Origin of the sequence: Alkalispirochaeta americana (genome assembly GCF_900156105.1) — a bacterium.
GTDB lineage: Bacteria > Spirochaetota > Spirochaetia > DSM-27196 > Alkalispirochaetaceae > Alkalispirochaeta > Alkalispirochaeta americana.
Genome location: NZ_FTMS01000018.1, coordinates 1 through 57671, shown reverse-complemented (window position 1 = coordinate 57671; position 57671 = coordinate 1). Strand labels below are relative to the sequence as shown.

Annotated in this window: 46 protein-coding genes (1 of these 46 running past the window's edge); 18 read left to right on the top strand and 28 right to left on the bottom strand. The window is 58.9% G+C overall.

What is annotated here, in order from left to right:
* The 3 genes in view from BW950_RS12810 to BW950_RS12800 are tightly spaced (at most 57 nt apart) and all read right to left on the bottom strand, a layout consistent with a single transcriptional unit that may run on beyond the window.
* Positions 1 to 626: the 5' end (the start) of a ComEC/Rec2 family competence protein gene (locus BW950_RS12810; protein WP_076489708.1), read on the bottom strand. It extends 1060 nt beyond the left edge of the window; 626 of the gene's 1686 nt are visible here — the first part of the coding sequence; it begins with the start codon at positions 624 to 626; the stop codon falls past the left edge of the window.
* Positions 627 to 683: 57 nt separating this feature from the next.
* Positions 684 to 1922, bottom strand: coding sequence for a hypothetical protein (locus BW950_RS12805; protein ID WP_143559243.1), 1239 nt, complete (start codon positions 1920 to 1922; stop codon positions 684 to 686).
* Positions 1919 to 3025, bottom strand: a complete 1107-nt coding sequence (locus BW950_RS12800) for a PilZ domain-containing protein (RefSeq protein WP_076489706.1) — start codon at positions 3023 to 3025, stop codon at positions 1919 to 1921. Before BW950_RS12800 ends, BW950_RS12805 begins: the two co-directional genes overlap by 4 nt.
* Positions 3026 to 3210: 185 nt before the next feature.
* On the opposite strand from BW950_RS12800, the gene BW950_RS12795 reads away from it, so the two are divergent.
* The 6 genes from BW950_RS12795 (at position 3211) to BW950_RS12770 (ending at position 9772) form a co-directional block, all read left to right on the top strand.
* Positions 3211 to 3891, top strand: coding sequence for a CPBP family intramembrane glutamic endopeptidase (locus BW950_RS12795; protein ID WP_083944012.1), 681 nt, complete (start codon positions 3211 to 3213; stop codon positions 3889 to 3891).
* A gap of 4 nt (positions 3892 to 3895) precedes the next feature.
* Positions 3896 to 4507 carry a TlpA disulfide reductase family protein gene (locus BW950_RS12790; RefSeq protein ID WP_076489704.1) on the top strand — a complete coding sequence of 204 codons (612 nt, stop codon included), beginning with the start codon at positions 3896 to 3898 and terminating at the stop codon, positions 4505 to 4507.
* The gene (locus tag BW950_RS12785) at positions 4497 to 5519 is read left to right on the top strand and encodes a cytochrome c biogenesis CcdA family protein (RefSeq protein ID WP_076489703.1); all 1023 of its coding nucleotides are present in this window, start codon (positions 4497 to 4499) and stop codon (positions 5517 to 5519) included. Before BW950_RS12790 ends, BW950_RS12785 begins: the two co-directional genes overlap by 11 nt.
* An 85-nt stretch (positions 5520 to 5604) precedes the next feature.
* Positions 5605 to 7401 (top strand): glycoside hydrolase family 3 protein, encoded by a 1797-nt coding sequence (locus tag BW950_RS12780; RefSeq protein WP_083944011.1) that lies wholly within the window; start codon positions 5605 to 5607, stop codon positions 7399 to 7401.
* A 26-nt stretch (positions 7402 to 7427) separates the two neighbouring features.
* Positions 7428 to 8288 (top strand): GNAT family N-acetyltransferase, encoded by an 861-nt coding sequence (locus tag BW950_RS12775; protein ID WP_076489702.1) that lies wholly within the window; start codon positions 7428 to 7430, stop codon positions 8286 to 8288.
* 2 nt (positions 8289 to 8290) lie between these two features.
* Positions 8291 to 9772 (top strand): glycogen synthase, encoded by a 1482-nt coding sequence (locus BW950_RS12770; protein ID WP_076489701.1) that lies wholly within the window; start codon positions 8291 to 8293, stop codon positions 9770 to 9772.
* Here BW950_RS12770 and BW950_RS12765 read toward each other — a convergent pair.
* On the bottom strand, positions 9739 to 11049 hold the full coding sequence (locus BW950_RS12765; protein ID WP_076489700.1) for a ribonuclease H-like domain-containing protein: 1311 nt from the start codon (positions 11047 to 11049) through the stop codon (positions 9739 to 9741). The two genes, BW950_RS12770 and BW950_RS12765, sit on opposite strands and share 34 nt — an antisense overlap.
* Complete coding sequence (locus BW950_RS12760) at positions 11042 to 13330, bottom strand: DEAD/DEAH box helicase (protein ID WP_234969112.1); 2289 nt, start codon at positions 13328 to 13330, stop codon at positions 11042 to 11044. Before BW950_RS12760 ends, BW950_RS12765 begins: the two co-directional genes overlap by 8 nt.
* 64 nt (positions 13331 to 13394) lie before the next feature.
* Between BW950_RS12760 and BW950_RS12755 the strand changes: the two genes are divergently transcribed.
* The gene (locus tag BW950_RS12755; RefSeq protein WP_076489698.1) at positions 13395 to 14672 is read left to right on the top strand and encodes a glucose-1-phosphate adenylyltransferase; all 1278 of its coding nucleotides are present in this window, start codon (positions 13395 to 13397) and stop codon (positions 14670 to 14672) included.
* Between the two features lie 37 nt (positions 14673 to 14709).
* Here BW950_RS12755 and BW950_RS12750 read toward each other — a convergent pair whose 3' ends face one another.
* The 8 genes from BW950_RS12750 to BW950_RS12715 form a co-directional block, all read right to left on the bottom strand.
* Positions 14710 to 15117, bottom strand: a complete 408-nt coding sequence (locus tag BW950_RS12750) for a Fur family transcriptional regulator (protein WP_159438803.1) — start codon at positions 15115 to 15117, stop codon at positions 14710 to 14712.
* An 87-nt stretch (positions 15118 to 15204) separates the two neighbouring features.
* The gene (locus tag BW950_RS12745) at positions 15205 to 15798 is read right to left on the bottom strand and encodes an ATP-binding protein (RefSeq protein ID WP_083944007.1); all 594 of its coding nucleotides are present in this window, start codon (positions 15796 to 15798) and stop codon (positions 15205 to 15207) included.
* Between the two features lie 49 nt (positions 15799 to 15847).
* Entirely contained in the window at positions 15848 to 17287 is a 1440-nt protein-coding gene (locus BW950_RS12740) for a monomeric [FeFe] hydrogenase (protein ID WP_076489695.1), read from the bottom strand.
* Positions 17284 to 17559 carry an NAD(P)H-dependent oxidoreductase subunit E gene (locus tag BW950_RS12735; RefSeq protein WP_076489694.1) on the bottom strand — a complete coding sequence of 92 codons (276 nt, stop codon included), beginning with the start codon at positions 17557 to 17559 and terminating at the stop codon, positions 17284 to 17286. The genes BW950_RS12740 and BW950_RS12735 overlap by 4 nt, the downstream gene beginning before the upstream one ends.
* 106 nt (positions 17560 to 17665) lie before the next feature.
* Positions 17666 to 18841: a SpoIIE family protein phosphatase gene (locus BW950_RS12730; protein ID WP_076489693.1), complete on the bottom strand. Its 1176-nt coding sequence runs from the start codon at positions 18839 to 18841 to the stop codon at positions 17666 to 17668.
* Positions 18834 to 20564: a [Fe-Fe] hydrogenase large subunit C-terminal domain-containing protein gene (locus BW950_RS12725; RefSeq protein WP_076489692.1), complete on the bottom strand. Its 1731-nt coding sequence runs from the start codon at positions 20562 to 20564 to the stop codon at positions 18834 to 18836. The genes BW950_RS12730 and BW950_RS12725 overlap by 8 nt, the downstream gene beginning before the upstream one ends.
* The gene (locus BW950_RS12720) at positions 20557 to 20823 is read right to left on the bottom strand and encodes a (2Fe-2S) ferredoxin domain-containing protein (protein ID WP_076489691.1); all 267 of its coding nucleotides are present in this window, start codon (positions 20821 to 20823) and stop codon (positions 20557 to 20559) included. Before BW950_RS12720 ends, BW950_RS12725 begins: the two co-directional genes overlap by 8 nt.
* Positions 20824 to 21329: 506 nt before the next feature.
* On the bottom strand, positions 21330 to 23246 hold the full coding sequence (locus tag BW950_RS12715; RefSeq protein WP_143559242.1) for a hypothetical protein: 1917 nt from the start codon (positions 23244 to 23246) through the stop codon (positions 21330 to 21332).
* 204 nt (positions 23247 to 23450) lie between these two features.
* Between BW950_RS12715 and BW950_RS12710 the strand changes: the two genes are divergently transcribed.
* Complete coding sequence (locus BW950_RS12710; protein WP_076489689.1) at positions 23451 to 23819, top strand: SH3 domain-containing protein; 369 nt, start codon at positions 23451 to 23453, stop codon at positions 23817 to 23819.
* 25 nt (positions 23820 to 23844) lie between these two features.
* On the opposite strand, the gene BW950_RS12705 is transcribed toward BW950_RS12710, so the two are convergent.
* Positions 23845 to 28782 (bottom strand): PAS domain-containing protein, encoded by a 4938-nt coding sequence (locus BW950_RS12705; protein ID WP_076489688.1) that lies wholly within the window; start codon positions 28780 to 28782, stop codon positions 23845 to 23847.
* A 274-nt stretch (positions 28783 to 29056) separates the two neighbouring features.
* Here BW950_RS12705 and BW950_RS12700 point away from each other — a divergent pair, with 274 nt between their 5' ends.
* The 8 genes from BW950_RS12700 to BW950_RS12665 all read left to right on the top strand — a co-directional run bounded on the left by BW950_RS12700 (position 29057) and on the right by BW950_RS12665 (position 38442).
* Entirely contained in the window at positions 29057 to 29953 is an 897-nt protein-coding gene (locus BW950_RS12700; protein WP_076489687.1) for an Rpn family recombination-promoting nuclease/putative transposase, read from the top strand.
* 295 nt (positions 29954 to 30248) lie between these two features.
* Entirely contained in the window at positions 30249 to 30623 is a 375-nt protein-coding gene (locus BW950_RS12695) for an RNHCP domain-containing protein (protein WP_076489686.1), read from the top strand.
* Positions 30620 to 31756, top strand: coding sequence for a ribosome small subunit-dependent GTPase A (gene rsgA / locus BW950_RS12690; RefSeq protein ID WP_076489685.1), 1137 nt, complete (start codon positions 30620 to 30622; stop codon positions 31754 to 31756). Before BW950_RS12695 ends, rsgA begins: the two co-directional genes overlap by 4 nt.
* 79 nt (positions 31757 to 31835) lie before the next feature.
* A complete protein-coding gene (locus BW950_RS12685) occupies positions 31836 to 33275 on the top strand; it encodes a sigma-54-dependent transcriptional regulator (RefSeq protein ID WP_159438802.1) in 1440 nt (479 codons plus the stop codon).
* Positions 33276 to 33631: 356 nt separating this feature from the next.
* Complete coding sequence (locus BW950_RS12680; protein WP_076489684.1) at positions 33632 to 34114, top strand: hypothetical protein; 483 nt, start codon at positions 33632 to 33634, stop codon at positions 34112 to 34114.
* A 92-nt stretch (positions 34115 to 34206) separates the two neighbouring features.
* The gene (locus tag BW950_RS12675; protein WP_076489683.1) at positions 34207 to 34971 is read left to right on the top strand and encodes a fimbrial biogenesis chaperone; all 765 of its coding nucleotides are present in this window, start codon (positions 34207 to 34209) and stop codon (positions 34969 to 34971) included.
* Between the two features lie 142 nt (positions 34972 to 35113).
* Positions 35114 to 37501 carry a fimbria/pilus outer membrane usher protein gene (locus BW950_RS12670; RefSeq protein WP_143559241.1) on the top strand — a complete coding sequence of 796 codons (2388 nt, stop codon included), beginning with the start codon at positions 35114 to 35116 and terminating at the stop codon, positions 37499 to 37501.
* Entirely contained in the window at positions 37498 to 38442 is a 945-nt protein-coding gene (locus BW950_RS12665) for a spore coat protein U domain-containing protein (RefSeq protein ID WP_076489681.1), read from the top strand. The genes BW950_RS12670 and BW950_RS12665 overlap by 4 nt, the downstream gene beginning before the upstream one ends.
* Before the next feature lie 90 nt (positions 38443 to 38532).
* On the opposite strand, the gene BW950_RS12660 is transcribed toward BW950_RS12665, so the two are convergent.
* The 14 genes from BW950_RS12660 to BW950_RS12595 all read right to left on the bottom strand — a co-directional run bounded on the left by BW950_RS12660 (position 38533) and on the right by BW950_RS12595 (position 54157).
* A complete protein-coding gene (locus BW950_RS12660) occupies positions 38533 to 39126 on the bottom strand; it encodes a hypothetical protein (protein WP_076489680.1) in 594 nt (197 codons plus the stop codon).
* Positions 39127 to 39181: 55 nt separating this feature from the next.
* Positions 39182 to 40408, bottom strand: a complete 1227-nt coding sequence (locus BW950_RS12655; protein ID WP_076489679.1) for an ABC transporter permease — start codon at positions 40406 to 40408, stop codon at positions 39182 to 39184.
* Entirely contained in the window at positions 40405 to 41124 is a 720-nt protein-coding gene (locus BW950_RS12650; protein WP_076489678.1) for an ABC transporter ATP-binding protein, read from the bottom strand. Before BW950_RS12650 ends, BW950_RS12655 begins: the two co-directional genes overlap by 4 nt.
* The gene (locus BW950_RS12645; protein WP_076489677.1) at positions 41124 to 42386 is read right to left on the bottom strand and encodes an efflux RND transporter periplasmic adaptor subunit; all 1263 of its coding nucleotides are present in this window, start codon (positions 42384 to 42386) and stop codon (positions 41124 to 41126) included. Before BW950_RS12645 ends, BW950_RS12650 begins: the two co-directional genes overlap by 1 nt.
* On the bottom strand, positions 42383 to 43816 hold the full coding sequence (locus BW950_RS12640) for a TolC family protein (protein WP_076489676.1): 1434 nt from the start codon (positions 43814 to 43816) through the stop codon (positions 42383 to 42385). Before BW950_RS12640 ends, BW950_RS12645 begins: the two co-directional genes overlap by 4 nt.
* 225 nt (positions 43817 to 44041) lie before the next feature.
* On the bottom strand, positions 44042 to 45319 hold the full coding sequence (locus BW950_RS12635) for a TRAP transporter large permease (protein ID WP_076489675.1): 1278 nt from the start codon (positions 45317 to 45319) through the stop codon (positions 44042 to 44044).
* On the bottom strand, positions 45313 to 45795 hold the full coding sequence (locus BW950_RS12630) for a TRAP transporter small permease (protein WP_076489674.1): 483 nt from the start codon (positions 45793 to 45795) through the stop codon (positions 45313 to 45315). The genes BW950_RS12635 and BW950_RS12630 overlap by 7 nt, the downstream gene beginning before the upstream one ends.
* Before the next feature lie 109 nt (positions 45796 to 45904).
* Positions 45905 to 46897: a sialic acid TRAP transporter substrate-binding protein SiaP gene (locus tag BW950_RS12625; RefSeq protein WP_076489673.1), complete on the bottom strand. Its 993-nt coding sequence runs from the start codon at positions 46895 to 46897 to the stop codon at positions 45905 to 45907.
* 98 nt (positions 46898 to 46995) lie between these two features.
* Positions 46996 to 47892: an N-acetylneuraminate lyase gene (locus tag BW950_RS12620; protein WP_076489672.1), complete on the bottom strand. Its 897-nt coding sequence runs from the start codon at positions 47890 to 47892 to the stop codon at positions 46996 to 46998.
* Between the two features lie 269 nt (positions 47893 to 48161).
* Complete coding sequence (locus BW950_RS12615; protein WP_076489671.1) at positions 48162 to 48818, bottom strand: GntR family transcriptional regulator; 657 nt, start codon at positions 48816 to 48818, stop codon at positions 48162 to 48164.
* Positions 48805 to 50022, bottom strand: a complete 1218-nt coding sequence (locus BW950_RS12610) for an AGE family epimerase/isomerase (protein ID WP_076489670.1) — start codon at positions 50020 to 50022, stop codon at positions 48805 to 48807. The genes BW950_RS12615 and BW950_RS12610 overlap by 14 nt, the downstream gene beginning before the upstream one ends.
* Before the next feature lie 86 nt (positions 50023 to 50108).
* A complete protein-coding gene (locus tag BW950_RS12605; protein WP_076489669.1) occupies positions 50109 to 51377 on the bottom strand; it encodes a carbohydrate ABC transporter permease in 1269 nt (422 codons plus the stop codon).
* A complete protein-coding gene (locus BW950_RS12600) occupies positions 51370 to 52677 on the bottom strand; it encodes a carbohydrate ABC transporter permease (RefSeq protein ID WP_200796833.1) in 1308 nt (435 codons plus the stop codon). The genes BW950_RS12605 and BW950_RS12600 overlap by 8 nt, the downstream gene beginning before the upstream one ends.
* A gap of 103 nt (positions 52678 to 52780) precedes the next feature.
* Positions 52781 to 54157, bottom strand: a complete 1377-nt coding sequence (locus tag BW950_RS12595; RefSeq protein ID WP_076489667.1) for an ABC transporter substrate-binding protein — start codon at positions 54155 to 54157, stop codon at positions 52781 to 52783.
* Between the two features lie 209 nt (positions 54158 to 54366).
* Between BW950_RS12595 and BW950_RS12590 the strand changes: the two genes are divergently transcribed.
* Together BW950_RS12590 and BW950_RS12585 are read left to right on the top strand one after the other, a co-directional pair.
* The gene (locus tag BW950_RS12590) at positions 54367 to 56205 is read left to right on the top strand and encodes a sugar phosphorylase (RefSeq protein ID WP_076489666.1); all 1839 of its coding nucleotides are present in this window, start codon (positions 54367 to 54369) and stop codon (positions 56203 to 56205) included.
* The gene (locus BW950_RS12585) at positions 56202 to 57476 is read left to right on the top strand and encodes a glycosyltransferase family 4 protein (RefSeq protein ID WP_076489665.1); all 1275 of its coding nucleotides are present in this window, start codon (positions 56202 to 56204) and stop codon (positions 57474 to 57476) included. Before BW950_RS12590 ends, BW950_RS12585 begins: the two co-directional genes overlap by 4 nt.
* The last annotated feature ends 195 nt before the right edge of the window (positions 57477 to 57671 follow it).

The following is a 57671-nucleotide window of genomic DNA, read 5'->3' as shown; positions in this document are numbered from 1 at the left end:
ACCCAAAGAGAACTCGCCTGGCCTGGATGATCCAGGCCAGGCAGATCGTCCAGGCCAGAGACTATCAGACGATCTCCCCTGAGGGGGATGATTCTTCTCTCTTCGGCGTGAAGATATTCGCTTCCCCGCCAAAGTACCACCACCCGCCCCCGGGCGTCTCCCTGCCAGCCCCGGCGATCACCCGCCCGGTCAACGGCCAGCTCGATCCGCCGCAGGGACGAGGTTCCCGGGCGAAGATCATCGACCAGGGTGCCGGAAACCCACAGCCCTCCCCGGGGATCGATCGTCGCCGCCAGGGGAGCATCGGCCGCAGCAATCCGGACCTCGCCGGCGATAACAGCGATCAACCCCAAAATACATCCCGCTCCGAGACGGAGGAAAACCAGGGAAAGCCGTTTTTCGGAGGGCCCGGTATCTTCGGGGAGACCAGGATCTCCGGGGAGACCGGGATTTTCGGGGGGAGCACGATTCGGCCAACGAGGGGTTGTTGATATCAGGACCAGAACAGCAACGGCAGAGGAAAACAGGAACATCCCGCCGGCAAGACCCATCCTGAGGGAGAGCCCTCCAAAAATAATGAGGGAGGCCCACACCTCGGGCGCCGTCAGAACCGACACGGCCGCCACGGGGCACCCCCGAGAAGGGGGGCCCCAGAAAAAAACAGTTCTTCTCACATAGAGATATTACGGAGCAACGGAACGCAGCGCTTCTCTGGCCCGTTGCCGAACACGACTGGGATAGTTCTCCAGAAGGGTGGTGTAAAACATTGCGTCAAAAGCCAGAGAATTTCCCAGAGATTCCAGGTTCCCGATCACCGCCAGAACAATCTGGGTGTCATAGGGACGATCGGTCTCGGTGTAGGTGTTGACCAGCTCCAGATACGAGGTGAGTCGGCGGGCTGCTTCCTCGTTGCCCATTGCTCCCAGGGTTGCGATAGCTTCCAGGAGAGGGCCGCTACTGATCCTGCCCCGCTCGAACTCAAGAACCGTCTGGTTGAAATGGCGGATGACCTCGGGTGTAGCGGGACTGTACTCACCGACCCGCAATACGGCGGCGGCGGCAAAACGGATCTGCCGATATTCCTCCTGAGCCCGAATATCGCCGGTGCCTGCGGCCTCGGCATCGCTCAGAACGGTCCGGGCAAGCTCAAGACGCTCTTCCTGCGACAGCAACCCGCTCTCCAGAAGGAAGGTGAAGGCAGGACGACGCTCTACCAGGGGACGGTTCCTCACCGCCGCCAGGGCGAGATCGGCCACAGCCCCCTCTATTTTTCCCAGAGCCTCCCGGGCGGGGGTGGTAACGAAATCGGGATATTGCAAAAGTACCGTATCGACTAAAACGCCAAACCCCTGAGGAACCTGAAGATCCCCCAGAGCTTTCACCGCGCCGGAAAGGACTTGAAGATCGGGCCTGCCACCTCCCTGGGAGACGATATGCTGACGCCGGACCCAGTCGACAAGACCTTCCACGACGCGCTCATCCCCGGAACCCATGGCGGCGATCACTTCAAGAACCCGGATTCGCGTGGAGGTTTCATCGAAGACCTGGAAAAGCCGCCAGAGATCTCCCACAGCGGGAAGATATTCCCCCTCATCCAGACGATCAATGGATATCCGGGCGATCTCGCGCAGAAGCGGGCTTGTGTAGAGCTCACGGGAGTTGCTGAGAACATAGCGCAAGGACTGTTCGTAGAGGGGGCCAAAGGCCCGGGGGTCCTCGCTCTCGGCACCGCGGAGAATTTCTATTTTTGTCTGCACGTTGGCAGCGGCAAAATTTCGCTGGAATACCCCGAGTCTCCCCGTCTGGGCCTGGAGGATTCCTGCAGAAAAGACCAGCACGGCCACAAGGCCGGCAGATTTTACGGAGGTTATCATACTGTTATAGTAGTTGAAAGAACCGGTGGTTGCAACGAAGAATTTCACTCCTCCCCGGGTGGCCCGTGCTCCCACGCTTCTTTCCGGGGGGAATCCTCCTTGGGAGGAGGCTCCTGGGGGTATGGTTCTTCAAGCTGGTCCTCCCCGGACCTATCCTCCGTGAGCCGGTACACATAGGAGAGGATTTTGATTCTCATATCGCCAGAGGGGGGCTGTGCCTGGAGATGCAGTATGGATATATGCTTCTCGCTGTGGTAGTTGGCAGAACGGATAACACCGCAGAGAATAAGCACCGCACCGTTGACTTCAATCTGGAGTTTCAGGGAAAACCCCGCTGCGACCCGCCCCCGCAGAGCCAGGGCGGCGCCATCCTCGGAAATATCCAGAACCCTGCAACGATACCCCCCTGAGGCCTCTTCCAGTTCGTTTCCCTGGGCAGGGTCTCGCAGGGGATATACCCGACCGGCCAGATTGGTCTCACGCCGGACCGAGGCTCGTTTCTGGCTCCGTTCCAGATGATCCTCGTGGGCCAGGTGGAGCATCAACACTTTTTGATTCCGGGGAACATTGAGGACAGTAGTCTCGAAATAGTAGCCGGCATCGTCTTTGCGCCAGAAATAGACCCCCAGCTTCTGGGTTTTCCAGGAGAATCCCGGTGGAAGACGAACTCCTTCCCCGGGAAGGCTCACCGCAACATAACGCCGGGCCGTCTCGGCGACTCTTGCAAGAAAGACCCCCTTGCCCGGCACCGTTATTTTGAGAGGCTGGCCCGGTTCGAGCCTTCGCGTGGAAGATATTCCCAGGCGGTATTTGGGCTTCCGGAACTCCAGCTGAGCGCGAAAATCGAAGAGCTTGTTCAGAAACCGGCGCCGCTCCTCTTCCCGGGCAGGCACCGCCAGATGGTACTGCTCAAGAACCCGCTGAAGACACGCTTCAAGAGCCCGCACACTCCAGAAGAGCATCTCGGGGTTCGAAAGCCCCCGCTCACGAGCAGCTCTGCGAAGCAGATGAACCTCGGCAAGGGAAAAGCCCGTTTCCTTTCCCCGCACGTAGAAACGCAGCCACGATCCCCCCAGGCCGTCGCGGCGAAACACAAGATAGGCCAAGGCTACTACAAGGACCAGCACCATGGCTGGTATCAGAAGCTCCACGTCAAGCTCTCTCCCGGGAAGGATAATCGGTTGGAACGCATCGATACTGCGATAGCGACGGTACCGATACTATAGTAGCGGCAGAGGAAGTGGAACTGCAAGAAGGATCAAAAGAGGCCATCGTCAAAAGAGGACTGTAGACACCTGTAGACAACGCCCTCCAGGGCAGGGAAAATAGCACCTCCATGAGCGCTCCCATGCAACGGTTTCGTGAAATTTTCCTTCTCTGGGCCATTGTGTTTCTTCCCGGGTATTTCTCTGCAGGATCCCCCGGAGGAGCCTCCTTTCTGGACAGTCCCCAGGGACTTCTGGCAGTGGCAATAAAACAGACGGTCTTTGCCCTTCTGGTGATACACCTTCTGGATGTTCAGGGAGAGGCGGAGTTCTTGCGATCTCCCTGGAAGGTCTGGAGCGGAAAGACGCTTTTGGGAGCCGGGGCAATCGCCCTGAGCCTTCTGGCGCTGGCAGCACTTTTGCGGGCACTCACAGTTTCCTCGGGCCAGCCCTTTTCACCGAAGAGCGCCTCTTCACCTCTGATCACCGCTCCCCTGACCACTATCCCCCTGCTGACAGGAACGCTTCTGGCGGTAGCCTACGGAGAAGAAATCTTTTTCCGGGCCTATCTGCTGATCCGCCTCAACCAGGCGGGTCTATCGTCGATGCCGGCTCTTTTGATCTCGGCCACACTTTTTGCGTTGACTCATCAGTGGCAAGGCCCCGAGGCTGTTTTCTTTGCCTGGATCAGCGGCATCTTCCTGGGCTCAGTCTGGATACTCCGCCCGGGTATTCACCACCTGGCCCTGGGGCACGCCGCCTACAACGCCCTGGCCCTCTTGATTCCTGCCATCGGGACTGCTACAGTATAACATCATGACAGTTGCATATAGAAAAACACAAACCTTTTACAAAAGGCTCCCGAGACGCCTTCTTTGTGTTCTGGCCTTTGCGGCCCTTTCCGTCGCGGCGGCAGCGGACGTTCCCCCGGAAATCCGGGCAGAACAGAGGGAACTGCTCTCGTCGCTGGGCTTCAACAGCCCGTCACGGCGAATAGAAGCGATCGATTTCACCGCCCCCCTGCTTTCGGGAGGCAGTACTTCCCTGGAGGAGCACCGTCCGAATCTGGTGATCCTCAACTTCTGGGCCACCTGGTGTCCCCCGTGCCGGATCGAAAAACCCGCCCTGGAGCAACTGCACCGGGAGTTTCAGGGAGCGGGTCTGAAGATTCTCTCGGTGAACATGCAGGAAAACCCTCTCCAGGTGCGGCAATATGTGCACGAGACGGGAACCACCTTTCCCGTATTGATGGATTCCTCGGGCAGGATTTCCGCTACCTACGGAATCAGGAGCATTCCCACGTCGTACCTGATCTCTTCGGAAGGAACGGTCCTTGCCGTGGTCCAAGGAGCCCTGGATTGGTCGGCGCCCCGGGTTATCCAGACTTTTCGCAGGATTGTTGCTCTGGAAGAAAAATATGGTCGGTGATCTCTCCCTGGTGGCCGCAGTGGCAACAGCCCTGGCGGCGGGATTTGTATCGTTTCTCTCACCCTGTGTCTTTCCTCTGGTGCCCAGTTACATGAGCTTCATCAGCGGCGTGGGCTTCTCCGAACTCTCCCGGGGGGATCACAGGAACTCCCTGATTCTGGGCAGGACGATCGCCTTTGTTCTGGGTTTCTCTGCGGTTTTTGTCGCCCTGGGGTTTCTCTTCTCGGGCCCGGCCCTGCTCTTTGCTCCGGCCCTGCCCTGGATCAATCTGGCTGCGGGGTCGGTTCTGGTTTTCTTTGGAATTGCCCTGGTCTTTAACCTTCCCCTGTTTCTGGAAAAGATACTTCCCGGGAGCTGGCGAGCAGCTCCTGCAAAACCTTCCTCGCTGGGCGGGGCGGCTCTTGCCGGAGCGGCCTTTGGTGTTGGCTGGACTCCCTGCATAGGCCCCCTTCTGGGCTCCATTCTCTTTCTTGCCGGATCCGGCGGCGATCCTGCCAGAGCAGGTTTGCTTTTGGCAGCTTACTCTCTGGGGCTGGGGATACCTTTTATTGCCGGGGGGATGATGTTCTCCCGCCTGGTCAGGACAACACCCAAGCTGGGCCCGCACCTGGGGAGAATCCGCCGGGGTAGCGGCGTTCTTCTGGTGCTTTTGGGCGCACTCATCGCCCTGGGACAGTTCCAGCAGATCAACGCCTCCGTTCTTTCGGCGGGGTTTCGTCTGCACCAGTGGGGCATCTCGGCCCCGGGGGAGGCGCGGCGGGTCTTTTCCCTTGTCTTTCTTGCAGCGGGAGTGATCTTTCTTGTTCCCGGCGGCACCTCGCTGGTCCGAAGAATTCGTGAGAGGACTATCCGTGAGGGAAGGGGCCAGATAGGACGGGGCCATCGGAGACGGGGGATGATCCTTGCAACCGCAGCGGCCCTGATCTTTTTTCTCGCAGGAATGCTTCAGGCTGCGGGATTGGTTCAGGCAGAACTGCTCCTGAGCCGATGGCTGCTCTTTCAGGGCCTCTGATTCAGCCATCGCCCTTTTTTCCCGGCATATCTTCCGGGAAAAAGGGGATAGCCCGGGACGACTGAATCTGGTATCTTTTCTGATCATGCACCGGATTCCCCTGACATTTCCCGCGCTTGTTGCAGCTTTGGTACTTCTTGTCCCTTTGCCAGCCCAGAGCCGGCACTACACCGCCCGGAATATCGAACCTCAGGACCAGGAATCGGCCACCGTACCGGGCGGGCGTTTCTGGAATTTGCCTCCCGAAGAGCTCCAGGGGCTACGCTGGCCCGCCTCCTCCGAGGCGATTGATCACCATGTGGAGCATCTCCTGGCTTCCATGTCCGACGAGGAGCGGGTGGCCCAAATACTCATGCTTGCCTGGAGCGGAGAGGAACCCAGCGACGAGATTCTTCGGTGGATCACCGAGCGCAACCTGGGGGGAGTCAAGATTTTCGGCTGGAACGCCGAGAACCTGGTGACCCTGACCCGCTCTCTCACGACGATGCAGCGCAAAAGCATCGCCACCGAAAACGGCATACCACTCTTTACCGCCACCGATCAGGAGGGCGGCTGGGTCCGGCACATCAAGGGAGGAACCCTGATCACCCCCGGCAACATGGCCATCGGGGCCTCGGGGCTCCCCTACGACGCCATGATGAGCTCCCGCTACATTGGCCAGGAGCTGCGCGCCCTGGGAGTGAACATGAACTTTGCCCCCACGGTAGATGTCTACATCAACCCCGAGGCTCACGTGATCGGTCCCCGGGCGTTCTCTCACGACCCTGCCCAAACGGGGCTGCTGGGGACGGCCTTCTTCAGGGGCCAGGAACAGAGCGGCGTGATCGCCACGGCGAAACATTTTCCAGGCCACGGGAACGCCACGGGCGACAGCCACGGCGTCCTTCCGGTACTCAACGACTCCTTCCAGACCCTCTGGGACCGGGATCTCCTGCCCTTCAGAATGCTGATCCGCGAGGGGATACCTGCGATCCTGGGAGGGCACCTGAGCTTTCCTGAAATTTCGGGGGTCGAGACCCCGGCGAGCCTCTCGCCCTACTTCAACATCACCCTCTTGCGGGAAAACCTGGGCTTTGAGGGAATCGTAATCACCGACGATATGTACATGGGAGGCGCCCTGGTCTACGCCGAGCGTCAGGGCTGGACCTTTGCAGAGCTCATAAAACAGGCCGTTCTGGCAGGAAACGACAGTGTCATGCTTTCAAGAACTCCCGCTTTTAACGGCCTGATCTGGCGAACCCTCCTGGAAGCCTACCGTACCGAACCAGATTTTCGCCGCCGCGTGGACGAATCGGTTCGGCGGACCCTGCGCGTCAAGATCGCTTATCTGATTCCGGAATGGCGCGTACCTCTTTTCCCTGATGCCTCCACGGTGCGGGAGTTTGTTCGCATCCCCGAGGCCCAGACCTTCTTCCTGGACCAGGCGGGGCGAAGCATCACCATGATCCGTGACACAGCCCTCCCCCATCCCCGCCGGGAGGGAGAGCGGGTGCTTCTGGCAGGCCGGGGAGCAACCTTTTTTGCCGTGGGTCGGCAGTTCTTTCCTGGAGCCGGAGAACTGCGGTTCCGGGGCAGTAATTTTTACTCCTCCCTGGCGGAAGACCGGAACCGCTGGGCCGCCGAGATGGACCGCTACGATACAGTAATCTTTCTTCTGAGCGATCCCAACACGCTGGAGATCCTTCAGTCTGCCCGACCCAAAAACGCCAAGGTCATCGTCTACAGCGTCCTGACACCGATCTACCTGGGAGCACTCCCCTGGGTGGAAAACGCGATCGCCGTTTACGGCTGGGGCAGAGAGAGCTTTGAAGCAGGCTTCAGCGTTATCCAGGGTCATTATCAGCCCCGGGGATCGCTACCGCTCCTTTTAAATTATCCCTGAAGGAGCACCTGAAGGAGCAAGGGATCATGAGAAACAGCGGCTCCCGCGCCCTCTGGAAAATCGTCTCCTCTCCCGAGCAATCTGACCTGGTGAAATACCTGGAACGCCACGAACCGCTTGCTACCGTTGTGAGCGACCGTCTGCGTCGATTCCCCCTGGATCGACGCCTCCACGGCGGAGGGCGCGTCCATTTCCGGGAGAACTGCGGGGCGGTCTATCAGGGACCGGGCGGTTTTTTTGCTCCCTTCTTTTCGGGATACAGCCCGGAAGATCTTCACGCCCAGGCAGCCCTCCGCCGGAACTTTGGCGCCTTTCTGCGCCCCCGCACGATCATGGGTGCCGAGGCTCATGTGGAGGCCCTGACAGCCTTGCTGGGGGCAAATCCCCGCACATGGGTTAACTACGATCTCCTGAGCCTCTCCCCCCCGGACTATCCCCGGAGAATGCCAGCCCCCCGGGATATCAGCATCGTTCGCCCCCGTCCGGACCAGTGGCGCAGTCTTCTCCAGCTTCAGATCGCCTACGAGATAGAGGAGGTGCTGCTTCCGGGAACCAGACCGGCCCCGGAACACAGCAAGACCTCCCTCATCGACAGCCTGACCTGCCAGCGCGTTCTCGTTGCAGTCTGTCAGGGCGATGTTATCGGCCGGGTCGCCACGAACGCCCGCGGCATGGGAACCGATCAGATCGGAGGCGTCTACACCGTTCCCTCCTGGAGGGGACGGGGAATAGCCCGCCTCCTGATGACTCACCTTCTTGCCGATCTGGCCCGGGAAGGCCGGAGGGCATCGCTCTTTGTGAAAAAAGACAACACCGCAGCCCGGCGACTCTATGACGGCCTTCATTTTTCGTTTGTATCTCCCTATCGAATCAGTTATTATCGCTGACCGTGCATATTCTTTTTGTAACAAGCGAGTTTCATCCTTTGGCAAAATCCGGGGGCCTTGCTGATGCCGTGGCCTCCCTGGCAAAAACCCTTTTTTCCCGGGGAAACCGGGTCTCCCTGGTTCTACCCCGCTACCAATCCATAGACCTTGAGGGCTGGACCGATCTGAAAATCCCCCTGGGTGTTCCTCTGGGAGATCAGGAAATCTGGACAGGGTGTCACCACCGTGAACTGGGAGGGGTTGATCTGTTCGCCCTGGATCACGGGGAGCTCTTCCGACGCCCTGGCATCTATGGCCCGAGTCCCGCCGAGGCCTACGGGGATAACCTTCGCCGCTTCTCTCTTCTCTCCCGGGGCGCGTTGCAACTGGCCCTGGCCCTTGATCTCAGGCCGCAGATCATCCACGCCCACGACTGGCCGACCGCCCTGGTTCCTGTTTTTCACCGGCTCTTTTACCGGGAAACTCCCCTGGGCGGGGCCAGAACGGTCTTCTCCATCCACAACTTTGGCTACCAGGGGTGGAGCCCCCTCGCCAGATCCCGCGAGACGGGACTATCACCGGAGGAGCGCGGTCGGGCCGGGCTCGAGCATAACCAGGAGATCAACCTCGTGAAGGGAGCCCTCACCACGGCCGATGCCCTGGTAGCCGTGAGCCCCCGCTATGCCCGGGAGATTCAGACGCCCGCCTTTGGCTTTGGCTTGCACCGGGAAATAACACAGCAGAAGGAAAAACTGACGGGAATTCTGAACGGCATCGACCGGGAGGAATGGAATCCCCAGCACGATACCGCCCTGCCGGCCTGCTATAGCCGGGAGAACCGCCGGGGAAAAGCTCTTTGCAAGGCAACGCTCCAGATAGAGTTCGGGCTGCCTCCGGAACCAGAGGTTCCCCTGATAGGAATGGTAACCCGCCTCACCGAGCAGAAGGGAATCGGCGCGCTTTTCGGGAACGGCACCAGGCAGGCCGGAACAGAGCGAGGGGCTCTCCGACGAATATGCGAAGAACTTCCCCTTCAGGTAATCCTTATCGGAACAGGAGAAGCCTGGTGCCAGGAGGAGATTCAGCGCCTGTCGGCGGAGCTTCCCAATTTCTCGGCCCTTATCGGGTACAGCGAGACCCTGGCCCACCGGATCACCGCCGGAAGTGATTTTTTCCTGATGCCCAGCACCTACGAACCCTGCGGCCTGAATCAGCTCTACGCCCTGCGCTATGGCACCATCCCCGTGGTAACCCCCACAGGGGGGCTGGCCGATACGGTGGATTCCGAAACGGGAGTTCTCATCCGCCACTACTCACCCGAGGGTATCTTCGCTGCGCTTCAGGAGGCCTGCCGGATCTACCAGGAGCCCTCCCGTCGCCTGGAAGATCTGCGCGATGCCGCCATGGCCAGAGACTTCGGGTGGGATCGTTCCGCCAAAGACTACCAGGATCTGTACAGCTCGCTTCTTGATCAGCCCGGTGAAATCCGGGAAGGCCCGTCGTAGCGGGCCTTCTTGCGAAGCAATCGCGCCATCCGGTGTTCCAGGGAAGCATCCCGGCCCCATCGGTCTGCCGCAGCGCTTACCACCTGCAAAGCCTCGTCGAAACGGCCCTGACGATGTTCCAGAAACTTGGCAAGAGCCACGGCGTCTTCCCGGCTGCCCCGATAGCGGTGAAGAAGGCGCAGCGCCGCCTCCTGACCGGGCCAGTCCTTTCGGCTTCGGGCGATCCGAATCTGGAGCTCCGCCAGCTTTTCCCGGGCCCTGCCGGAAGAGCTTCCGGGACAGGCGAGAAGATGCCGAACCCGGAATGCTGCCCGATCCCGGTCTGAAGGACTTCCTCTTTCCCAGAGCAAGCGAAGTCGCGCCGCCTCGTCGGCAACAACCGGGAGCGTCTCCTGACATCCTGAAGAGAGATCGGTCGTCTCGCCTGTGGCAGAAGAAGGGGTCCGGCAACAAAAAAGCCCGTTCAGGTGCACTGCCAGAAGCGCCAGGTGCAGAATATCGTAGAAATGATGGGCCAGAACGGGAGCAATTCCCCGGGGATCGCCCCGGCGAAGATACTCCTGATAGCGCTCGGGAACCTGACTGCCGGGGATGTCCTCATCCCGTTGCACCCCCAGAACCCGCTCTTCCACCGCAGAAAGACGGCAGGAACCAATCACGGGCGAAAAGAGACGGCGCGTGATCGGGAGAAGGTCCAGATGACGCGCTTCGGGGAGATTTCTTCTGGTCATGATCGCCCGGGTGCGCAAAACGGGAATATCAAAAGAAGCGCCATTATACGTGACATAACAGGGATTATCGCCGATGAGGCGGTGAAGTTCACCGGTGTAGGCCGTCTCGGCTCCAAGATCGGCCAAAAAGAGCTGCTCCACCCGTAGCCGGGGGCGATCGTCTTCCCCATCCTTTGTTCCCACGAATCGCCCCAGCCCCGTGAGAAAGGCAACGCTCCCGGAACCTCCCGAAAGACCACTGGTTTCCACGTCCAGGAAGAGGGGAGAACAGATCTCCCCCACTCCAAAAACTGCCGAGATGCTGCGCCACCTTCCGTCGGGGGACACCTGGCAGGCATGGCTCCGGGGCAACTCGCCCGGAAGAGAACGGTAGAAAACCCCGGGAGCACGCTCCTCCCAGCCTGGCCCAGGAGCACCTCCGGTGACAGATTTCCGGCGAAGTGTTACCGGGCCTTCGGGAGGGGATGAACCGCTTCCTCCCGGCAGGGTGGCACCGCGACGCTGTTGCTCCCGGATTCGCCGGAGCCGCTCGTACAAATCACCCACGGACCCACCGCGCCAGCAGAGCTTGCACAGCCTGCCGGGGGTTCCCCTCCCAGCCCTCTTGCCGGGCATCCCGGGGGCCTACACAGGAAGGGCACCCCGAGGTGCAGGAACAGTTCGAGACACGCTCCAGAGCCGCCGAGAGAAGCAAAGGAAAGGCTTCTGCGATGCCCTGAGCCAGACCACTTCCTCCAGGGTAGCGATCATAGAAAAAGATCGCCGGCACACCAAAGTGGGTATCCTTCAAGGCAGTGTGAACCCCCACATCCTGGAGAGAAGCCATAAGGAAGACCGGAGCCACCGCCCGGAGCATTCGGCCCAGACGCCCCAGAAGAGCCGCCCGCGCCTCGGGAGGCATCTCCTCCAGGGGTTCCTCCAGAGGGTGGCCCGAAGAAAAGGGGATCAAGACGGCCCGGGTGTGCATCTGTTCCTCGGGCAGGAAGATATCTCCGTAGCCCACATTCTCGTGGCTTCCAAAGCGTATTTTTTTGAACTTCGAAGCCACGCTTCTCACCAGGACATCTCCCAGGAGAACCGTTCCTGCACCGGTGTCGATCGCATCCTCCTCGGTGAGAACCTTCAGATCGACCTTCACCAGGGCATCGGTGAAATACTCCACCTGGCGCTGCTCCACCCGGCACTGCCGGTTTTCAACGTCCAGCTTTCGCACCATGTACTGGGTTCCCCGGTGAATATACACAGCCTGATCAAAAAGGAGCTCCTTTGCCGAGGGACGATCCATCTCGCCGATCACCTGCTCCGTTCCGCCTGTAGTATCGATAATCACCACGTTCTCGCTGGAGGCACTGCGTAAACTGACTCCTTCAGCAGGATAGCTCTGATCGGACCAGTGCCAGGTAGCCCCGCCCCAGCGAATGACCCCGGACTCTTCCAGGAGGGTCACAAACTCCCCCGCTGATTGCACCAGGGGTTCCCCGGGGTCCAGAGGCAGCTCGAAGGCGGCACACTTGAGCTGATCCATCAGCACATAGGGGTTATCGGGGTTTACCCAGGCCGATTCGGGAGAGCGTCCGAAAAAATAGTCGGGATGTTCCACCACATATTGATCTACGGGAGCGGAGGTTGCTACCAGCACTGCCAGAGAACAGTCCTGACGCCGCCCGGCACGCCCGGCCTGCTGCAGGGCGGCCGCCACGGTGCCGGGGAATCCCCCGAGGATGGAAACATCCAGCCCGCCGATGTCTATACCCAGCTCCAGGGCGTTGGTGGAAACAACACCCTGGATGGATCCATCCCGAAGCCCTCGTTCTATCTCCCGGCGTTCCGATGGAAGATACCCGCCCCGGTAGGACTCGATCCTGATGCCTCCGTTATCGGTAAAGACGTTTGCAAGGCCGCGACGAATGTAATCTGCCACAAGCTCGGTGTTTTGCCGGGACCGGGTGAAGACGATCGTCTTTACACCCTGCTTGAGAAAGCGCAGGGCCAGCCCCTTTGAAGCCTGGACCACCCCCTGGCGAATTCCCTGAACAGAATCGACCAGAGGAGGATTATAGAGAACAAGATGCTTTTCTCCCCGGGGAGCCCCGTTTTTATCAACCAGCGCAACAGGCTCTCCGATCAGCTGCCGGGCCAGCTCCCGGGGGTTTCCAATGGTCGCCGAACAAAGAATGAACTGAGGATCGGCCCCATAAAAGCGGGCCACCCGTTTCAGTCGCCGGATAACGTTGGCCACGTGAGAACCAAAGATTCCCCGATAGATGTGAAGCTCGTCTATGACGATGTAGCGCAGGTTCTGAAAGAACTGAACCCACCGGGTATGGTTTGGAAGCACCCCGGCGTGGAGCATATCGGGATTTGTTATGACGATTCTGCTGCGGGTTCGCAGGGTGGTTCGGACAGACCGGGGAGTATCACCATCGTAGGTCATCGCCGCCAGAGGAAGATCCCCGCCCTGGATCGTCTCACCGAGCTCCGCCTGCTGGTCCTGACTCAGGGCCTTGGTGGGAAAAAGATAGAGAGCCCTCGCCGACGGATCCCCCAGAAGGGTATCAAGGACGGGGAGGTTATAGGTCAGGGTCTTGCCCGACGCTGTGGGAGTCACCACGACCACATTCCTCCCGGCCTCCACATGCGACCACGCCTCCCCCTGGTGCGAGTAGAGGTCCCTGATCCCCCGGTGGGACAGAGCCTCCTTCAGTCGGGGATCCAGCGACGCCGGAAGGGGGACGGTGCAGCCCTCAGTTGCGGGAATACGCGCCCAATGCGAGACGTAACGCAAAAAGGAAGTGTCCTGTTCAAGATCTTTAATCAATCCATTCATCATCACAGTTAGAATTGTATCATCTTTCCTTGACCCCGTTCAGGAGTACCCCTACAATCAGATTATGCATGACGTACTAACAATTGTAATGGGTGGTGGAAAGGGAACTCGGCTTTACCCGCTTACGGCGGACAGAGCAAAACCTGCAGTTCCCTTCGGGGCGAAGTATCGTCTGGTGGATATTCCTCTCTCCAACAGCATCGCCGCAAACTTCAAGAAAATATACGTGCTCACGCAGTTTAATACAGCGTCACTGCACCTGCACATCGGGAACACCTATATTTTTGACTCCTTCACCAACGGTTTTGTGGAGGTTCTTGCGGCGGAACAAACCTTCACCCATACCGGGTGGTACGAGGGAACAGCCGATGCGGTACGAAAAAATCTGGTCCATTTTCGCACGCAAAAACCAACCCACTATATGATCCTCTCGGGCGATCAGCTCTACCGCATGGATCTGCGAGGATTTTTTGATGAGCACGTAAAGAGCGGGGCCGAGGCGAGCGTAGCCGTTCTTCCCGTAAACCGCCAGGACGCAACAGGTTTCGGAATTCTTACGGTGGATACAAAAAAGAGGATCAAGAAGTTCACCGAAAAGCCCCCCCTGGAAAAAGACATCAGCTCCCTTAAAATTCCCAAGACCCTGGCAGCCCGATTACCCAACTACGAAGAGGGGAAAGATTACCTGGCCTCCATGGGCATCTATATCTTCAACGCCGAAGCCATGGAAGCAGTCCTGGACAGCGACGAAGCAGACTTCGGAAAAGAAGTCATCCCTAACATGATCGGCAGCCGCCACGTAAACGCCTACTTCTTCAACGGTTTCTGGGAAGATATCGGCACCATAGAGAGCTTCTACAAAACAAGCCTTGATCTGGCAGATATCTACCCTGCCTTCAACTTGTACGACGAAGAGATGCCCATTTACACGCGCCGAAGGGACCTCCCTCCGAGCAAGCTCAACTCCTGCACCATCTCGCAAACCCTGGCCGCCGATGGCTGCATTATCACCCAGAGCAGTCTCTCTCGTACGGTTATCGGTATCCGGACAATTATCGGCGAGGGCTGTACTCTGGAGGGCGTTATCTGCATGGGAGCAGACTATTACGAAGAGCCCGGGCCGGAGCCGCTTGAAGATGGCCACTCGGTACCGCCTATCGGAATCGGTCGCAACACACGGATCAAGCAAGCTATCATAGATAAAAACGCCCGGATTGGCGAAGGATGTTCCATTGGATGGGACGGCATTCCGCCCGAAGGTGACTACGATCGGTTCTTTGTCCGCGACGGGATTATCATTGTTCCCAAAAACGGGGTAATCCCCGCAGGAACCGTGATCTAGAAGCGCCACAGCAGGGCTGCAAAAAGAGCGTTGGCTGTTACTGGTCTTCGGAAGAAGGAGTTGCCTTCTTCCGGCAGGCCTGGCAGATACCGTGAAACTCCACGGTTGTGCGGAGCAGGCGATGTCCACTGGAATCGTCCAGGAGTGAATCCAGCTGGGCCTGAAGCGATCCCGGGACAGCTACATCCTCGATCGCTCCGCACCGCTCGCAGACAAAGTGATAGTGAGGTTTGCGGACCGCCTCGTAGACATCGAAGGTGCTCCCGAAGGGGAGCCGGTTTGCCTCGCCCTGGCGGACCAGAATGTTGAGGTTCCGGTAGACGTTCCCCAAGCTGAGGGTGGGGAACTCCTCCCGAAGCTGGTCGTAGACCCAGCTCGCGGTAACGTGGATGCGCTCGCGCTCCAGGAGTTCCCGTATTCGATCCCGCTGTTTGCTCTTTCTCACCTTCGCCACGATACAGTGAAATATATTTCACCCTGCCAGCAAGGTCAATCAGGAAGAACGACCGGCCCCTTCTGCCGTGACCAGGGGCTATACCCCCCGGAGCGACTCCTCCCAGTCCAGGAGCAGTTCCCTTGCCAGGAGCCGGTTTTCCACCAGGGCGATCTCCCCCAGCGTTTCTTCCAGCTCGGACCGGGAAAGCTCATAAGACCTGACAGCCTCCTCTTCCTGCCGCTGCCCCTCCCCGTCGGCAGATGCTGCGGGTGCGCAGGAACGCTGGATGACCAGCTCGTAGTCGCCCTGATAACACATAAGATCCACAAAGAGCTCGGCCAGATCCCCCAGAGGAGGTGAGTCGACGTGGGCAGAATCCAGAAAAAAGGACAACCGGGTTCCCCGCCCTTTCTCGGAGTGCAGGGAATACCCGCCGTCGGCCTGCTCGACCGTCTGCAACAGAAAAGGCAGGCCCAGCCCCACCCGCCGGCCCGGGTGCTTTCCCGGCTCGGTGTAGAAGGGATCCAGGGCAGCCGCCTTCTGGGCATCATCCATGCCACAGCCGTTATCCCGAATGTCCACGTGCCAGATACTCCCCCGGGCAGCAACGGAAAGCTCCACCAGCGACGATCCGGCCTCGATACTATTCTGGGCCAGGTCCAGAATCATGTGTGCAAGTGACCAGTGCATTCCTTCTTCTACCCCGTCCCTGCGGGTTTGTCCACCGCAATACTTCCGATCAACCGGCAGCGGTCATCTGCTTTTTCAGCTCCCGCTCCGAGATCCGCGGCGCCACAACAGCTCCGGGGCCGGCCACGCACCCGCCCTCGCATACCATGACCTCCACAAAATTTCCGGGGCAGGTCCCCTTGCACGCAAAGGAGCGAAGCCGTTTCACGGCCGCGCGATCCAGGCCATCTATCGAGACCGGATTCAGACCCTCGCCGGCGCAGGCTTCCACAGCCGCCGTTACGCCACCGCTCACCGCAAAACCCCGCCCCCGGGCGCTGGGCAGCGCCTCATCGGCGCAATCCCCCTCGGGGCACTCCAGAACATCGATGCCCGCAGCAATCAGCAAAGCTCCCAACTCCTCGAAGGTGATCACATAATCCACCGATTCTTCCCGCATCCCCTCCACCCGTTTGGCGATACAGGGTCCTGCAAAAACCGTGATACTCCCGGGGCTCCCGGCTTTTGCCGCACGTGCTGCATACTGCAGCGGCGTCGGGGTGTGTGACACAAAGGGTTGCATTTCGGGCAGAACCTTTTTCACAGCCTCCACGTAGGCGGGGCAGCAGGAGGTCGTCATAAAGGGTTGTCCCTCATCAAGACGCTCCATAAGCTCCTCTGCCTCGTGCCGAGCCGTCTCGTCGGCACCGTGGGCAACCTCCCGAAGTCCGGAGAAGCCGAGCCGCTCCACAGCTGCCTGAAACTGCACCGGTGTTCCGGGAAACTGACCTGCCACGGAAGGGGCCGTCAGGAGAATCATCGGGCTCCCCTCTTTCAGGCGACGGATCACATCCACCATCTGCGAACGTTCGGCGATAGCACCGAAGGGACACGCCCGAAGACATTTTCCGCAGCTGATGCACTTGGCGTGATCGATCTTCTCGCGCCCCGTATCGGGGTCCTTGGTAATCGCGTCGGTGGGGCAGGCCTCCTCGCAGGGAATCGGCACCTTGATGATCGCCGAATAGGCACAGGCCTTCATGCACAACCCGCAGTTGATGCAAGTCTCCGGGTTGATCCAGGCCCGGCCACCCCGCATCTCTATGGCCCCCTTGGGGCAGGCGTGGATGCAACTCTGGGCAACACAGCCACGGCAGACGTCGGTGGCGGTATACCTCGTCTGAATACAGGCGCTACAGGCCTCGTCGATCAGCGTCAGAACCTCGCCCTCGGGCCTCTCGCGGGTAAAGGCCTCATCGCCGTAGTCTCCCAGGGACCTGAGCTCATCTGTCTCTTTCTCCACGGAAAAGCCCAGCGCTGCCATACAGCGATACCGGATCACAGCCCGATCCCGATAGAGACAGCACCGGGTGGGACTTTTGGTCCCGCGCGGACGCATGTCCAGGGGAATTCGGTCCAGCGCGGCACGGTCATCGCTCTCCAGGAGCGCCCTGGCCGTACGGATCAGCACCTCCTTGCGCAGACGATCAGCATTATTACTGCTTTTCATGAGGCCCCTCCCGCGTCTTCTGCCGCCCTCCGGCGACGCAGGGCCTCCAGCACCGTCTCCACCGTTGCATCGGCTATACATTCATCGTCGACCGTTACAAAGGGGGGGCGCCCCCGGGAAGCATCCTCACAGTACCCGAGACACCGTACCCCTTCGACTTCCACGAGGTCGCAGAGATCGGGGCCGATCTCCTCTTCCAGGCGGAGCAACTGGGTGGACCCCATGACGTAGCAGGCTGTTCCCATACAGATTTTGACTCGGTTCTTTTTCATTTTTTGATCCTCAGGTTTTGTTCACCGGGTTTTTCCCCGGAAATTGATCTACAGAAGACATTCTTCCCCGGAGCCATTCCGATACACCCGATACACCCGGATGTGCTCAGATATATTCGACATCGACCTTCTTGAAGTATCTGGTGTCCAGCACCGTGGCGATCCTTTTCATAAGGCTACGCCGGATCTCCAGCTCCACCGGAAGATTCGGATCCTGATGCGCCTCGTTGATCTTTGTCCCCACCAGCAGATGGACCTCGTCGGAATCCAGAAGGAGTTCCGCCATGCGCACAGCGGCGTTCTCGTGATCGGGCCGATCGCCCGTCTCGAGAAGTCGCAGCGTCTCGGTGAGCGTCAGAATACCCTCGGTCACCAGATCGATTCCCTCCATCACCGAGACGGGGGGAAGACCTCCCTTGCGAAAGGTTCTCAGATCCATCCTCACATCGCGCCCCAGCTCGCGAGCTACCAGATCCGAGGTGGTCCCTCCGCTTACAATGCGCCGTCCGTCAAATCCGCCGATGAGCTTGGCATATTCGCGATCACGGTCAGGGCTGAAGGGAGGACCCGACGCGAGCAGGAGCTTCCGGGGCTTGCGAAAATAGAGAACAGCACAGGTGATGTCGTCCCCCGCCTTGCGGCCCGGTTCTTTCTGGCGGGCCTGGGCAACCACATCATGAGCAAGCTGACGGGCCGAACGAAAGGGATCGCCCGCGAGATGACGCTCCAGCCAATCAACACACCCCGTCCGCCGCCAGCCGAGCTTGTAGTGACGACTGCCGAGACCGCTATCGGTAACACCATCGCTGAAGAACACGATCCGGTCCTCGGGCTGGGCCTGAAAGATGTACTCCCGCATGAGGCGATAGTCCCCCTGCTTTCCCGGGACCTCGCGGTAGGGCACAGAGACCTCCCGGCCCCGGCGCACAAGAACGAAGGGAGGATTCCCCTGCTCCACCATCCTGATACGGGCATCGGGGCTGCAATCCACCACGGTGTACGTGGCGTAGGCTATCTTCCGCACCTGGCACACCGGGAGGGAGTTCATGATCACCTTGGCGTAGTGGATAAAATCGGTATCACTTGCGGCAAAGCGCATCGCCATATGGGCCGTCATGTTCGCCAGAACCCCCGCCTTTATTCCGCTGCCCAGTCCGTCCGAAAGAACAGCCAGAAGACGTCCGTTGCAGCGGTCGCGCTGCATCAGAAAGGCATCACCCGCCACATACTGTCCCGCCTTGTGACACTGGGCAAACTCGAGTTCCATGAAGAGATCATTCATTTTCCGATCTCCCCCGCTCGCCATAGTCCTCGGCGATATTGCGCAGCAGAATCTCCGTGTCGGCCATGTGCTCGCCCAGTTTGCAGGCGATCTCCTGGACCGTTGCCATGTTTCGATCGATCACCTCGCGGGCACGCTGTGCGATGTACTCCCGCCGCAACTCGCTGCGCGTCACATCCAGCACAATTCCCCCTACGGTCTGGTGGGGCTCGATGGGGAAAAGCGTTACGTTCAGCAGGCGTTCGCCAACGCGCATCATGTCGCAGCGGTAATCCTCGTCCGTGGCCAGCACGCGCCGAAACAGATCCGCGAAAGGAACCAGCCGCTCCAGATTGGCCCCCTCCAGCCCGGGGCGCGCGTCGTAGACCGTCATCGTGTCCGAACCGATCATGGCAGCAAAGTTCCGGTTGCACTCCACCACCTGAAGATTCGCGTCGGCGATCACAACTCCCGAAGGCATGCAGCGGAGGAGCGCGTTGGCCTTGCGCTGGGCCTTCTTTCGCAGAAAGGACAGGCACATGTCCGGTTCCGCACGCCCCTCGAGCATCGAGGCGGCAAACTCCCGGCAGGTATCGTACCCACAGCCTCCGCAGTTCAGCTCGTCTTCCCAGACATACTTGCCCACCCGCTCCAGAGCGATCCGCAGGGACTGCTCGTCGGCCACAACGGAGAGAGGAACAGCCGGGCTGAGAGACTGTCCAAGCGGAACGGGGTCAGTAGCGACAGATCCTGAGACCCCCTGGAGCAGGAGGGACCTGTGTCGGCGCCGGATCGCCTGCTCCTGCATGAGCCGGGCCCTCTTTTTGTCCGACGAGGGGCCGTTGATACACCCCCCCTCGCAGGCAAGCATCTCCAGAAAAACGGGGCGATCCATTCGGGAGGGATCAAGCCCCTTCAGGGTATGCCAGATCGAATCGATTCCGCAGACAGCCACGCAGTCCACATCCTTGCAAGCGCCGAGCTCGCGCAACGCCTCGATCATTCCCCCCGCCACGGGGTAGACCGCCCCGCTTCGGCCGCTCTGCAACGCCGAATCGTCCATCTCGGGAGTATCCCTGAAGGATACGCCCTCTTCCTTCATAAACTGCCGCAGCTCCCCGAAGGTCAGAGCCGCCTCGGGGTTGAGCGGGTCCGCATCGGCCTCTACCTTCTTGGCGATACAGGGACCAATGAAGACAATACCGATGGTATCGTTGTGTTCCTTCCTCATGATGTCGCTGTGGGCCACCATGGGACTCCCCAGGGGTGTCAGGCAGGGGGTAAACTCGGGCATGTATTTTCGGATAAAATCGACCGCCGCAGGGCAGGCCGTCGAGATTGAGAGTGGCTGTGGGGGCTCCTGCAGAAGATCGGCCAGAGCACGGGTAACGCGGTCGGCCCCTATTGCCGTTTCTGCCGTGCCGGCAAAGCCGAGTTCCTTCATGGCTTGGGCGAACGCCCCGGGCCGCACCTCGGGAAACTCCGCCGCGTAGGAGGGTGCCACCGAGACCAGGACCCGCTCCCGCCGCGCCAGCAGAGCCCGGACGCGGCCGATATCAGAACGTATCTTCTTGGCCCCACCCGGGCAGGCGTCTACACAGGTGCCGCAGGCCACGCAGAGCTCGGGGACGATCGCAGCTCGTCCTTTTTCTACGCGAATTGCCTTCACGGGGCAGTTGCGGAGACAGCGACAGCAATCCTGGCAGTTTGTCTCTGCCGTGTAGACAGCATATTGCTTATTCATGGTGACCACCGGCCGGGTCTGCTACCTGAACATCGTATTCGAGAAGATCCCAGAGCATGCCCTCGTCCACTCCGTGGTGTAGCTGTCCATTGATTTCCAGAACGGGACCGGTGGAACACTGCCCACGACATCGGCAACCGGCCAGATCGATTCCCCCTGCCAGGCCCTGTTCGTTCTGCCATTGTTCGATCCTGTCCAGATGTGCACCGTTCCCGCGTGCAAAACAGGAACTTCCCAGGCAAATTGTTATTTTATTCATCCCTTGCTCCCTTGCTCACCTCGGTAACATAATCGCCTCGGTAACATAATCGCTTCGGCGTCATACTCGCCTTGATGACAGGCCAGCCCGAGGGGTTGGGCCTGATGCAATCCCATGCGAATCTGACAGGTATAAGGTGATCTATTTCACGTGTTTTTGTCAATCGTTGATTTTAAAATAGTATTTTGTAGTTTTTATGTGAAATTTATCACTTTATTTTTATTGTGGTCTTCCCGGTCTGGTTTTGCCGATCTGATTTTGCGAGTCTTACGAGCCCCGCGAAGTAACGCCCCAGGAAATTCCAAAGCTTTTCAGGATCAACAGGCTTGGTGAGAGAGGTCGGGTAACCCGCCCTTTTCCAGAAAAACGGCGGGATTCATAGTTGCGGGATTTCCCGGGAGCTGAAGGGAACGGTGACAGTGTTCTGTCGCGGCAGGCGGTGCAATCTTTACTGCGGGGCCTCTTGGCGGGTTACCCCCGGGAGAGCCTCCCGGGGAACAAGAGTTCTAGCGCAGGGGTACCTCTTGCAGGTAGGGGTAGCCATTATTACGGGTTGGGTCGATATTCCAGATTCCCTCGGTTCCGTTTTCGTCCTCGCCAACGAAATCCCAGCCTGCATCCAGAAAGGTTTGTTTGGTCTTCATATGCTCTGTAGGCCGGGGCAGAACGATTTCAGAATCCCTGCGTCCGCTGGTTTCCTCGTCGTAAAAAGAGTTTAACACGACCCCGAAGCGGGCAGAACCTGCGAAACCACCAGAAGAATCCCCCCCCTCCACACGTCCCACAGAGTAGGATCCCGTGATTCTACCCTGAGCTGAACCAACAAACCCGCCGACCCCTCCGCTTCCGCTGACATTTCCCAGGGCATAACTGGCGTCTACAGTCGATATGCGATCAGCATCACGACGATACAATTCACCGGCAAACCCGCCAACGGAAACACCAGTCGCGCTCACATCACCGGTGGCATAGCAGTATCTATACGCAGATCTCCGCGGGTTTTGACCGTCACCTGTCAATCCCGTTGAGCCGACGAATCCTCCAACGACTTCTCGCCCCTGTACCGAACCATGGGAGCTGCTCGTTTCAAAAAGAAGGGCCCCCTCTCCTATCGAGGCAGCTCCCCCAACGAAGCCACCAACATTAGGGCTGTTGCGGGCCTCCACATCCCCAGTGGCGCTGCAACCCCGTACTACCACACCTTCCCTATAACTCCCCGTATAGGCATATGAGGACAGAAACCCGATGAATCCACCTATATTACCACCCTCTGTGGCACGAACCAAGCCTGAAGCATGTGAGTCTGTAATGGATATGCTCGGATTATATCCATAACCCACATTACCAATGAGACCTCCCGTACTACCCTTTCCCTCAACATCTCCATGAGCTGAAGAACCAGACACTACCAGGGTCACCTGGTCCCCGGCAACATTAACACCCCCCAACAGCCCCCCAACATTCCCCCCCCCGACAACATTACAATCTGTCGAGCTATCAATGATGGTGATTGATGAAATATTGTTAGTCCGCTGGGCAAACCATGTCGATGCATTACCGATCAAACCACCAACGGAACCCCCGCTCGAACTGATGGAACCCGTGACGTGGCAATTTCGAACAAGCGTGCTATCGTATCGGTCATTACGAATCACTCCGATAAGTGCTCCAGTACCAAATATGGAGTCTCCGGAGATCGAAACATCCGCAAGCGTTACGTTCTCTATGGTTGCACCCCTCACGACGCCAAAAAGGCCTTGTCCCCATCTTGAATCCAGTGAATCACTATTGATAATCAGGCCGGTGATGGTAAATCCCCGCCCATCGAAAGTTCCTGTGAAGGGAATATCCATATGTCTTCCAATAGGAATCCAACTTCCAAGGGAGGAAAGATCGATATCATTCACCAAAACATAATCCCCGTCCCGAAAGTCTCCCAACAAGGCAAGTTGCTCAGGAGAAGCAATCTCCTCGACGATCCGCACCGTGTACGTTTTTCTGCCACCGTTCTCTGCGGTTACCCTGTACTCCACAGAATTGGTAAAATCGTTTGGCGTTACACCGCTTTCCTGGCGTGTCCCGCTTTCCGGGGCCTCATGGCCCTCCTCCCCACCTATGAAGACGCTCACCCCGTTTGTATCAAACTCTGCTATCAAGAGGCCGTCGCGATTCGCACCGAAGGGCAGGGTCACCCTGATCTCCAACCCGTCAATAACGGCCTCTACGTCGAAATTGAGGCCGTCATTGAGCTCCGCCGGAAAGCGAAAGAAGAGAATATCATGACTCGAGCGATCGTTTGTTGAGTTTGTCGGCGACGGGCAGGCTGCCACGGTGAACACCGCAAGAATCACGGCGATGATGAGGTGATGTCCGCATGGAACGGATCTCCTGCATTCAGGTTTCGTTACCACTTTGCTTTTCAAAGACCATCTCATAGAGCCCCCAGAAAAATAATGTCTCAGGATGGATTGTATCCCGGAATTTTCCACCCCTCCATTGGCCGAATGGCCAGTCTTGTGTCAACGAGAGTGGTATAGTAGTTCTGACCGACCGATCACGCCCGGGAGGATCTCTTCCGGGCAATACACAGACAAAAAACAAATAAACAGACAGAACAAGGAGAGACCATGAAAACCAGAACATACCGGGTGATTACCCCCCACGAGACGGAGTTCGCCGACCCCATTACCTTCAGAAAAGGCGCCATCCTGGAGATAGGCGAAGAATCAGAGGGCTACCAGGGCTGGGAAAACTGGTTTTTCTGCACCACTGCGGGAGAGGAACCGGGATGGGTGCCGGGCCAAATCATAGAGCGCGGAGAAGGTTCAACCGGCCGTGCTCTTGAGGATTACACAGCGCGGGAACTGAACGTACAAAAGGGAGAAACCCTTGCCGGTGCGCGAGTCCTGAACGGCTGGCTCTGGTGCGAGCGATGGGGTGTGCCGGAAGATGCTGGATGGGTACCGCTGCAGAATCTTGAAGAAATACCGGACTAGCCCGGTCACGAAGAGATCCTGCAGATTACCCGAAGGTATCACTGCCCCCCGGGAGATAACGGCCCAGGCACTTCCGAAGCTTTTCAGGATCAACAGGCTTGGTGAGGAAGTCGTCCATACCCGAAGCAAGGCAGCGGTCCCGCTCTTCCGTGAGAGCACCCGCCGTGAGGGCCACGATCGGAACAGACCGCCCCGGATACCGATCGGTTTCGAGGGCCCGAATCGCTTCTGTTGCCTGAACTCCATCTTTTTCGGGCATCTGGACGTCCATAAAGACCAGGTCCGGCAATTCCCGGGCGTAGATATCCACCGCCTCGGCGCCATTCGCCGCCTCCAGCAAACCCGAAGAGGGGGAAAGTCTGGTGAGGAGCGCCTTGATCATGGTCATGTTCAGCGCCACATCCTCGGCGATCAGAATTTTCACATTCCTTGATGGATCCCGAGGCTCCCTGAAGGAGTCTTCCCGGCCGGGATCGGTGGCATGGCCAGTTTCGTCAGAGCCTCCCTTGACGGCCTCTGCCCCGGGCGCGGCCGGGGCTGGAGGATCATGAATATTGCACAGATACTCCCGCAGATCGTGGGTCCGCACCGGTTTTGTCAGGCGGAACCGGATTCCCAGGTTCTCGCAATCCCGTTGCAGTTCCTGGTTGTCCGATGAAGAGTGAAGCAAAATGATTGGTTGCCTCTCTGCCGAAAGGTCGGGGTTTGAGCGGATCATCCTGACCGTCTCCAGCCCGTCCAGATAGGGCATGTGGTAGTCGCACATGATCACGTCGAAGGGTCCTGACCGCTCCAGGAGTTTCAACGCCTCAAGACCGTTCTCGCAGGATTCACTGACAATGCCCCAGCGTTCCAGAAGACGCTCCAGGATCAGACGGTTGCTGGCGTTATCATCGATCACCAGAACGCGCCAGCCCTTGAGGCTCACGGGATGCTCACTGTGCCGGCCCCGTTCTACCCGGGCGGAAAACTCGAAGGAAAAGACCGTGCCCTGACCGGGATCGCTCTCCACGCGGATTTCACTCCCCATCTTCCGGGCGATCATGTCCGAGATGATCAGCCCCAGGCCGGTGCCGCCAAATTTACGCGTGGTGGAGCTGTCGGCCTGGGAGAAGGCTTGAAAGAGTTTCTTCCGCTCCACTGCCGATATACCGATTCCCGTGTCACGAACAGAAACGTGGAAGACTCCCTGATCCTGATCGCTTCCCTGATCTTCAAATCGAAGAGCCAGCTCCACCTCCCCTGAGTCGGTGAACTTCACGGCGTTGCCCAGGAGGTTTGCCAGAACCTGCTTGAGCCGCACGGGATCAACCAGGGCAAAGCGAGGCATGGCAGGGTCGATATTGAGAAGTACCTCGAGATTCTTTTTTCCGGCACTGTACCGTATTATATCCACGCTGTTTTCCAGGAGCGTCTCCATATCGACCTTGATCATCTCAAGCTCCATCATCCCCGCCTCAATTTTGGAGAAATCCAGGATATCGTTGATTATTTCCAGGAGAGTATGGCCCGAGACGTTGGCGCTATCCACGTACTGCTTCTGGGCAGGCGAGAGCGGGGTATCTTTCAGCAGATCCGTGAACCCGATGACTCCGTTCAGGGGGGTGCGGATCTCGTGACTCATGTTGGCCAGGAACCGGGACTTGGCCGTGCTTGCGGCCTCGGCCTGTTCTTTTGCCAGAAGAAGCTCTTCTTCGGATCTTTTGCGCTCGGTGATGTCCTGGTGGGTGCCCATTACGAGCTCGGGCTTTCCCTCGCTTGTCCAGGAGACCACCTTTCCTCTGTCAAGAACCCAGACCCACCCGCCCCTTTTGTGCCGCATCCGTGATTCACACTCGTAATAATCGCGCTCTCCCCGAAAGTGCTCTTCCAGCAATTCTCCGCTTCGTTTCAGATCATCGGGATGGGCAAAGCTCATCCAGGTGTTGATCGAGATCGGAGCAAGTTCCTCCAGGGTATAGCCGATAATCTCGGCCCAGCGTTCGTTAAAAACTGTCTCACCGGTCGGGACATTCCACTCCCAGGTACCGACATGGGTGCCCTCGATAATCCCTGCCAGGCGCGTGCGTTCCCGCACCAGCGCCAGCTCCGTCGATTTCTGCTGCGTCTGGTCGTACATATAGCCACGAATTGCCGTGAGTTCTTCCCTGTCATCGCGGACCAGCATGGTAAAATCATAAAACCATCGATATTGGCCGTCGCCGCATTTCAGCCGATAGGACTGCTCGTAGGCGTCCACGCGGTTTGAGATATTGTTCGTCACCTCATCAGCGACCCTCCCGGCATCATCGGGGTGGATCAGGTCGGCGTAGCAAAACCCCTGATGAGTCATCTCCCCGGGGCTGTAGCCAAGAATCTGGGCAACGTTGGCAGAGACAGAACGGACGGGCCAGCCCCGGGAGGGGTCCCACTCTATGGTAAAAACCGGACCCGCCGTGAAGAGATTCCGCTCGTACTGCAGCTGCTCTTCAACCTTCCTGCGGTCGGTTATATCTGACCAGGCACCCGTTACCTTCGTACACTCCAGGTCCCGGCGGATCACGTTGTGCCGGTCGAGTATCCAGTGCCATTGCCCCCGGATATCCCGAAACCGGTACTCTGTCTCCAGGGAATCTCTCTGCCGCAGCTCCCGGAGGGTAGTCATGACCCGTTCCAGATCATCGGGATGGACACAGCGTTTCCAGAGATCGATACGGCCGATGAAATCCTCGGGCTGGTACCCCAGGATTTCTGTTACCTTGCCGTTGATGAAGACCAGATCGGGTTCACCCCGGGAATCGATGATGTAGCTGTAGAGAACAACCGGGGTGGTGGCGACGATCTGTTTTATCTGCTCCTGGGCATCGCGGAGCGTTTCTTCGGCCTCCTTGCGGGCCGTTATGTCTACCTGCACACCGAAATGCCCCAGAACCCGTCCCTGGTCGTCGTAGAGGCACCGGTAGTCACCGTCGATGATGATGGGCGTTCCGTCCATACGCTGTTCCCGGGTTTCCACGTGCCACGACCCGCGGTCAAAGAGACCGCGCCAGATCTCCCGGCCCTGATCCGGGTCGTGACGAAAGAGCTCCCGCACGGTAATGCCGATGAACTCCTCCCGGCTTGCACCGTATTGATCGAGCATGGCCTGGTTGACCCTGGTCATTCGCTGATGGTCCAGGGCGTACTCTACCATGCTATCTCTGGAGGCCCCGTCGTTCCAGTCCAGGGGTTTATCGAGAAGAGAAATGAAGAATCCGTGGAGGGACTGGTTAAAGAACTGTTCCGTGAGGTTCTTCTCCCTGGCTATTTCCTGCTCCTTGAGGATTCGTTCCGTGATGTCCGTGGCGATGCCGGTATGGCGAATGATCTCACCCGCCGGGCCGCGAACAGGGAAGGACCGGGCACGAATCCAGCGAAGGGTTCCGTCGGGACGGACAATCCGGTATTCCTCTTCAAAGGCATGAGACTCCAGGTATGCAGCGTAGGCAGCTCCTATCCGGTCGGCGTCGTCGGGGTGAACTGCCTTGGTAAAAGAAGCCGGGTCATCGTAGAGGCTCTGGCAACTGCGGCCCCAGACCGTCTCATAGGCGGGGCTTATGTAGAGCATTTTGCTGTTGTCAGCGTTGCGGAGCCAGAAGACCTCTCCCATGTTCTCCGTGATATGCCGCAGCTTCAGCTCGCTCTCCTGGAGCTGTTTCCGGGCCAGGAATCGCTCAATCCCGCTGCCCACGATCGATCCCAGAATCCTCAGGAGCGACACTTCTTCCCGGGACCAGCGATAGCGACGGTGGACCGCATCGAGACCGATAAAGCCGGTGATCTTTTCCGGGGAGTCGGCTTCACCAGAGGATGATGTTTTCTCTGACGACTCCGCCAGGGGGATCGAGATGAGCGACTGAATACCCTGGTCCAGAAACTCCCGCTGCTCTGCCCCAGCCCCGGGAGGAAGATCCTCCACAGAGGGGATCAGAACAAAGCCCTCGGTAGCCATGCGCTCCTGCCACCAGGGCATGGAATCCAAAGGGACCTTTTGGGAGCGATGCATCTGGGAGGGGGTATTATCGGAGCACCACTCGTGGGTGTTGGTCATGAAACGGCCATCTTGGGTGAACTGGAAGAGATAGCTTCTATCGGCGCCAAAAAAGCTTCCCAGCCGTTGAAGGATAGTGTCGATCACCCTGTTCAGTTCCGGGGTGTCGTGAATGTCGGAAAAAGCGGCCGCGCTGGCAGCGACGATTTTCTGAAACTCCAGTTGCCGGTGATTGCGCTCCTCATTCCTGACCCGTTCGGTGATGTCCCGGGCTGCGGCGTAGATGCGCTCTCCCCGGGGGTGCGCGCGCCACTCGATGTACCTCCAGGAGCCGTCCTTGCTTTGGTAGCGGTTGGTAAAGCACAGCAGATCTTCCCCCTCGGCGAGGGTAGAGATCGCTTTCAGCGTGGGCTGGAGGTCATCGGGATGGACAAAATCGAGAAAGCGCTTGCCCTCCAGCTCTCCCCGGGAATAGCCCAGGATGTCGCTCCAGGCCTCGTTGGTCTTCAGGAAGCGCCCCTCCAGATCGGCGATGCAGAGCAGGTCCAGGTTGACCGAGAAAAACCGCTCCAGTTCTTCTTCCTGGACCTTCCGGCGGGTAATATCGGTGAAGGTCGTGGTGAAGTACCCCGGGCTGTGCGAGAAGGCGTGGACCTGATACCACCGGCCCAGGACCCTGGAATAATGCTCGAAGGTTTCGTTGCCACCCTCGAGGGCCACCCGGCCGAAGAGTTCGATCAGGGCGTGATCGATCTGGTCCTGGCTCCAGAGAGTTTCCCTGGCTGTTTTGCCGATGATCGTTGGTGCATCAAGACCGGTGAGCGTCTCGAAGGCCGGGTTTACCTCAAGGAACCGGAAATCCCGGGGCTGTTGGGCCTCATCAAGAAGGATCTCGTGGTGGGCAAAGCCAAAGGGAGAAGCCCGAAAAAGTTCGTTCAGATCAGCGTGCTCCACGTTTTTACCGCTCCCTCCAGTCCCCGGGTGACCTTTTGCGGATCCTGTAGCGGGTCCTGAAACTGGTCTTTTTCCAGTATCGTCCAGGCTCTGAACAGATTGCAACGCCGTTTTTCAGGCAGCCCTTCGGTTCTGGCTGGATGTTCTGACGGGATGTTCTATTTTGATTTCTTCTGTTCACCTCGCCAGCGTTGCTGCACCCCACTTAAGAAATACCGGCCCCCAGAGAGGTGTGCAATTGAGGCAACCCTGAAAAGGGCTTATACTTGTCACTATGGCAGAGCGGAAGTCCTGGGATAGTGCCTACAAGTACCTTTTTTCGAGCCGGCAGGTGTTCCACCAGTTTCTCACCCGCTTTGTGGAAGAGGACTTTGTCCAGGGCCTGGCCGTAGAGGATGTGGAGCTGGTCGACAAGAGCTTTGTCAGTGACGAGCTTCTGGACCGGGAGAGCGATATCATCTACCGGGTGGATCTTCCCGGACGCGAGGTCTACGTCTACGTGCTTCTGGAGTTCCAGTCAAGTCCGGACAAGACGATCCCCGTGCGGATGCTCCTCTATATCCTGCAGCTCTACGATCAGCTTTTCCGTAGCAGCACCAAAGGGCTCTTGCCTGCGGTTTTTCCCGTTCTGTTGTATAACGGCAGCCGTCCCTGGAACGTGCCCTTCAATATCAGCGAGCTTATTGCCCGGGAGATTCCGGCCAGGTACATTCCCTCCTTCGAGTACTACCCCATCATCGAGCGGGATATCCCGCCGGAGCGGCTGGAGCAGATCAAGGGACTGGTGGCTGCGATCATGTATCTGGAGCAACAGGAAGACGAGACTGCTCTGGCCCGGACCATCGACAGGGCAATCGCCATGATCGCCGAGGAGCAGCCTGAACAGTTGCGGCAGTTTGGCCACTGGATCAACCGGATGTTCCGGGGATCCCTGGACACAGGAGATATCGAGAAGGTTCATCAATTGACGGAGGTACAGACGATGCTGGCAGAGGTAGTTGAAAAAATAGAGCAGCGTGGTGTGGAGCAGGGTATGCAGCAGGGTATGCAGCAGGCCCGCCGCGAAGATGCCCGCAAGATGGTCCTCGAGGGGCTTGAAATACCTCTTGTATCCCGCATCACCGGTCTCTCGGAGCAGGTCATACGGGAAATGCAAAAGGAGCAAAAATAACACCCAGCCCGTCCAAAGAAAACCTGGCTTTTGCGGATATACCAAAGTTTGCAGAAGGACACCACGAAGACGGAAAAACGGAGGGATTGACACAATCCATAGAAGACGGAAATACTCCAATTCTATGGTATTTGCTTTTGTGATATAGGCGCATCTGTTCCGGTGACGCGTTGCGTCCCGCTCAGCTTGCCCTCGCGCATCTTTAACGATTCACACTGCTGAATCAGCAAGCTCACGAACAGGTGCGTCCTGCCCCGAGCGAGAGATCAATCTGATTTCGAGTCGAGGTACGACCATGTCACGCCATAGTGTTATTCACCATACCGGGGATGATTCCTTTCTATGCGTCAAATGCGGTCGCGGTGTTGGCCCGGCCCAAACGGGTACGCGCAATCGCAACCATTGCCCTCATTGTCTCACAAGTCTCCACGTTGATCTGCGCCCGGGCGACCGCCGCTCGGGCTGCCGGGGTCCAATGGAAGCGATCGGCGTATACGTGCAGCCCAAGGGCGAGTGGAGTATTATCCATCGTTGCACCAGCTGCGGGGTACTAAAGCTGAACCGGATTGGCCCCGACGATTGCGAAGCAGCCCTGATGACTCTGGCAGCACGCCCCCTGACCAGACTCCCCTTCCCTCTGGAGGTGTTAACCGGGGGGGTGCGTCCATGAGCAGCCGTTCTTTCTGGGGCTGGACCGAGGATGACGAGGCCCTGATGAGCACCATCCCGCCGGGATATATCCCGGCCCGGGTAACGGCCGGGTATGTCTCGTCCTGGAGGGTAATGATTCCCGAAGAAGGTCGGGAGATCCAGGTACAGCTTGCCGGTGCGTTTCATCACCGTGGTTCCGGTCCCGGCGAGTGTCCCCTGCCCCGAGCCGGCGATTGGGTTGCCCTGGCCCCCTCGAAAAAGGTTATAGACAGGGTTTTTCCGCGCCGGACCGCCCTGATCCGCCAGGAGGCGGGCCGGGGACGGCGACCTCAGGTGCTGGCAGCCAATGTTGATACGGTCTTCCTGGTTTTTGGCCTCGACGGGGGAAGGAGTTTCTCCCTGGGGCTTCTGGAACGGTTTCTTACGGTCACCGCCGGTGGAGGGGTCAGCCCCGTGGTGGTCCTGAACAAGGCTGACTGTGCGGCGCCTGGACAGGAGGAGCACATAGTCTGCCAGGTGAGAGCTCATTATGCCGATCTTCCTCTCTGTGTTACCTCGGCTCTCCACGGCGACGGTCGCTACACCACGGGCCTGGAGGAGGTGCGCCGACGTGTTCCTCCAGGCAAGACGGCCTGCTTCCTGGGCCGTTCCGGGGCGGGAAAATCGAGCATTATCAACGCCCTTGGGGCCGGAGGTCGCCCGGGGGAGAAACTCATCGGGACCGCCCCCGTGAGTTCCTTCCATGGCAAGGGCCGCCATACCACCTCCACGGCTCGGTTGTGGATGCTTCCCCGGGGGTTTGGTCATGACCGGGGAGGGATGGTGATCGATACGCCGGGGGTCCGGGAGGTACAGCTCTGGGGAGGCCAGGATTCCCTGGGAGAGAGCTTTGCCGATATTGATGATCTGGCGAAGGATTGCCGCTTCCGGGACTGTCGGCACCAGGGTGAACCGGGGTGCGCTGTCCAGATGGCTGTTGCCCAGGGGTTTGTGCCGCCGCAACGGTTTGAGCATTATCTCGAGCAGCGCCAGGAGCTGGACCAGGCAGCTACCGCTCGAGATGCTCCGGCCCGGGGGGGTGGCGGAAGACCGGCCGCCCCGGCCCGGCGGCGGCGACAGAGCCGGGAAAGCCGGGGCGATCAGCCGGGCTGAAGACAGGGGGGGCGAAGCCCTCCCCTTTTTGTTCCGCCTTCCTTCACAGGCAGAGGGTTCGGACCTATACTTGGAGGATATGATCCCACAGAAGGTGAACCGGGAGGATGTGACCCTGAAAGAAGTGACTCCGGACCAGGAAACCCCGGCGGAGGCAAGCAGGATGATCTTGCTCGCTGTGGACGATGATCCTGTGCAGCTGGAGATTATCGCTGCCGCCGCAGAGCGGCTGGAATACCCTCCAATAGGGGTGGTGCGGGCTGATTCGGTTGCCTCTGCCCGGGAGGCGATTGGTTCCTGCAAGCCCGATATTGTGATTTGCGATAACTTTCTGCCCGATGGCGAGGCCTCTGCCGTTCTGACGGAGATGCGTCACCGGAATCCTCTGGTGCCAGTGATTGTCATTACTGCCCACGAGTCTGTCCCGAACGCTGTGGGTCTGATCAAGCGGGGGGCCCGGGATTATCTGGTGAAACCCCTGAAGATGGCGGAGATTCAGCAGGTCATTGCGGGATCCCTGGCGTGGCGTTCCGAGGAAGAGGATTACGCCGATCTGATCGAGCCCGATCAGGAAGGAGAGGGGATCGCCTATAGTGCATCACCGGTGATGAAGGATGCCCTGCGTCTTGCCGGTCGGGCGGCTGATTCCGATGCGTCCATTTTGATTCAGGGCGAGAGCGGTACGGGGAAAGAGCTTCTGGCCCGGTTTATCCACAGCAAGAGCGCGCGCCGGGAGAGGCCCTTTGTGGTGGTGAATGTGGCGGCTCTTGCGGAGTCTCTCGTAGAGAGCGAGCTTTTCGGCCACCGCAAGGGGGCTTTTACCGGTGCCCAGACGGACCGGGTCGGTTTTTTTGAGCAGGCAGCGTCGGGAACGCTTTTTATCGATGAGGTTGCCGAGATTCCCCTTTCGGTGCAGGTAAAGTTGTTGCGCGTTCTCCAGTTCAAGGAGATTCAGCGCGTGGGCGATTCGGAACCGCGTTCTGTGGATGTGCGGATTCTGGCGGCCTCCCACAAGAATCTGGACGAGATGGTCCGGGATGGATCCTTCAGGGAGGATCTTTTCTACCGGATCAACGTGATAACTGTACAGTTGCCTCCTTTGCGGGAACGTCGCGAGGATATTCCTCACCTGGTGGGACAGATGATCCGCAAGCTCGCAGCAAAAAACAGACGCCCCCTTGAAGGAATAACCCAACGGGCACTGAATCTTCTGGTGGGCTACGGTTTTCCGGGAAATGTCCGGGAGCTTGAGAATATTCTGGAGCGGGCCGTTATTCTGGCAAAGCGGTCCCTCATACACGAGGGTGATCTCCCGGCGTTTGTGGTTTCGGGAAGCACTACCGAACCCGCTGGGGACTCCCTGGATCACAAGCTGAACAACCTTGAGCGGCACCTGATTCTGGAAGCGCTGAAAGAGACCGGGGGAAACCAGTCCCGGGCAGCAGCGCTTTTGAAGATTACCGAGCGTCGTTTGCGATCCCGCCTGGAGCGATTGGTCCTGGAAAATCCCTACACCTGAGATTTCCCGGAGGTGATCCGGCGATGCTCGCCCTGGGGGGCGAGTGACGGGATTTTCTTCGCCCGCCATGGCGAGGGGAATCGCCGATCCAGGCCCGCCCCCCTCCGATTTTTCTCCTCCCCGGGGGGAGCGCCCCAGTTCCTGCCCTGTTCTGCTCAGCCACATCTCAAAATTTTCCCTGCTTGAATGCGGGAAAATCCAATATATTTCCTTGTATTAAAAGAAAATAAAAAACTCCCCGCCCCCGCTTCGGAAAAATCTTTTCCCCTTTCCTCCGTTTTTGGAGAATATTTGGCACGGCTCTTGCTTATATATTACTGAAACGGTTTGAAATACCAACTATGGAGGGTAGGAAAATGAAAAAAGGTTTTTTGGTTGCAGCGATTATGGTAACGGCGGGAACGACAGCTTTTGCACAGCTTCAGACCAGTGACAGCGTCGAGATACGGCTCTACGGCCGTGTGGCTCCCCGGGTGGTGATCACGGCGAGCGTTCCCGATTTTGAAGTGGATATGCTGGCCGATGCCGACGATGTGGAAGTGGCCACCATTACGGAATGGTCCAACGTTCGGGCCGGATACCAGGTCACCCTGGCGTCGGTACAGGAAGGGCGCCTGGTGAACAGGGATGATTCGTCGGAGGTTCTTCCCTACACCGTTACCTACGATGGTGTTACCTGGGATCTGAGCGAGGGTGCTGCCCTTGTCACGGACCGGGCAAATGAGAAGTCCGTGGGTCCTGGCACAGACCGCCGTCTGGGAGTCAACTTTGTCTACGATCCCGATCTGGGTGATGGCGAGTATGACGATGATTTGATCTTCACTATCACGGCGAACTAAGGTTGTCAGGGTTGGTGCTGAAAAAGATACGACCGGAAAGAACGATACGATCAGAAAGGTTGACGAACGATATCCCGGACTGGAGGCATGTTATGGGTTCTGTTGCACGGTCACTTCGAATCATCGCCCTGGGGGCGATGATTCTTTTTCCAATAGCCCCTTCACTGCGGGCTCTTTCGCTGGAACCGCTGACGCAGGTCTTTACAACCTCCCAGGCGGGGAGGCTCCATACGTATCGGGTAACCAACACCCAGGAGCGGGAGATTGCTGTTCAGGTCCGCATGACCACCCGGGATCACAATGCCCGGGGAAAAGAGGTTCGGGAAGACGCCTCCGATAAGTGGGTGGTCTTTCCCTCACGGATGGTGCTCGCTCCCGGCCAGACCCAGGCCGTGCGGGTCCAGTATACCGGTCCTGGGGGAATAGAGCGTGAGCAGGCCTTCAGGATAATTGCCGAGCAGTTGCCGGTTGATATCTCCGGTGGCGACCGCCAGTCCGGGATCAACGTGCTTTTTCGGTACGAGGGAAGCGTTTATGTTCGGCCTGGCAGGTTCTCTCCTGATGTTATTCTTGCGGGAGCCGAGAGGTGGTACCAAAACGGATCGTTCCAGGGCGTTCTGGTAAGGTTTGAAAATCGCGGTGCCACCCACGGAATCCTGGGCGATCTTTCCATACATCTGCGTCTTTTCGACGGCGAAAAGATGATTGCCGAAGAGGTCTTTCAGGGAGCTCAGCTCCCGATTCTGGCGGGCCGGAACCTTCTGGCAGGAAGAACCCTGGAAGAGGTTCTTCCCTTGCCCGACCTGTGGGCCAAGGGGACTTTCTATGTGGACTATAACGTACGGCTTATTGACTAGGATGATTTCCGGAACCACACCGAGACGTCCGGGGCGGCTCCCCCGTCTCGTCATGGTTCTGGGGTTTCTTGTCCCTTTTTCTCCTGTTTCAGGCCCCATGACCGTCCCGGTTTTTTCCCAAGCTCCCGGGGAGGGTGAAACTATGGATCATCTGGTGAAAATTCCGCTTTCTCTCAGGGTTGTCGCCGGAGGAAGTACCAACCAGTTGGTAGTAGTGGCCCGGGTCAGTCATTCCATGGACCTGGTAGCACTCCAGGCACCAAAGATCCTTTCGGCTCTGGCGGTCTACCTCGATGACCAGACCCTGGAGAACCTTTCAGAAGCCGCCGGGACAGGCTGGCTCTCTGCGGGGGATATCCGGACACGAGGGCTTGATCTTCGCTTTGACCGTCACCAGTTGACGGTGGAACTACGGGTTCCCCTGACCGCCCTGGAACCGCAATCGCTTTCACTGCATCAACCGCGCCAGCTTCCGGGCTATGTCAAAGCCGAGAACGCCCGCTTTGCCCTGGGCATACCGCTCTGGAGCCAGTACCGGTCCAGCAGCGTTCGGGACGGCGAGAGCGTCTCGTCTCTCTCCCTGCGCTTCTCTCCCGGGATCACCCGTTCCGGCTGGACCCTGGAAAGCGATCTCCGCCTGGACTGGCCCAACCTTGAGGAGGACCAGGGAATGCCCGAGGCGGAGACCGAAAACACCCGCCTTGTCTGGTTCCAGGAGGACCGGGGCTATCGCTTCCAGGCGGGGCAATTTGCCCAGTATCTGCGGGGACTTCAGGCCCCGATGCAACTTTCGGGAGTTTCCTTCGACAATCTGGAGGCTGACACAAGCCGATCCCTGCTGCCGGCCCTGCTGAGCCGACCCCTGACAGTGGATGAGGCGGGAACGATCGATGTGTATCTGAACGATCGTCGCATCCGGTCCTTCCCCGTCTCCATGGGTCAGTACGAGTTGCGAGATCTTCCTCTTGCAGCAGGGGTCAATACAGCGCGTATAGAATACACCCGCAACAGCGGCGAGGTTGAAACGATCGAACTTATTGTCCCTCACGCCGGGGGGCTCCTGAATCGGGGAGCTTTCAGCTATGCCCTTGCTTTGGGGGTCGAGGAGGACGACCCGGAACGTCCCGCCGGTTCGGGCTTTTTCCGCTACGGTTTTGGAGAGACCTTCACGGCGGGTATCCTGGCCGATGGTTCCACCCGGGGAACGCAGGCAGGTACCGAGATAGTGGGTGCCACTCCCTTCGGGGAGGCCTTGCTGGCCGCCTACGGCTCCATGGAGGATGACCGGAAAACCGGCTGGGCCATCCAGGCGGGATACCGTCTTGTGCTTCCGGGGCGGTCCTGGCTTCCCCTGCTATCAACGTCCCTGGATTACCGGCAGCAAGACTATATCCAGCCGGGATCACAGAATACCGGCTCATCTCAGGCCTGGCAGGTCTCAAGCTCCCTCTCTCATACCCTGCCCGGCGAGGTGGGCATCTCCCTGGGACACCAGTATCGGACCTTCCATGGGGATTCCTCCGAAACGTCCCTGCTTTTTGCAACACTGGCACGCAACCTGGGTCCGCGCCTGGGGCTTCACATCACCGGGACGGTGGACACCAGGGATCCCGAAGAGCAATGGGGGCTCAGGATAACCCTCTCGTCCCGGGCAGTTCAGCGAAATCTGAGCGGCAACGCAACCTTTGATGCGCGAGAATCAACGGTCGATCTAAGCGGCACCGCAGGTCGTCCCGGGACGGTGCGGCTCTCGGCGGGAGGCCGGGCTAACTCCATCGATCCCGAAGAGGGAACGCTGGGAGGAATCTCCGCTACGGCCAGCGCAGCCAGCTCCCGTTTTGAGTTGCGAGCAGGCGGCGGAATCACTTTCTCCGAGGGAGACTCCCTGGCAGACCAGAGCGTTCAGAGCAGCAATCGTTCTCTTCAGTTCGGCACAGGTCTGTACCTTGCCGATGGCGTGGCCGCAGTCGGTGCCCCCGGGCGCTCTTCCTTTGCCCTGGTTCGGCCCCACAGGGATCTTTCCGGGACACCCCTGGCTGTCAGAACCCGGGGAGGAGCGCTTCCTCGCACATCGGGGCGGTTGGGTGCCGCCTTTGTCCCGAACCTGATGCCGGGAAGCCGGACCCCGATCAGCGTGGAGCTGCCGGGCCTGCCGGCGGACCAAACCCTGGGACACACCCAGTTTATTCTTGCGCCGGGCTACAGAACCGGTACGGCCATAACGATCGTGGCGCTTCAGCGCCTCTATGTGCGGGGCCGGCTTGTGGATGACCAGGGGCACCCCGCAGTCTATAGAGGATTCACCGTGGACCCCCTCTTTGATCTTCCCGACGAAGATCAGGACATGCCCCCGGGAGGGAGTTCCTTCACCGATGACCAGGGGACCTTCGAGGTCTATGGTCTTCTTCCCGGACAATACCGGATCACCCTCCGGGACGGAACCGGTCGCCGGGTGATCATGGAAGTTCCCCAGGCTCCAGGGCCGCTGGTTATCCTGGAGGATCTTCGGCTTCAAGGAGAAAAGAGATGAAACAGACATTCCCATCGATATACCTGATAGCAGCAGCCTCCCTCATGGTCCTCGGGCCAGGCCTCCTCTTTGGCCAGGCCTCGCAGGGCCCCTCCTTCGGAGCGCCGCCCGGCACGATCACCGCAGTCTACGATCAATACCTGGGAAACAACATCACCGGGGATATTATCGTCTCCGGCCGTAATGTTGAGTTCGGTATCGGTTTCTCTGCGGGGGGCTCAGCCTCCTTCAGCCAGCGCCGACTCACCGGCCCCGGAGGTGCGGCCCTGGAGTATCAGCTTCTGGACCCCGAGGCTGACGACCGGGTTCTCACCGACCTTGATGGACCTGCAGGGCAGCGCCATCTGATCTATCACGAGTTCCGGGGGAATCAGGAGGAACCCTTTCCCCTGGTGGTACGGATTCCCCAGGGTCAGTTTCCCCCTGCCGGAACATATACCGACACGGTCCAGACGCGTCTTTACCGGGGAATACCCGCCACAACCCCCTCCCTGGAAGAAGAACCCCTCCATATCGTGGTAACTGTTCCTCCGGTGGTACGGCTATCCGTGGTTGGACGCGGCCAACCCTTTGATCCGCTTTCCGATGTTGCCCATCTGGATTTTGGAGAACTCCAGCAGGGTCGTTCCGAGGAGGTTGATCTGGTGGTGGTGACCGATATCAACTACCGCCTGAGCGTGACCTCGCCAAACTCGGGGTTTCTGGTCCTTGAGGGAGCCACACCGGGGAGTGCCGTGACGAGGGGAGAGGCTATTCCGTACACGATGCGCGTGAATGGCCTTATCAGGGATCTTTCTTCGGGCCATGCCGAGATCGGATCAGGTTCTCCGACTTCCATCGCAGGAGACCGCTACGAACTATACTTCGAGATCGGCGATGTCCGGGACGCCACCAGCGGAGAATACACAGAAAACCTCACCGTGACCGTGACGGCTCAGTAGGCCGCCCCGGGCCGGGTGACACGACACGACACGGCATGGCATGGCACGGCACGGCACGGCACGGCACGGCACGGCACGGCACGGGGAGTGTCACCTCCCGACACGTTTCGTCTGGAGATAGGCGTATAACGCTTCGAAATCTTCGGCGTGCCTCCGCCCCGTTTCGGTCATGGGGTTGTACGGCCCCCCCGCAGCATACGAAGCCAGCGAGCCCGCCGGGGCACCATCTTCTGTCGAGGTCCCCTGGCGAGAGGAAGAGCCAGGACCAGCCCTCGACGCTGAGGCAGACTCTTGCCCCGATGAGGCCGATTCGGCACGGCTGTTCTGGGTGTTCCTCTGGTCATTCCTCTGGGCATTGATCCAGAGCCGATCGGTGTAGGCCAACTGGGCGGCAGTGAGTATCGTATCTTCTATCCGCTGTATCATCGTGCGCGCCCGGGTCGGCGTCATACGCGGGGTCCCTCGAATCTCCTCCAGAATTTCCAGCATCTCCCGCGCCTGATCAGATTCGAAGTCAAGTTCAGGCGATTCCTGGGTCATGCGATGGACAAAACCGAGCAAGCGTCCAAGATCGAGAATTATCTCGGTCTCTTCACGGGCCGTGCGAAGTGCCGCGTCGTCGACACGGCGCTGTGCCGCAAGGGCCGGAGAAACAAGCAAGACCAGACAGAGTATGGAGATCACTCGTTGTCCACACCCGGGACCCGAACAAGGGATCCACCTGGCACCTCTTTTCCAGTTATTCATAACGCAATGCCTCTATAGGATCGAGTTTTGACGCCCGCCACGCGGGGTATCCACCAAAAAACAGACCGATCATGACCGACACCCCAAAGGACGCCACAACCGAGAGAATGTGTACGTTCGCAGGGGTTCTGCCAAGATGGACTGCGACCCAGGAACCGGCCAGACCTATGGCGATCCCCGCGATTCCGCCAGCTACGGAAAGGACGACGGCCTCGGTCAGGAACTGGAAGATGATGTCCCGGGGCCGAGCGCCCAGGGCCATCCTGACCCCGATTTCCCGCGTTCTCTCGGTTACTGAAACCAGCATGATATTCATGATTCCCACGCCTCCTACCAACAGACTGATCGCCGCGATTCCTGCCAGCAAGAGAGTAAATGTTCCGGCAACACCGGCCACCGTCGAAAGAAGGTCCAGCTGATTTGCAACGTAAAAATCGGCGTGATCCATCGAGGGCAGCCGGTGAAGGCGCAGTATTCCCTGCTCAATGAGCGCCTGAACCTCTCTCATTACATCCGTGGAGGCAGCCTGAACGTTGATCATCGCATAGTTTGATCCTCCGCTTATTCTTCGCTGGAAGGTGGTCACGGGAACGATCACCGAGGAATCCTGGGCGGCGTTCCCCTTTTCCTCCATTACCCCGATGACACGATAGGCCACGCCATTAATACGCACCGCTTCACCCAGCGGGTCGTGACCCTGGTGAAAGAGATCCCGGTAGACCTGGGCACCAAGGACTACCACCGGGGCGCGGTTCTCCAGGTGGTCGTAACGGAAAAACTCTCCATAGATCGGCCTGAAGTTCCGTATTTCCGGGTACTCGGGACCGGTCCCGATCGCCGTGGCCGCGACGTTACGGTTCTCGAACTTCAGTTGTACGTTCGCTGTCGATGCGGGAGTGCTCAAGGCAACGAGATCGGGCGGCAGTGAACGGATCATTGCAAGATCGTCCTGAGTCAGGGTTGGACGGATATTTGCGGTGTTCGTCCTGACCAGAGCCGCTCCACGCTGCTCACCGGAATAGACGATGAGCAGATTGGACCCCAGAGATTGCAGGCTCTTTTCCACCTGCGCCTGGGCTCCCTGTCCCAGAGCAACCAGGACGATCACCGCTGCAACGCCGATCATTACCCCCAGGGCTGTCAGGGCCGAGCGAACCGGAGAACCGGCGATGCTGAGCACGGAAATACGGGTGTTTTCCCACTGGGTTATCCCTTTCACGACCGATCCCTCTCCTGCTCCTGCTCCTGCTCCTGAACGAAGGCCGTGGCACTATCTTCCACCACATCGCCATCATGGAGACTGAGCATTCTCCGGGCCCGCAGGGCAAGATTTTTCTCATGGGTAACCAGTATGATCGTGACGCCGTCCCGGTGAAGCTCCTCGAACAACCCCATGATTTCCTCCCCCGTCACGCTGTCCAGTGCACCCGTAGGCTCATCGGCCAGGACCATGCCAGGATGTACGGACAATGCACGAGCAATAGCAACGCGCTGCCGCTGGCCTCCCGAGAGTTCATTCGGCCTGTGACGAGCCCGATCAAGAAGCCCTACCCTTTCGAGCATCTCCGTTGCCCGGTGGCGACGCTCTTTCTTTCGAAGGCCCGCGTAGACAAGCGGCAGCTCGACGTTTTCCAGAGCGTTGAGTTTCGGCAGGAGGTTGAAGCTCTGAAACACAAAGCCAATTGTGGCGTTCCGCAGGGCCGCCGTCCGGTTGACAGAAAGGGTTTCCACGGCCTCGCCCCCCAGACGGTAGTGCCCCGATGTAGGTGTGTCGAGACAACCGATAATGTTCATCAAGGTGGTTTTCCCCGACCCGCTCGGCCCGATAATCGAGACAAACTCCCCCGATCCGATCAGGAGCGACACCTCCTTCAGGGCCAGCACCTCGGAAGAACCCATCCGGTAGGTTTTCGAGATCTTCTCAAGTTCAATCATCAGCGGCCTCCCCCCCCTCCACCACCGCCGCCACCTGCAGGGGAGGCCGGTGAGGACGATGATCCTCCCGAGGAACCGGGAACCGAAATCGGGATAAAGGAGGAACTTCCCGGGTCTGCTCCGGAGGGCGATCCGGCAAGAATGTCGAGTGATGATTCCTGGTAAACCACTATCTGATCATCTTCTCCGATGCCCTCGAGAATCACCGTCTGGACTCCGTCACTCGCTCCGGTCACGACCCTTCGCGGCTCTATTTCACCCTCGGAGTTCATTACATCAAGATAGCTTCGATCCCGAACGGTCGAGATCGATCCAGCCGGGACGATCAGTCCCCTGTCTTGCGCCACGATCACCGTGAGGTCGGCACTCATTCCCGGACGCAAAAGCTGATCTTCATTATCAAAGACTGCCCCCACGGTAAAAACCGAGATGTTGCTCACAATTTTTGCAACAGGGCTTATGGTATCCACTCGTCCGCTCCAGGCCTGGGTGGAGGATGCGGAAGAGCGCAAGGCCTCTGCCTGTGCCTCGGCCCGCTGGTTTCGCACGATTCTCACTGCATCATATTCATCCATTTCCGCCACCAGCCGGACACGGGAGACATCTCCAAAGGTCATGAGCGCCGTGTTGCTCCCCACGATATCGCCAGGTTGTACCGATACCTCCAGTATTTGACCATCGAAGGGGGCTCGTATAATTGTCGACTCCAGATCCATCCGGGCACGTTCCAGATCGAGCCTGCTCTTTTCCAGCGATAGTTCTGCGAGTTGCCGATGATACCCGGCATTCACCATGGCCTCTTCTGATTTCGAGACCTCTTCTCCGGAAGCCGCCCCTGCCGCGTGAAGGTCCCGGGCTGCCTGAAGGGCAACCCGGCTTTGCTCAAGATTCCGATCTGCACGAGACAGGGCAAGCTCCGATTCCTGATAATCAAGTTCTGCCCGAGCCAGCCGGGACTGTGCTTCGGACGATTCAAAACGAATCAGCACATCTCCCTCGCTTCGGGAGGAACCCAGGACACCGACAAAGGTGATACGGGACTGGCCGGGGGAGCGAATCACCTGGTGTCGATAAGGTTCTACCAGGGCGGGCGATTCTATTCCAAGGCGCACAACTCCGAGTCTTGGCCCGGTTATGATAAAATCCTGCCCTTCATCGCTCTCGGCGGTGCTCTCTGGCCGATAGTAATGACGGACTATTGAAATAGAGACGACCAAAAGAGCGATCGCCGCGACAAGAAGCAAGATGGTCCTTCGGTTCATCCTTCAATCCTCCCCTCGAGGGTGTTATGCAGGTGGGTCCCAAGACTCGGCACCAGAGAGAGCAAAATTCTGTCGGTCTGAAGCTGTGCTCTTTGCAGATTCAAAGTCGCCCGTTCAAGAGCTACCCCGGCAGCCATCACATCAGCGGCAATGCTTCGGCCAGCCTCAGCTTGGACTTCCACTATCTCGTGATTCAGCTTTGCCCGCGCCAGGGCGATCTCGCTGTTTTTCTGATCATCCAGGGCCTGCCTCAGATCATTTACAGACTCTCTTTCCCGATCCAGGGCTTCGAGTTCCAGCTCCAGAAGGCGCAACCGTGCAGATTCAGCGGATAGTTCCGCAATTTCCCGATCATACGAACTGATTCGCGGCAGGGATACACTGAAGCTCACGCTCAGATTCAGGTTCCAGTCAAAATCGGAAGAATCGCCCCCCGAGGAGGATCCCCCTCCTCGGGACGGTCCATCGTCCACCAGGGTTATTCCTGCCGGGGTGTAACCGAGACTCAAAATACGCGAGACAGGATTGAGACTGATCGACGCCGAGTGATCCTGATAGTCAAAACCGATACGGGCCTGGGCAAATCGGGCTAATGACGGAAGATGGTGGACTTCGCGTTCTATCGCCTGAAGCTCGGCCCTTTGAGAAGCGATACGCCACGATACAGCTCCTGTATCAACCCTGCCGGGGTTATCTCCTGCCAGTGTATCAATAACCCCGGTATTCTCGGGATGTACCAGAGGGGGGGGCTGGAGCAGGAGCAGATCCTCTGCCCGTATTCCGCTCGCTGCCGCCAACGCACGAACTCGATCGTGGTGCATCCCTTCGGCCTTGATGAAAGAGGCTTGGGCCTCCACATAGCTTGTACTGACCCGTTCAAAATCTATGAACCTGATTTCGCCCCGCTCAAACCGTGATTGCTCAATATCGAGCCTGATACGAGCAAGCTCACGCTCCATGGAGGCCACCTGAATTTCCTGTTGCGCCAGGTACGCGCCATGGTAGAGGTTGATCAACCGAAGGAGTTCCTCCTGTCGGGATTCTTCCAGGCGCAGGCGTTCCAGGGAGACGCGGTCACTGGCCGCTTCAGCACGAAGGTTTTGCTCCGGCGTCATGGAAAAGGGCAGGGATACACTCATGGAGGAGGTAATACGTGCTTTCTGGGGATCCCTGGTATCGTCATCTCCCTGTATCTTCGCCAGGGGAGAGAGGGTCACGGAAATATCAGGAAGCTCCTGTGCTCGCCGGGCGGAGAGGATTGCCCGGGCATACTCTACTTCAGCCTGTGCCGTTTTCGGGCTGGCAAGGCTTTCGGAAAGCACGCAGGAGAGGGTGCGCGAGACCTCTTCTGCCCCGAGGATTGGCGCGATGCCCAGGATCGCGATAATGCAGATCGGCAGTCCCCGTGATGTGTGGCGCCAGCGCATCATATGTCACTCCTTCTGTCCCGTCGTCCAGCCGATGTCTCATCACATCGAGGTTCCCGGGGGTTCTATCGGTCAGGTACAGAGTAAGTATTCCCCCCGGGAGTGGAGGAGAGGAGGAGTTCCTGTGAAGATCAGGTGAATTTACCAGGCCACCGATGGAAAAGGGAGCGCCCCTTCGGGGGGATTTCGCACGGAGGGGTAAAGCCCCCCCGTGCAAAGGCACCGGTGTTACCGCAACAGCCCCGGCAAGAAGAGCGATATCTGGGGAAAAAAGACCAGCAGAAGCAGGGTAATTCCCAGAGGAACCAGAAAGGGGAGGACACCCCGGGTGAGGACGTGAAAGGGAATATTTCCCACCCGGCTCACCACAAATAGGGCTGTTCCCATGGGAGGAGTCAGAATCCCGATCATCAGGTTAAAGACCACGATGATGCCAAAGTGAATGGGGTCTACCCCGGCAGCCAGCACTGTGGGGAGCAGGACCGGCACCAGAATGATAAGGAGCGGCAAGGCATCGATGATCGCTCCTAGAACCAGGAGCAGAATGTTTATGGAGAGAAGCAGAATGATGGGGTTATCGCTGAAGGCGAGAAAAGCCTGGGCCACCCGCAGGGGCATCTGTTCCCGGGCGATGATCCACCCGAAGAGGCTCACGCCCAGGACGAGCAGAAAGATGGTTCCCGTGGTTTTGACGCTGTCCAGAATGATGTGGAAGAGTTTGTTCCAGGTGAGTTCCCGGTATACCAGAGCCCCAATAAAGAGTGAGTACGTGGCGGCTGCAATGGCCGCTTCCGTGGGTGTGAAGACACCCGAGAAGATCCCCGCCAGGATGATGACCGGCGTGAGAAGGGCAAAAAAGGCCCGCTTGTAACTGGCCCATATCTCTGCTACCGAGGCGCGCTCTCCCCGAGGGTAGTTGCGGCGCCGCGCCAGAACGCTGGACATGATCATCAGGGTGAGGGCTGTGAGAACTCCCGGAATGAAGCCTGCGATAAAGAGCCTCTCTATGGATTGATCTGCCACCACGGCGTAGATAATGAGGGATGTGCTGGGGGGAACCAGGGGACCAATGATGCACGAGGCTGCCGTGACGCCACCGGCAAAGCCGTCGTCGTAGCCCTCGTCACGCATTGATTTTATCTCAAGCTGCCCCAGCCCTCCCGCATCGGCCAGGGCCGAGCCCGACATGCCCGAGAAGATCAGGCTGGCAAAGATATTCACGTGAGCCATACCACCCTGGAGGTGCCCCACCAGAGTTTTTGCGAAGGTGAAGATTCGTTCCGTTATTCCCCCGCCGTTCATCAAGTTTCCCGTAAGAACAAAAAAGGGCACCGCCAGGAGAATGAAGTCGTTCACTCCCTCTACCATCTGTTCCAGGGCGAAGCCGATGAGCTGGGGTGTGCCGGAAAGAAAGAAGTAAAAGAGGGAGATAAAAATCAGGGAATAGCCTACGTGAAACCCCAGAAGGAGCAAGGCGAACCAGAGGATGAACATCAGGGTCAGCATCGGTCTGCCTCCCCGGCGCCGCTGGTCTGGCGAAGGAGATCCCGGGTCTGGAGGCCCACCTCAAGGGACACCAGCGCCCCCAGGATTGCCAAGGGGATAAAGAGAAACCAGGAACTCACGTTGATAGTTATCATGTAGATGACCGCCTTTCGTGCTGCCAGAATCATTCCTTCCCGGATCAGGAAGATGCAGCAGGCCAGTATGATCAGGTTGAAGAGGATCTCCACAACTCGATACGCTCCCGGCGCGAGGCGGGAAAGAATCATGTCGATGCGCACGTGGATTTTGTCCCGCTGTGCCAGATGAGCACCCAGAACTCCCATATACACAAAGAGAAGCCGCGAGAGTTCGTCCGTCCAGGGAACGGGCACTCCCAGGATGTAGCGCGATATAATCTGCCAGAGAATCAGAAGCAAAATGACGGAAAATAATAAAACTGCCAGGGCCTCTTCGGCGCGTCGTAGTGTAGGATACATACCTTTCCTTCAAGCTTTTCGGGTCTTTCTGCCCTGCTGGCCGGGAGCTCTCTCCCGGCCAGAAACAGAATCGTGATTGTCGCTGTTCGAATTCCGAACCCGGGAGCAATTATGGCCGGACGCTGTTGATCGCGTCCATTGCTTCGGAGCCGTGGTCCTTCTCGTACTCGTGAACGAGGGGCATGTTGGCTCTGCGGAAGCCCTCGCGGTCAGGACGAGTGATGGTCAGGCCTTGCTCCTGAAAGTAGGCGAGCATGGTCTCTTCCTGTTCCACGAAGCGACGGGTGTGGAGCTCGGCGGCTTCCTGTGCGGCCTGGCGAATGATCTCCTGGTCTCCGCCCGGGAGGGCTTGCCAGAGGGTTTCGCTGATGATGTAGTTCTGATCGTTGATGATATGGCCTGTCAGGGCGATGTGAGACTGCACTTCGTAGAACTTCATGGCGTAGATTGCGGGAAGGGGGTTCTCCTGGCCGTCCACGGCGTTGGTCCGCAGGGCCAAATAGACCTCTCCGAAAGCCATGGGCGTGGGAGCTGCTCCGCTGTTACGGGCAAAGGCCATGTTTGCCTTGGCGTTGGGCACGCGCAACTTGAGGTTCCGCATGTCGGAAACGCTGTTGATTGCCCGGTTTGACGAGGTCTGGCGCGTTCCGTTATAGGCGTTCGCCAGGAGTCTCCAGCCCCGATCACGGAAATCCTGGTTCATCTTCTCTCCAAAGGGGGTCGCAAGGGATGCCAGAAGATGCTCAAAGGAATCGAAGACAAAGGGATACTGGAAAATTTCAGCGTAGGGAACCCACAATCCCATGCGGCCCGTCTCGCCGAAGGTAAAATCCAGCACGCCTGCGGCGACCTGCTCCAGCATGGCCCGGTCGTCCCCCAGTTGCGAACCAGGAAAGAGGCTCACTGTCATGGCTCCGTCGCTCAGGACTTCCAGCCGGTCGGCAAAGAAGCTGGCTGCTTCGTACTCTATCGAGGCCGTTCCCGCCACAAGGCCCATCTTGAAGTTCCGGGGTTGCCCCTCGACCGCTTCCTTTGTTCCTCCCGCGAAGAGTCCTGCTGCGAGAACCATTCCGATTATGCTCGCTGCCAATAGCCGTTTCATTTTTTCTCCTCCTTGATGGTACTTCACATTGTATCTATTCCGGGAGACTGATCCCGGGCTTTGCCCGAGGCAGATCATCCAGGAAACAATCCAGTTCTTTATCCCAGGGACGAAATGACCCTGGTGATATGGGTATCGATTCGGGCTGATTCCTCCTTCTGGGAAGCTGTGAGTGGCAGGAAGGGTCTCCGGCAGAGCCCCCCTCCCAACCCCCGCCGTGCCAGGAGATCTTTCAGGGTGGGGTACAGATTATTTCCCACCAGCATCTCTATAATGGTGTTGAGCTCCCTCTGAAGGTGCCCTGCCCTGGCCAGATCGCCCTCCCGGAAGGACTCCCACAGGGCGATAACCAGGGGTGCCGTGACGTTGTAGGTACTTCCGATGGCACCGTTCACACCCAGGCTGAGGCTGGGCAGGAGCAGTTCGTCGTAGCCGCTATAGATGACAAAATCCGGCAACTGTCCGCGAAGCCGTTCGAGTTTGAAGAGGTCTCCGTCGGTGAACTTGATCCCCTCCAGCCCGGGAATGGCGGCGAGTCTGGCGATCTCCTGGCTGGTGAAGGTTCTGCCCGTCAGGGCGGGAATGAAATACATCACCATGGGAAGTTGCGAAATCTGGCAGAGCTCCTGGTAGTAGGAGAAGACTTCCTGAAAGGAAAACCCGTAGTAGTAGGGCGTGACCGCCGATATGGCGCTGTAGCCCAGGGCGTGAGCCTCCTCGGCCAGGTAAAAAGAATCATCCACGTTTTGAGCCCCGATGTGGGCGATCAGGGGGACTCGTCCTGAAACGGTTTCCGAGGCGATGGACAGAACCTCTTTGCGCTGACTCACGGACATGAGAAAGCATTCGCCGGTGCTGCCACCAACGTAGAAACCGGAGACTCCGCAGTCCAGGGTGTATTCCAGCAGTGAGACCAGGTGATCCCTCAGGATATCTCCCCTGGAGTCGACCGGGGTAAGCAGGGCGGGGATGATCCCGCCGGGAAGTGCAGACATGTACGCTCCTCAATCTTGTATACAAGTTATTCTAAACTAGTATACAAGATTGTCAAGCCCGTTTTTCGGGTTTTTTGCCCTCCCGGGGGGGTGGCGGAAGACCGGCCGCCCCGGCCCGGCGGCGGCGACAGAGCCGGGAAAGCCGGGGCGATCAGCCGGGCTGGAGACAGGGGGGCGCAGCCCCCCTTTTCAGGTGGTTGTCGGGGGTTGGGATGTTGCGGGGTCTCCCGGATTGCCCGGGAGCGGCTCTGATTGCCCGGGGAGGTCCTTCAGAGGTCTACGGGGTACTTGTTCCTGATTTTCTTGTGTTTCCACAGGTGGGTTTCGATCAGGTCTTCGCCCAGGGAGCAGTCCCCGGCCCGGAGCGCGTCGATGATCAGGGCGTGTTCGCGGTTGGAGGTGCGGACCACGTCCATGCTGGTGCCGGCTCCTTCCTGAAAGAGGTTTGAGTAGCGGAGGTTGAGTCCGTCAAAGGTGTGGCAGAGCAGGTCGTTTCGCGAGGCTACTATGAGCCCCCGGTGGTAGGCGAAGTGGACTTCCGAGAATTCCCGGGGCGAGAAGGCGGGCTGGTCCAGGAGGTGCTGCATCTTCTCTACCCGCTCTTCCTGTTCGGCCAGCTCCCGGGGGGTGATGGTTTTTATGGCGAGGCGGAAGGCGAGTTTTTCCAGATAGGTGCGAACTTGTTCGATCTCCACGAGTTGGGCCGGGGTTTCCTTGCGGACGTAGGTTCCCGATTTGGGGATGGTCAGGAGAAGGCCTTCGTGCTGGAGCCGCTTGAAGGCTTCGCGGATGGGTGTCCGGCTGCAGTTGTAGCTCCTGGAGAGGGTGGTTTCCGAGAGTTTCTGGTCCGGTTTGATCGTTTCCTGGACGATGCCGTTCCGGAGGTCCTGGTATATTCGCTCGACCAGATCGTTATCCCGGCTCACGCAGATGATCTCCTGTTACAGTGGCTATGGCATGGTACATCCGGGGGATGTGAAAGGGCCCTTTGAACATATTACCCTTGATCCGCGACGAGATTGAACCGTCCCGGTGGAGGTATCCGTACCATTCTCCGTGGAGGGGGTCGATGAAGTGTTCTTCCTGCCACGAGAGCACCCGGGCGAATCGTTCGTACCATCGGGGTTCTCCCGAGAGCTTCCAGGCGTAGAGGGCGGCCAGGGCTGCTTCGTTCTGGGGCCACCAGAATTTCATGTCGTGCCAGTATTCCGTGGCAGATCGCCCGAAGAGATCCCGGAAGTAGAAGAATCCTCCGTATTCATCGTCCCATCCCCGTTGCCACATCCACTCTGCCATGGTGAGTCCCTGGCGGATGAGGGCGTCACGACGGGGGCCGGGGGCGGTCAGGGAGGCTTCGCGCAGGATGAACCAGGCTGCTTCCAGGGCGTGGCCGGGGTTCAGGGTTCGGCCCTCGAAGTGGTCCAGGATTTCGCCTTTTGCTCCCAGGATTTCCAGCACGGCACAGTGTTCGAAGGAGAGAAACCCCTGGATCTCGTCGATTTCGCGGTCTATCCGCCGGGTGTAGTCCGGGGCGTTCCGGGGGTCGGCCAGGCGCAGCTCCTGGAGCACCCAGACCATGATCATGGGCAGGGCCAGTCCTTTCACGGGTCGTACCTGGGGGTCAACTTTTGGTTCCAGCAGCCCCGGGGTGGTGCGATAGCGCTCTATGGTGGCCAGGCACCGAAGGGCTTCGGCGAGGTAGCGTTCCTCGCCCGAGGCCCGCGAAAAGGCTGCGTTGGCAGCCACGGCGAAGCATTCCGAGAAGAGGTAGCGTTTGCGCTTGATCAGTCCCCGGCCGCGCTGGTCGAGGCGGAAGAAGAACCGCCCTTCCCTGTTTCCGTCGCGCCGGTCCACGCCAAAGGTGTTGAGGAAGTCGAGGCCCTGACGGGCTGCTTCGAGCCATTGGGGGTTCTGCTGCATTTCACAGTAGAGGACCGACAGGAGCCAGACGAAGCGACCATGGATCCAGACGGGTTTGTCCGTATCGATCACGGTGCCGTCTTCGTCACGACAAAAGAGAAACCCGCCGTGGGTTCGGTCGATCGAGTGAGGGAGCCAGAAGGGAAGTATCTGATCCGTTATCTGCCGCCGGGCGTGATCGCCCAGGGCCTGCGCAGCTGCTGCATTCATGGTGTCTATCATGAAAGAGCCGGGAGATTTGGTCAATAACTTGTATACAAGATCTTGACCTTCCCCCAGGTCTCTTCCGTTTTCATCTATCCTTTCACGCTTCCTGCGGTGAGGCCTCCTACCAGAAGCCGCTGGAAGCGGAAAAAGAGGATCATGATGGGAACGGTGATGACCGTTGCTCCCGCCATGAGGAACTGCCGGGGAACCTCCTGGTCATCGAGCATGATCATGCCCCGGCTCAGGGTGAAGATCTCCGGCGTGTCCAGGAACATGAAGGCAAAGAGAAACTCGTTCCAGGCGATCATGAACACGTAGAGCCCCACCGAGGCGATAGCGGGCATACTCAGGGGAATGGTGATCCTCCAGATGACTCCCAGCCGGGTGAGGCCGTCGATGAGCCCCGCCTCCTCCAGGTCTGCCGGAAGCGACTGGAAGTAGCTGCGCAACATATAGAGCGCCACGGGGATGGTCATGGCGGCGTAGACGATCAGGAGACCAAAGCGGGTATCCCGAAGCCCCAGTTGGGTAAAGACACTATAGAGGGGAATCACCAGCACAATGGCGGGAAACATATAGATCAGCAAGATAGATTTGGAAAGGAGGGTTCTGCCCGGGAAGCGCAACCGCGTGACCGCATAGGCCCCGAGGATTGCCGGAACCAGGGCAACAAAGACCGTGGCAACGGCAATAAGGCTGCTATTGAGAATATACCTGCCGAAGTTGAACCGCCCCAGAACCTGGATATACCCGTGAAAGAGTTGCTCCGGCGACTGCAGAAGGTTCACCCCCAGATTAATGGGATCCCGCAGATAGTCGGCCCGGCTCTTCAGGCTGGAGGAGACCATGAAAAGAAAGGGGAAGACCACGATCCAGACAAAGAAAATCAACCCGCCACTTCGGAGCAACCGGACCGCAACGGTCTCAAGGTGGTCCTTCCTGATTCCCCGGGAAGGAACGCCCCTGAGCACTCCTGCCGTGAGCCGCCCTGCCAGGGCAAAGGCAACGATCTGTTGAACTGCCAGGGCAGGAGCTGCCTGGAGGGAAAGACCGGCCGGAAGAAATCCGCCTGCCAGCACCCAGGGCCCCCCCAGAAGAGCTCCCGCGATCCAGCTGGCCCAGGGCGTGGCACGGGGAACACGCCAGCGAATAAAAACCACGGCACACCCCGGGAGAATACCAGCTGCCGCCAGAGGGAGCAGGGGGAGAGAGAAAACCAGAGAGCTTCCCAGGGTTGCCACCAGCGCCCAGAGAGAGAGGGTCACAGCCGTTACAATCCCGCCCAAAAGGGCCGAAACAAGAAGCCCCTGCGGGCCCGGCCGGTGCTGCAAAAGGGGTGTAGAAAGGTGCTTACTCATCATCCACCTCCCGGAGGGTGCGAAAATATACAGCCATAAAAAGTGCCAGAAGCGCAAAGAGAATCACCGAGGCCGCCGAGCCGGCTCCGATGTCAGCCCTGCCGAAGGCGTTGTCGTAGACCTGAATCGGCAGCGTTCGCGTTCCTGCCGCTCCTCCTGTGAGCAAGAAGACATCGTCGAACTTGTTGAAGGTCCACATGAAGCGAAGCAGAAAGAGCGTGGCCACCACACTGCGCAGCTGCGGAAGGGTAATGGAGAAGAACTTTCTGAACGGCCCGGCTCCATCGACATCGGCGGACTCGTAGATCTGGTCGGGAATGGCCTGAAACCGTGCCAGAATAAAGAGGAAAGCAAAGGGAAAATACCGCCAGGAGTCAAAGAGAATCACCACCACCAGGGCCAGGGGTATCCGCAGGGAGATTCCAAGAAACGAGAACCGGTAGGACCGCTCGCTCAGGAAAGAGATCGGTTCCCGGAACGCTCCCAGTTCCAGGGCCAGGGCGTTCACGGTGCCACTGAAGGGATCCAGGAAAAAGACCCAGGCAAAGGCAACGGCGATAACCGGCGCCACATAGGGAAAGAGAAAGAGCCCCCGCAGCAGCCCTTGACCACGAAAGGAGCGGTTGAGCAATTGCGCTGACAGGATTCCCAGGAGGATCGATCCCAGGGCTCCCATGAAGGGATAGAAAAAACTCACTCCCAGGGTGCGCCAGAACTCCCTGGCGGTAATGACAAAGCGGAAATTATCCAGGGTAAAATTCAGGCTCATCAGGGGGTTTCTGGCCCGAACCGTTGCCTCGGGGCTGGTGGGCCTGCGGGAATCCACGGGAGAGGTGAAGAAATCCTCTCCGGCACGAAACCTGAAGGAGATATCCTCAGAGAATCCCTGCTCCCAGCGACCCCGATCGGCCTGAAGGATCCCCTCCTGAACGGCCCATCCCGGGGGAAGCTCCACCACCGAGAGTCCCCGAGGAAGCGATGCTTCGATGCGCACCTGCTGAATGGGAACAGTGCGGCTTGAGTTTCTCATGCGATAGGTCAGGTGCAGTTCCTCACCGACGGACTCGGGCATCTGCGTTACCTGCTCGCGCACCACCGCCGAGGGAGGACGCAGATCCCCGAGACCCACGGACTTGAAACTGATCCAGAAGTTCGCCACCACGGGAAACAAAATAACCATGGCTACGATGGTGAAGGCCGGAAGGAGCATGAAGAAGGCCAGACGGGCCTCGCTCTGTTCCAGGGATGTTCCGGTCCGGAAGGACCGGAACCTTTTCAATAGATGTGCTTTTTTATTCACAGGCGAACCTCTTTCGTCATGATCGGAAGACCTGCCGGCAGACACGGGAAATCCCGAGGGGGGCCTCCCCCCCCGGAACATCCGGCACCGGTCCACCGGCCTGTTATTTCAGCCGTTCCGTCTCTTGCTGCATGAGCTGCATTGTCTCTTCCACCGACCGCTCTCCGTCGATGTACTCGCGCAAGAGCTCGGCGATAACCCGGGTCTCGTAGAGCCGCGACGTGAGATAGCCGTAGCCGTGCTCGTAGCCCCAGCGGGATCCCCGTTCGAGGCCACTGAGCATATCCATGATAACATCGGGTTCGTAGATATCAGAGAGCTTCATGCGGCGCTCGTCGCCCACTTCCAGCTCGGCCCACTCCCGGACGTACCGTTCGGGATCATCGACCGTGCCCATTCTCACGGGGTGTTTCCCCACGGCGGCGATCGCCAGGGTTTCGGTATAGGCCTCGTTCATGGAAAACTCGATAAACTTCTGCGCAGCCTCAATATCGGCGTCCACGGTGATCCCGAAGTACCGCACATCGGCCCAGCCCGCACCATCGGCGCTGGAAGGACCACCAAAGCTGGTGGCAAACCCGGTGAGACCTGCCAGAACATCCGTGGCGGGATCGTCACCAAACCCGGTAACGGGAGCACCATCGCGCAGACCAGCCAGACCGTGCAGAATAAAGGGAGACCAGATGATCAGGCCTGTGCGGTTATCGTGGTAGAGCTCGCGGGACTGCTGCCAGTAGAGGTTTCCCGGAGGGCTGTGCTCGGCCAGGAACTTGTAGAACTCCAGGGCTTCCCGCATTTGGGGCGTATTGAGGGTGACGTTTCCCCGGGAATCGACGATATCAACCCCGTTGGCCATGGCCACGTGCTCGAAAACTTGCATCATGTAGACCTGACTGGGGTCTGTGGCTGCCACAACACCGTAAAAGCGGGGCGGATCGTGCAGAGCCGTCACGGCGCGACGGATCGCATCGTAGGAGGTGGGCGGCTCCAGTCCTTTTTCGGCAAAGAGATCAGCCCGGTAGACCACCAGCTGTGCCCAGCCGTCCACGGGAACGGCAGCGTAGTCGCCCTCGAACTCCACCAGGTTCAGCACGCCCGCACCGTAGGTATCGGCTCCCAGACGCTCGACCACCTCCGTGGCGGCCTGGGTATCAAGAATGCCTGCATCGGCCCAGCTGTAGGTAAAGTTCAGGGGATGGTAGATGAGATCCGGCAAATCTCCTGCGGAAAAGGCCGCTGTGGCCCGCTCGCCCATCATGTTTTCCGTGACAGGAACCACCTCCACAGCTATTCCCGTGGCGTCCTGAAAGCGCCGGGCAATGGCTTGCTGCGCCTCCATTCGTGCGGGCTGCTCTTCGGTGGTCCAAAGTGTAATGGTTCGCTCCTGCGGTGCCTGCTCCCGGGAGCCTCCGGCAAAGGCTGCCGTGGCAGCAAAGACAAGCAGCGCCATCAGGGCAGCCGCTCTTCGTGTGTGTTTCATGAAAACCTCCTCTGTTCCAATGGTCTCTTCGATCGTCTCTCCCCATGCTACGCCCCCTCCCCCGATATGTCAATTGATTTCTGAAATATTTCCTCTTTGGTGAAATTTTCAGAAATCAATTGCACCCAAGGAGAAGGCAGTCTATAATCGGCAATCATGAAATTACCTCTTGTCGCTCCCCCCCGGGGAGACCGCGAAGGATGCACCCCATGAACATCAAAGACAACACCACCGTGAGATCCCTGGCCGAAGCACTTTTCCCCGGGGAGTCAGCCCGTTTTCTGGACAGCCTCGAGGAGGTTCTGGATCGCCGGGCCTCTCGACGTTCCAGCGGGTCCGATTCCTCTGGGGAAGTACCCTTCTCCCGGGAGGATATTGTGCTCATCACCTACGGGGATCAGTTTCTTCCCGAACCGGGATCGATCCCGGAGAAACCCGAGGCATCCCCCCTGGAAGGGCTCCTTCATATTGCCCGGGAATATTTCCAGGGAATTATTTCCTGCATTCATATTCTTCCCTTCTTTCCCTATACCTCGGACGATGGCTTTTCCGTGAGCGATTACACCCGGGTGAACCCCGATCTTGGGAGCTGGGAACCGATCCAGGAGCTGGCCAAAACCTTCCGGCTGGCCTTTGATCTGGTTTTGAACCACACCAGCGCCTCCCACGAGTGGTTCCAGGGTTTTCTCCGGGGCGATCCCCGGTACGAGAACTTTTACCTCCACCGGCCGGCTGACTATGATACGTCCCGGGTGGTTCGGCCCCGGGTTCACCCTTTGCTCACCCCCTTTACCCGACCCGGGAGCAACCCCGGGGAGGAAGCGCTTCACGTCTGGACCACCTTCAGCGAGGATCAGGTCGATTTGAACTACGCCAACCCCGAGGTGATGGTCCGGATCATCGACACCCTCCTGCTTTACGTGGAACGGGGTGCTTCCATGATCCGCCTGGACGCGATCGCCTATCTCTGGAAAGAAGACGGGACACCCTGTATTCACCACCCCTGCACGCACCGGGCTGTGCAGCTGATACGGGCCCTGGTTGATCATATGGCCCTGAACACGGTGCTTCTCACGGAGACCAACGTCCCCCACCAGGAGAATATCAGTTACTTCGGAAACGGCCGGAACGAGGCCCACCTGGTCTATAATTTTGCCCTGCCCCCCCTGACCCTGCAGGCTTTCACGGCGGGCACGGCCGAGCACCTCACCAGGTGGGCCAGGACCCTCCCGGAACCCTCAAAGCAGCGGACCTTCCTCAACTTTCTGGCTTCCCACGACGGGATCGGAGTAACCCCGGCCGCCGACTGGCTCACCGCCGGGGAGATGGCAGAGCTTCTGCGGACGGTCGAGGCCCGGGGAGGTCTGGTTTCATGGAAATCGACCCCTTCGGGGGAGGTCCCCTACGAACTCAACATCAACTACGCCAGCGCCCTGGCCGATCCGGAGCTGCCCCGGGAGCTTCAGATTCGAGCCTTTATCTCTGCCCACGCAATCATGCTGGCCCTGGCCGGAATCCCGGGGATCTATGTACACAGCCTGATAGGTTCGGAAAACTGGGACGACGGCCCCCGGGTCTGCGGCCACAACCGGGCCATCAACAGGGAAAAACTCTCCCTCTCCCGGCTCGAGGCAGATCTGGCAGATCCCTCCTCGCGCCGTCACAGGGTTTTTTCAGCCCTGAAACATCTGATTGCCCTGAGGAAGGAGGAACCTCTTTTTTCTCCCGAGGCACCCCAGACAGTTCTGACCAACCTTCCCCGGGAGGTCTTCGGTCTGCTACGCTCCACCGGGGATCGCCAGATTCTGTGTCTCACCAACACATCGGCCCGGCAGGTTGCGCTCCCGGCCCGGCTCGCTCTTTCGGCTCCCGTAGTGGCCCCGACAGCGGGCTCGGCAGCGGCCCCGAAAGCGGGCCTGGACGGCCCAGGCTGGCAAGATCTGATCTCCCGCAGGGAAATCGATACCACCATAGATAGCGGTGTCGGGGAGATTTCCCTGGCTCCCTTTGAAACACTCTGGCTACTACGAAAGGAAATGAAGCCATGACAGACAGATTCCCCTGGAAACGGGCGGGCTTTGTGGGGACCCGCTTTGCCGGCACCGATGGCGTATCCCTGGAGACAACCAAGTGGGCCCGGGTTCTGCAAGCCCTGGGAATCGAGGCAGTCTATTTCTCGGGTCTCAGCGATCTTCCCCGGGAGATCTCCTGGGTGACGCCCCGGGCCTTCTTTGACCACCCCGAAATAGCATCCTTGCAACGCCTGTGCTTTGGCAAAAACCAGCACCGAACCCCCGAAACCACGGAGGCTCTCTGGCGGATCGCCCGGGAACTAAAGGACGAACTCTATCGTTTTCGGGAGGTCCTGGCCCCGGACTTCCTGGTGATCGAGAACGCCCTGGCGATCCCCATGAATGTTCCCCTGGGGCTGGCGATCACTGAGTTCATCGCCGAGACGGGGATTCCCGCAGTGGCTCACCACCACGACTTTGCCTGGGAACGGGATCGATTTCGGGTGAGCGCCGTTCAGGATCTTCTGCACCTGGCCTTCCCGCCAGACCTGCCTTCGCTGCGTCACGCCGTGATCAACCGCGAGGCCCAGCGGCAGTTGGGGCTGCGCCGGGGAGTAACGGCTCCGGTGGTCCCCAACGTCTTTGACTTCTCTCTGCCCACCCCCGGACCGGACGAATACAACAGCGATCTCCGCGAGAGCCTGGGGATCGGCCCGGATCAGCTTGTGCTGCTTCAGCCCACGAGGATCATCGCCCGCAAGGGAATAGAACACGCCCTGGAGCTGGCGGCGCGCCTGGCTCACCGGAACCCCCTCTTTGTGGTGCCCCACCATGAATACGACGAAGGCGACGAGTATACCAGGAGAATCTGCGAATACGCCGAACAACTGGGGGTTTCCCTGATGCTCCGACCCGACAGGATCGGCCTGGATCGGGGAACCACAGCGCAGGGGGAGAAGATCTACAGCCTCTGGGACCTCTACGTCCAGGCCGACTTTGTCACCTACCCCTCGCTCTACGAGGGTTTTGGCAACGCCTTTGTGGAGGCGGTTTTTTTCGGGAAACCTCTCTTGGTAAATCGCTACTCGGTGTATCGCGAGGATATCGAGCCCCTGGGGTTCCAGGCGGTTACGATCGAGGGATATCTTACCCAGGCTGCTGTGGAGGAGGTAGAGGCCCTGCTTGATAACCCCGGGGAGCAGGAGCGCCGCGCCCGCCGGAACAGGGATATTGCAACCCGGTACTTTTCCAGGGATCTCCTGGAACGAAAAATCCGGGGGCTTCTGGAAGAATTGCCTCGGGGATGACTTCGGGATCACGATCGTGCCCCCGGAAGAATCCCCGTGCCCGCAGGAAGGATCATCGTGCCCGGCACGGCCGGGAAGGCCGGGGAAGGCCGGGCACGATCGGTCCCGCAGGTCTTACACAAAGACCTGCTGCATGAAAACGTTCTGCATGATAAAAAGCGCCACGTAGCACAGCAAGGCCGCCATGGCGGGGGT

Coding starts and splice junctions, on each gene's coding strand:
- BW950_RS12590 (WP_076489666.1), top strand. CDS start 54,367: ATGAACATCAAAGACAACACCACCGTGAGATCCCTGGCCGAAGCACTT.
- BW950_RS12725 (WP_076489692.1), bottom strand. CDS start 20,564: ATGAATAAGCAATATGCTGTCTACACGGCAGAGACAAACTGCCAGGAT.
- BW950_RS12620 (WP_076489672.1), bottom strand. CDS start 47,892: ATGTCTGCACTTCCCGGCGGGATCATCCCCGCCCTGCTTACCCCGGTC.
- BW950_RS12680 (WP_076489684.1), top strand. CDS start 33,632: ATGAAAAAAGGTTTTTTGGTTGCAGCGATTATGGTAACGGCGGGAACG.
- BW950_RS12625 (WP_076489673.1), bottom strand. CDS start 46,897: ATGAAACGGCTATTGGCAGCGAGCATAATCGGAATGGTTCTCGCAGCA.
- BW950_RS12735 (WP_076489694.1), bottom strand. CDS start 17,559: ATGAAAAAGAACCGAGTCAAAATCTGTATGGGAACAGCCTGCTACGTC.
- BW950_RS12675 (WP_076489683.1), top strand. CDS start 34,207: ATGGGTTCTGTTGCACGGTCACTTCGAATCATCGCCCTGGGGGCGATG.
- BW950_RS12640 (WP_076489676.1), bottom strand. CDS start 43,816: ATGATGCGCTGGCGCCACACATCACGGGGACTGCCGATCTGCATTATC.
- BW950_RS12630 (WP_076489674.1), bottom strand. CDS start 45,795: ATGTATCCTACACTACGACGCGCCGAAGAGGCCCTGGCAGTTTTATTA.
- BW950_RS12595 (WP_076489667.1), bottom strand. CDS start 54,157: ATGAAACACACACGAAGAGCGGCTGCCCTGATGGCGCTGCTTGTCTTT.
- BW950_RS12780 (WP_083944011.1), top strand. CDS start 5,605: ATGCACCGGATTCCCCTGACATTTCCCGCGCTTGTTGCAGCTTTGGTA.
- BW950_RS12650 (WP_076489678.1), bottom strand. CDS start 41,124: ATGATTGAACTTGAGAAGATCTCGAAAACCTACCGGATGGGTTCTTCC.
- BW950_RS12585 (WP_076489665.1), top strand. CDS start 56,202: ATGACAGACAGATTCCCCTGGAAACGGGCGGGCTTTGTGGGGACCCGC.
- BW950_RS12670 (WP_143559241.1), top strand. CDS start 35,114: ATGGATCATCTGGTGAAAATTCCGCTTTCTCTCAGGGTTGTCGCCGGA.
- BW950_RS12730 (WP_076489693.1), bottom strand. CDS start 18,841: ATGAATGATCTCTTCATGGAACTCGAGTTTGCCCAGTGTCACAAGGCG.
- BW950_RS12685 (WP_159438802.1), top strand. CDS start 31,836: ATGATCCCACAGAAGGTGAACCGGGAGGATGTGACCCTGAAAGAAGTG.
- BW950_RS12645 (WP_076489677.1), bottom strand. CDS start 42,386: ATGAACCGAAGGACCATCTTGCTTCTTGTCGCGGCGATCGCTCTTTTG.
- BW950_RS12665 (WP_076489681.1), top strand. CDS start 37,498: ATGAAACAGACATTCCCATCGATATACCTGATAGCAGCAGCCTCCCTC.
- BW950_RS12635 (WP_076489675.1), bottom strand. CDS start 45,319: ATGCTGACCCTGATGTTCATCCTCTGGTTCGCCTTGCTCCTTCTGGGG.
- BW950_RS12755 (WP_076489698.1), top strand. CDS start 13,395: ATGCATGACGTACTAACAATTGTAATGGGTGGTGGAAAGGGAACTCGG.
- BW950_RS12720 (WP_076489691.1), bottom strand. CDS start 20,823: ATGAATAAAATAACAATTTGCCTGGGAAGTTCCTGTTTTGCACGCGGG.
- BW950_RS12795 (WP_083944012.1), top strand. CDS start 3,211: ATGAGCGCTCCCATGCAACGGTTTCGTGAAATTTTCCTTCTCTGGGCC.
- BW950_RS12790 (WP_076489704.1), top strand. CDS start 3,896: ATGACAGTTGCATATAGAAAAACACAAACCTTTTACAAAAGGCTCCCG.
- BW950_RS12785 (WP_076489703.1), top strand. CDS start 4,497: ATGGTCGGTGATCTCTCCCTGGTGGCCGCAGTGGCAACAGCCCTGGCG.
- BW950_RS12605 (WP_076489669.1), bottom strand. CDS start 51,377: ATGAGTAAGCACCTTTCTACACCCCTTTTGCAGCACCGGCCGGGCCCG.
- BW950_RS12710 (WP_076489689.1), top strand. CDS start 23,451: ATGAAAACCAGAACATACCGGGTGATTACCCCCCACGAGACGGAGTTC.
- BW950_RS12775 (WP_076489702.1), top strand. CDS start 7,428: ATGAGAAACAGCGGCTCCCGCGCCCTCTGGAAAATCGTCTCCTCTCCC.
- BW950_RS12700 (WP_076489687.1), top strand. CDS start 29,057: ATGGCAGAGCGGAAGTCCTGGGATAGTGCCTACAAGTACCTTTTTTCG.
- rsgA (WP_076489685.1), top strand. CDS start 30,620: ATGAGCAGCCGTTCTTTCTGGGGCTGGACCGAGGATGACGAGGCCCTG.
- BW950_RS12695 (WP_076489686.1), top strand. CDS start 30,249: ATGTCACGCCATAGTGTTATTCACCATACCGGGGATGATTCCTTTCTA.
- BW950_RS12610 (WP_076489670.1), bottom strand. CDS start 50,022: ATGAATGCAGCAGCTGCGCAGGCCCTGGGCGATCACGCCCGGCGGCAG.
- BW950_RS12740 (WP_076489695.1), bottom strand. CDS start 17,287: ATGAAAAGCAGTAATAATGCTGATCGTCTGCGCAAGGAGGTGCTGATC.
- BW950_RS12760 (WP_234969112.1), bottom strand. CDS start 13,330: ATGAATGGATTGATTAAAGATCTTGAACAGGACACTTCCTTTTTGCGT.
- BW950_RS12745 (WP_083944007.1), bottom strand. CDS start 15,798: ATGCACTGGTCACTTGCACACATGATTCTGGACCTGGCCCAGAATAGT.